The organism is Variovorax sp. E3, from assembly GCF_016082275.1.
In the GTDB taxonomy this organism is placed as follows: domain Bacteria; phylum Pseudomonadota; class Gammaproteobacteria; order Burkholderiales; family Burkholderiaceae_C; genus Variovorax.
Map to the genome: position 1 here is coordinate 1 of NZ_MOWM01000043.1, position 50,422 is coordinate 50,422.

A 50,422-nucleotide genomic window follows, 5' to 3' on the forward strand; every position below is an offset into this window, starting at 1 on the left:
GCGCCGCCGCCTCCGCCCGTAGCCAAGGCACCCGAGCCCGCCCCCGCGCCGAAGGCCCCCGACATTGCCCTGGAGCGCGAGAAGAAGCTCAAGGAGCAGAAGGAACAGAAGGAGCGCGAGCTCGAGCAGCAGCAACTTCAGAAGAAGAAGGAGCTCGAGGCCAAGCAGCGCGCCGAGGACGAGGCCGAGCGCAAGAAGGAACAGCAGAAGAAGCTGGCCGACCAGAAGAAGCAGCAGGACGCGGCCGAGGCCAAGCAGGCCGAAGCCAAGAAGGCCGAGGCCGCCGCGAAGCAGGCCGCCGCCGACCGCGCCGCCACGCTCAAGCGCATGCAGGGCCTGGCCGGCGCCAGCGGCGCCGACGACTCGAAGGGCACGGCACAGCGCTCCTCGGGCCCGTCCAGCGGCTATGCCGGACGCATTGCCGCGGCCGTGCGCCCGAACATCACCTTCCCCGATGCCGACACCGTGAGCGGCAACCCGGCGGCGGAGTTCGAGGTGAGCCTGGCGCCCGACGGCACCATCGTCGGCGTCAAGCTCAGCAAGTCGAGCGGCCTGCCGGGCTGGGACGACGCGGCCGAGCGCGGCCTGCGCAAGACCGACAAGCTGCCGCGCGACACCGACGGGCGCATCTTCCCGTCGCTGATCGTGTCGCTGCGGCCCAAGCGCTGATGCGGTGACGGGTTCCGGGCAGCTTTCAGCAAGCGGCCCGGAACTTGCGCGCCGGCGCGTTGTCTACACGCGAACAACAACAGCCGGGTGCCACACCCGCACAAGATGAATCCCAACGGTCGGATCCGGTATGGCAGCAGTCCGCTCCTCGCAAGCAGGACCCCCGTCTGGCGCAGCAAGTTCATCGTGGCCAGCATCGCCTTCGGCTTCACGCTGCTGGCGGCCCGCGCGGCCTACGTGCAGATCTTCAACAACGACTTCTTCCAGCACCAGGGCGAAGTGCGCTACCAGCGCACGCTGGAGCTGCCGGCCAACCGGGGCCGCATCCTCGACCGCAACGGGCTGATCCTGGCGTCCGACATTCCAGCGCCCAGCATCTGGGCCATTCCCGAGGACATCGAGCGTGACGACCCCGCGGTGCAGGCCAAGCTCAGGCAGGCGGCCAAGCTGCTGGGCATGCCGCAGAAAGACTTCGACAAGAAGCTGGAGGACGAAGACAAGAGCTTCGTCTGGATCAAGCGCCAGGTCGACCAGCCCGTCGCCAAGGAAGTGGCGGCGCTGAACATCAAGGGCATCTACCTGCGCCGCGACTACCGGCGCCAGTACCCCGAAGGCGAGGCGGCGGCCCACCTGGCCGGCTTCACCAACGTGGAAGACATCGGCCAGGAGGGCATCGAGCTGGCCTTCAACCAGCAGCTGGCCGGCAAGTCCGGCTCGCGCCACGTGCTGAAAGACCGGCTGGGCCACATCGTCGAGGACACCGAAGACCAGGTGCCGCCGACCGACGGCCACGACATCCAGCTGAGCATCGACGACCGCGTGCAGTTCACCGCCTACGAGAAGATCCGCGACGCCGTGGTGGCCAACAAGGCGCGCGCCGGCAGCGTGGTGGTGGTCGACGCCCGCACGGGCGAGCTGCTGGCCATGGCCAACTATCCCAGCTACGACCCCAACGACCGCCACAACCTCACCGGCGAGCAGCTGCGCAACCGCGCCATGACCGATGTGTTCGAGCCCGGCTCGACCATGAAGCCGATCACCATCGCCACCGCGCTGCAGCTGGGCCGCGTCACGCCCGGCACCATCATCGACACCAACCCGGGGCGCATCACCGTGTCGGGCGCGACCATCCACGACGACGAGAACTTCGGCGTGCTCACGGTGGCCGGCGTGATCCAGAAGTCGAGCAACGTGGGCGCCACCAAGATCTCGCAGCGCATGTCGGCGCAGGAGATGTGGAACTCGCTCACCGCCGTGGGCCTGGGCCAGAAGCCGCAGACGCCCTTCCCCGGCGCGGTGACCGGGCGGCTGCGGCCGTGGAAGTCGTGGCGGCCCATCGAGCAGGCGACCATGTCGTACGGCTACGGCCTGTCGGCCTCGCTGTTCCAGATCGCGCACGCCTACACGGCCTTCGCGCACGACGGCGAGGTCATTCCGGTGGGCCTGCTGAAGAACAACGGCGAAGAGCCGGCCGGCGTGCAGGTGTTCTCGCCGACCGTGGCGAGCGAGGTGCGCCAGATGATGCACCTGGCCGCCGCGCCCGGCGGCACCGCGCCGCTCGCGCAGACCGTGGGTTACTCGGTGGGCGGCAAGACCGGCACCGCGCACAAGCAGGTCGGCAAGGGCTATGCGAGCAACAAGTACCGCGCCTGGTACACCGGCATGTCGCCCATCGACAAGCCGCGCATCATCGTGGCCGTGATGATCGACGAGCCCAGCGCCGGCAAGTACTTCGGCGGGCTGGTGGCCGCGCCGGTGTTCAGCCAGGTGGTGCAGCAGACGCTGCGCATCATGAACGTGCTGCCCGACCTGGCGGTGGCGCCCATGACGCACTGAACCGTTTCAGGGCGCGGCTTGCGGGCCGCTCGTTTAGGATCGTCGGCAACTCACTGTTACCGGCGCTCCTGACATGGTCGAAACCACCCCTGCCGTCCGCCTCGAAGACCTGACGCCGCTGCCCTACCAGCAGGCCCTGGCCGCGCACCTGCAGGCGCACGAGCCCGAAGTCTGGCGCTGGGCCGCGTCCGCCGAAGCCCGCGAAGAGCACGCCGCCGCCGTGCGCGCCGCGCTGCTGCGCAACTCGTACCGGCTGGACGCCACCGCCCACCCCGAACTGCACGCGCACGCCAGCCTCGCGGCGCAGCGCATGGGCGTCACGGCGCGCATCACGCTCTACCAGGCGGGCGACGGCGCAATGAATGCCGCCATCCACTTCATACCGGGCGAGGCGCACATCGTGCTGTCGGGCCCGCTGCTGGAGCGCCTGCAGGGCCCCGAGCTGCAAGCCGTGCTGGGCCACGAGCTCGCGCACTACCTGCTGTGGGAGCGCGACGGCGGCAAGTACCACGTGGTCGACCGCGTGCTCAACGCCACCGCCGCCGACCCGCGCGCCGATGCGAGCCATCTGCAAGCCGCGCAGCGCTACGCCCTCTACACCGAGGCCTTCGCCGACCGTGGCGGCTGCGTGGCCTGCGGCGCGCTCGAGCCCGCCGTGAGCGCGCTGGTGAAAGTGCAGACCGGCCTGAGCCAGGTCAACGCCGCGAGCTACCTGCGGCAGGCCGACGAGATCTGCGCCGAGCCGGGCACGCAGACGCGCGGCACCAGCCACCCCGAGGTGTTCGTGCGCGCCCGCGCGCTGCGCCTGTGGACCGGGCGCGAGCCCGACGCCGACGACTGGCTGGCCAGCGCGCTCGAAGGCCCGCTCGATCTGGGCACGCTCGACATCCTGGGCCAGCAGCGCGTGGGCGCGATCACGCGCGGCACCATCGCGCAACTGCTGCAGCGCCCGTTCCTGCAGTCGGAGCCGCTGCTGGCGCACGCGCGCCGCTTCTTCCCCGACTTCAAGCCGCCCACGGCCGCCATGCCGCCCGCCGAGCCCGTGCCGGCGGGTCTGCACGACTACCTGGCCAGCGTGCTGGTCGACTTCGTCGCGGCCGACCCCGAGCTGGACGACGTCACGCTCGCCGCCGCGCTCGGCCTGGCCGACGCACTGGGCTGCGCCGAGCCGCTCGAAGCGCGCGTGGTGAAGGACATGCGCTTTCCCAAGCGCAGCCTCACGCGCGTGAAGCGCGACGCCGCCGCCCTGCTCGACAAGGCCCTTACCCAACACCAGCAGCAGGCCGCCGCCGCATGACGACTTCCACTGACGCCCCGGACACACCTCTGACCGCGCCCCTGCTGCAACTGCTGGACACCGCCGACGCCCACGGCGGCCTGCAGACCGACGACGCGCTCAACCTCGTGCTGCCGCTGCTGCGCGCGGTGTCGGCGCTGCACGAGCAAGGCAAGGTCGCCCTGCTCGGCAGCGCCTTCGCCTACCGCGTGACCGACGCGCCGGCCCTTGCGCTCGCACAGCCCGACGGCGCCGAGCCGCGCCGCAACCCCGAAGCCATCGCACCGCTGGAGCTGCCCGCCGCCTCGGTGCTGCGTGTGGTGGGCGAGCAGCGCATCACGCTCGACAGCGACACCGGTGCCTCGCTCGAGAACCTCACGGTCATGGCCGACGCCGCGCCCGACGCGCTGCCGACGCGCCCCGTCTACCTGCCCGGCTACACCGCCTGGGAGCTGCGCTTTGCGCACCACGACGCGCTCAGCGACATCCTGTGCCTGGGCCAGGTGCTCGCCAGCCTCTCGTGCGGGCTCGACTTCACCACGCCCGAAGACCTGAACCGCTTCGCCGCGGGCCGCGCCAACCTGTTCGGCCTCAACCAGCGGCTGCACCCCGTGGTCGCCGCCGTGATCTTCGAGATGACCGCGCTCGACCGCCACGAGCGCGCGCGCGACCTGCCCTCGGTGATCCGCCGGCTCGAAACCTACCGCGACCAGCCGCTGGACCTGAACCTGGGCCTGGACCGCATCGCCCCCGCGAAGGACGGCGCCGGCCAGCGCCGCCAGGCCATCCAGCTGCACCTGCGCGACCGCCTGTTCGACCTGTCGCGGCGCAACCGGCTGCTGTACTTCAAGCCCACGCAGGCGCATGTGAACCTCACCATTGCCAGCGTGCCGCTGGTGGTCGACCTGAACAGCATCCGCGCCGACCAGCTCTGCGTGTGGAACGGCCGCTTCGCCAGCGACATCGCCAGTTGCGACCCCGTGCCGCTGGCGCGCTGGCTGCGCTTCGAAGACCAGCCCTACCTGCCGGGCGCGCTCGACCGCATCCTGCAGGAGGCGCGGCGCGACCGCGCCGAGTACGGCTTCTCGCAGCTGTCGCTGGTCATCGCCTTCCTGCGCTGGCACAACCTCAAGGAAGACGCGGCCGAGCGCATCGCCTCGCCGCTGCTGATGCTGCCGGTCGAGCTCACGCGCAAGAAGGGCGTGCGCGACCAGTACCTGCTCGAAGCGGCCACCAGCGAGGCGCAGGTCAACCCGACACTGCGCCACCACCTGCGCCAGCTCTACGGCATCGTGCTGCCCGAGACGGTGGACCTGCGCGAGACCACCATCGAACAGTTCCACGCACAGCTGGCCGCGCAGATCGCGCAGAGCGAACCCGGCGTGCAGCTGCGGCTGGTCGGCCAGCCCGAGATCGCGCTGATCCACCAGCGCGCGCGCCAGCGGCTCGAACAGTTCAAGCGTCGCGCGCGCGTGCGGGCGCCTTCCGCGCTGCCGGTGGCGGCGCAAGACTTCAGCTACGCGCAGGACGACTTCCGCCCGCTCGGGCTGCAGCTGTTCCATGCGCGCGTGCGCGGCGTGCCGCTGCCCATTCGCGCGGCCGTCGGCGGCGCGCCCCAGCCGCGCGCGCCGCAGATGGCGCCCACGGCCGCCATCGAAACCGAGCGCACGACCTTCGCGCTGCAAGAAAGCAGCGGCAACCCCTACCAGTGGGACATCGACCTCACGGCCGTGACCCTCGGCAACTTCAACCACCGCAAGATGTCGCTGGTGCGCGACTACTCGGGGCTGGCCGAAAGCGACATCGCAAGCGAGGCCTTCGACCGCGTGTTCTCGCTGCAGCCGCGCCAGGTCGATGCCGAGACACCCGCCGCGCTGCCGCTGGCCGACCAGTGGCCCGTGGTGCAGGCCGACGCCACGCAGACCGCCGCCGTGGCGCTCGCGCGCACCGGCACCAGCTACATCATTCAAGGCCCGCCGGGCACGGGCAAGTCGCAGACCATCACCAACCTGATCGCCGACTACGTGGGGCGCGGCCAGCGCGTGCTGTTCGTCTGCGAGAAGCGCGCCGCCATCGACGTGGTGTTCCACCGCCTGCGCCAGCAGGGGCTGGACGAGCTGTGCTGCATGATCCACGACTCGCAGGGCGACAAGAAGGCCTTCGTGCAGAACCTGCGCAAGACCTACGAGCACTGGCTCGAAGCGCCCGAAGAGCTGACGCGCGAAACCGCCGAGCGCGGCCAGCTGGTCGATGCGATGGACCTCGACCTGCGCGCGCTGGAGCGCTTCGACGCCGCCATGCGCGACGTGCCCGAACACCTGGCCGTCACGCTGCGCGAGCTGGTGTCGCGGCTGATCGAACTCAAGCCTCATGACCCCGCGCTGACACCGCTGCAGGCCGAGGCACTGCCCGCCTTCGCGGCGTGGCGCGGTCATGCCGAGCTGGTCTCGCGCCTGCACCTGGCCGTGACCGAAAGCCTGGGCGCGCCGAGCTTCGCGCAGCATGTGTTCGCGCAGCTCGCCCCCGCATTGCTGCGGCAAGAGAAGCCGCTCGCGCGACTGGTCGAACTCAGCGAACGGGCGATCGACCTGAGCGGCCCGTGCCGCGACGTGCTCATCGACGCATGGCCGCCGCTGGCCGATGCCAACGCGCAATGGCGCGACGCGCTGGCGGTGGTGGCCGACGCGCGCCGCGTGGCCGCGCTGGCCGAACGCCACCAGCTCACGCTGCTCGACACCGCGCACCCCGACAGCCTCGCGCTCGGCGCGGCCATGGCCGAGCGCCGCACGCTGGTGCAGGCGCTCGAAGACACGCAGGAGCGCACCGGCGCATGGCGCGACAAGTTCTCGCCCGCCGACACCGACGCGGGCCTCGAACAAGCCCGTGCGCAACAAGGCTCGCTGCTGCGCTGGCTCCAGCCTTCGTGGTGGCGCCTGTCGGGCGAACTCAAGCGGCGCTACAACTTCGGCGCCCATGCGGTGCGCCCGCAGCCGAGCCAGGTACTCGAAGCGCTGCAGGCCGAGCACGTCGCGCGCGCCGCGCTGCAAAAGCAGCTCGCGAAGATCGAAGCCGACTACGGCTGCACCGACCCCGACGCCTTCGTGCAGCAGATCCAGGACCTGCGCCGCCCGAGCGGCAACAGCGGCTTGCGCGCCGAGTTCCAGGCCCACCTGCGCACCGACGCCGGCACCCGCAGTGTCGAGCAGCTCGCCACGGCCGGCACGCGCACCGACACGCTCGACGCCCTGTGGCGCGACCTCGTTCACGACGCCGACGCCCAGCCGCTGAACGGGCTCGAAAGCCTCGCGCGCACGCTGCGCGAGCAGGCCGACGCCCTGCCCTCGGTGCTCGTGCCGCTGCGGGAACTGGCCGACGCCGACCCGGCCGTCGCCAACGCGCTGCGCACGCTGCCCTTGCCACCTGACGCCATCGAGTTCGCCGTGGCGCGCGAAGGGCTGGAGCGCGTCTACCGCGCCGAGCGCTGGCTGCCGCGCTTCGACGGCCCCACGCTCGCGCGCCATGCGCAGCGCCTGGCCGACGCCGAACGCAAGCTGCTCGAGCGCAATGCCCGCACGCTGGCCGCCGCCGTGCGCCAGCGTTTCCGCGACCATGTGCAAAAGAGCGCGCTGCCCGCGAGCCAGCTCGACGCCGACGGCAAGGTCTTCAAGAAGAGCTACAACGCCGGCCGCCGCGAACTCGAGCACGAGTTCGGCAAGACCATGCGCTACAAGGCCATCCGCGAACTCGCGAGCGGCGACACCGGCCAGGTGGTGCGCGACATGAAGCCCATCTGGCTCATGAGCCCGCTGTCGGTGTCCGACACGCTGCCGCTGGCGGCCGACCTGTTCGACGTGGTGATCTTCGACGAGGCCAGCCAGATTCCGGTCGAAGAAGCCGTGCCCGCGCTGTACCGCGCGCCGCAGATCATCGTGGTGGGCGACGAAATGCAGCTGCCGCCGACCAGCTTCTTCTCGTCGGGCCGCGACCCGGAAGACGACACCGTGTCGGTCGACGACGAAGGCGACCGCATTGCCGTGGTGCTGGACGCCGACAGCCTGCTGAACCAGGGCGCGCGCAACCTGCCGGCCACGCTGCTGGCCTGGCACTACCGCAGCCGCTACGAGTCGCTCATCGGCTTTTCGAACGCGGCCTTCTACGCGGGCAACCTGTACACCATCCCCGACCGCAGCCTGCCCGCGCCGGAGCGCGAAGAGATCCTGGTGCAGTCGCGCAGCCCTTCGGAAGAAGCCGTGGCCGCGCATGCCGACGCCCTGCTCTCGCGCGCTATCAGCTTCCACCGCGTGACCGACGCGGTGTACGAGAACCGCGTCAACGACGGGGAGGCGCGCTACATCGCGCAGCTGGTGCGCGAGCTGCTGCGCCGCGAAACCGGGCGCAGCCTGGGCATCGTGGCGTTCTCGGAAGCCCAGCAAGGCGAGATCGAGGACGAGCTCAATGCGCTGGGCGCGGTGGACAGCGACTTCGCGGCCCGGCTCGAAGCCGAATACGTGCGCGAGGAAGACGACCAGTTCTGCGGCCTCTTCATCAAGAACCTGGAGAACGTGCAAGGCGACGAGCGCGACATCATCCTGCTGAGCATCTGCTACGGGCCCAACCCCGAGGGCCGCATGCTGATGAACTTCGGCCCCATCAACCAGCGCGGCGGCGAGAAGCGCCTGAACGTGATCTTCAGCCGCGCGCGGCATCACATGGCGGTGGTCTCGACCATCCGCCACGAGGCCATCACCAACGACCACAACGAAGGCGCGGCGGCGCTCAAGAACTTCCTGCGCTATGCGGAGTGCCTGTCGCGCGGCGATGCGAACACGGCGCGCCGCGTGCTCGAAGCCATGAACCCGCTCACGCGCGGCAGCGCCGTACGGCAGGCGCGCGCCGACGACGTCACGGCGCAGATCGCGGCGGCATTGCGCGCGCGGGGCCATGCAGTCGACGAACAGGTGGGACAGTCACGCTTTCGCTGCGACCTCGCGGTGCGCGTGGCCGGGGGCGAGCACTACGCGCTGGGCATCCTGGTCGACACCGCCACGCACTATGAGAACCGCAACGTGCTGGAGCGCTATGTGTCGCGCCCGCGCATCCTCGACGCTTTCGGCTGGCGCGTGCAACAGGTGCTGGCCAAGGACTGGCTGCATGCGCCCGAGGCCGTGCTTGAGCAGATCGAGCAGGCCCTGAAGGCGACCGGCGAAAAGCTCAGGGCGCCAGGCTGAGGCGCTTGCCTCGCCTTCAGCCGCCGTGCGATCGATCAGTCGTAGACGATCTGCGCCTTGCCCGCTTCCGCCTGCGCGGTCCAGCTGGCCAGCGCCGCGTCGGTGGGGAAGAACTTGGCGCGCTCGCCCAGCTGCAGCTCGACCTGCGCGCCGCTGCGCGCCATCGACAGCCGCACCGGCAGGCCCTGGATCAGGTCGCCGACCTCGGTCTGTTCGGTGCGCGGCGGAAAGTCTTTCAGGAGGCGCGCGATGTCCGGCGCCTTGCCGTTCACCGCCACGCGCAGGAACTTGCCGAAGCGGCAGCGCGCCGTGGCCAGGTCCCACACCTGCTGCACCTGGAAGCGCGCCTCGAAGCCGCCGCGCGCGGGCTGCAGCTTGCCGCTGACGATGACGAGCTCGTCGTCCTTCAGCGTGTTGCGGTTGGCGTTGATCAGCGCCTCGTCGGCCGTGGCGTCGATGGACTCCGACTTGTCGTCGAGCTTGAAGATCGCCAGCCGGCCGCGCTGGCCGTTGATCACGCGGAAGTCGCTCACGATGCCGGCAATGACCTGCTGGTCGCGGCTGTCGAGCAGGTCGCCGATCTCGCGCTTGCAGAAGCGCCGCACCTCGTGCGAGACCTCGTCGAACAAGTGGCCCGACAGGTAGAAGCCGACGGCCGTTTTCTCCAGCGTCAGGCGTTCCTTCACGCCCCACGGCGTGGCATCGACGAGGTCGGGTTCGGCGGTGGCCGAGCCGTGCTCGGCGTCGCCGAAGATGTCGACCTGCGAAGCGTTGGCGGCGGTGGCAATCGCGAACTCGAAGGCGCGGTCGACCGAGGCGATCAGCGACGCGCGGTTCTGCTGGATCGCGTCGAACGCGCCGGCCTTGATGAGTGCCTCGACCGTGCGCTTGTTGATGCGCTGGCGGTCGATGCGCACGCAGAAGTCGAACAGGCTCTTGAACGGCCCGCCCTCTTCGCGCGCCCGCACCACGGCCTCGACCGCGAGCTGGCCCGTGCCCTTGACGGCGCCCAGGCCGTAGCGGATGACGCGGTCGGTGACGGGCTCGAAGCGGTAGTTGCCGCGGTTCACGTCCGGCGGCTCGAAGGTGATGCCGAAGTTTTTCTGGGCGTCTTCGAACAGCAGCTTGAGCTTGTCCGTGTCGTCCATTTCCACGGTCATGTTGGCGCAGAAGAACTCGGCCGTGTAGTGGACCTTGAGCCAGCCTGTGTGGTACGCCAGCAGCGAGTAGGCGGCGGCGTGCGACTTGTTGAAGCCGTAGCCCGCGAACTTCTCCATCAAGTCGAAGATTTCGTCGGCCTTGTCCTGCGCGATGCCGTGCGTGGACAGCGCGCCCGCGCGGAACTTCTCGCGGTGCTCGGCCATTTCCTCGAGCTTCTTCTTGCCCATGGCGCGGCGCAGCAAGTCGGCGCCGCCCAGCGAGTAGCCGCCCAGGATCTGCGCGGTCTGCATCACCTGCTCCTGGTAGACCATGATCCCGTAGGTCTCGGAGAGCATCTCGGCCACGGCCGGGTGCGGGTACTCGACCTCTTCGCGGCCGTGCTTGCGCGCCACGAAGCTGGGAATCAGGTCCATCGGGCCCGGGCGGTACAGCGCGTTCAGCGCAATCAGGTCTTCCAGGCGCGTGGGGCGCGCGTCTTTCAGCATGCCCTGCATGCCGCGCGATTCGAACTGGAACACGGCCTCGGTCTTGCCGTCGGAGAACAGGCGGTAGGTGGCCGCGTCCTTCAGCGGAATGTTCTCGAACGCGAAGTTCTCCTGGCCCTTGTGGCGCTTCATGATGAACTCGCGCGCAATCTCCAGGATGGTCAGCGTGGCAAGCCCCAAGAAGTCGAACTTCACGAGGCCGATGGCTTCGACGTCGTCCTTGTCGTACTGGCTCACGGCCGATTCGCTGCCGGGCTGCTGGTAGAGCGGGCAGAAGTCGGTGAGCTTGCCCGGCGCAATGAGCACGCCCCCGGCGTGCATGCCGATGTTTCGCGTCATGCCTTCGAGCTTCTGCGCGAGCTCGACCAGCATCTTCACTTCTTCTTCTTTTTCGATGCGCTCCGCCAGCTGCGGCTCCATCTCGATGGCGTAGTTGTTCTTGTCGCCCTCGATCTTGTTCGCGGGCGGGTACTGCAGCGTGACCGACATGCCCGGCTTGTTCGGAATCAGCTTGCTGATGCCGTCGCAGAACATGTAGCTCATGTCCAGCACGCGGCCCACGTCGCGGATGGCCGCGCGCGCGGCCATGGTGCCGAAGGTGGCGATCTGGCTCACGGCGTTGCGGCCGTACTTGTCCTTCACGTAGTCGATCACGCGGTCCCGGTTGCCCTGGCAGAAGTCGATGTCGAAGTCGGGCATCGAGACGCGTTCGGGGTTCAGGAAACGTTCGAACAGCAGCTTGTATTCGAGCGGGTCGAGGTCGGTGATCTTCAACGCATAAGCCACCAGCGAGCCGGCACCCGAGCCCCGGCCCGGGCCCACGGGGCAGCCGTTGCCCTTGGCCCACTGGATGAAGTCGCCCACGATCAGGAAGTAGCCCGGAAAGCCCATGTTCAGGATCGTGTTGATCTCGAACTCCAGCCGCTCGACATAGCGCGGGCGCTCGGCGTCGCGCTTGGCCTCGTCGGGGAACAGGTGCTTGAGCCGCGCTTCGAGGCCCTCGAACGATTCCTGGCGGAAGAATTCGCCGATCGGCATGCGCACGCCTTCGCTGATGAAGGGCGTCGGAAAGTCGGGCAACTGCGGCTTGCCGAGCACCAGCGTCAGGTTGCAGCGCTTGGCGATCTCGACCGTGTTGGCCAGCGCGCTGGGCACGTCGGCGAACAGCGCCTGCATCTCGGCGGTCGACTTGAAGTACTGCTCGTCGGTGAAGCGGCGCACGCGGCGCGGGTTGCCGAGAATCTCGCCTTCGGAAATGCAGACGCGCGCCTCGTGCGCCTCGTAGTCTTCACGGCCCGCGAACTGCACCGGGTGCGTGGCGACCACCGGCAGGTGGAGCCGGGCCGCCAGTTGCACGGCGGCAATGACGTGCGGCTCGTCTTCCGGACGGCCGGCGCGCTGCAGCTCGATGTAGAAGCGGTGCGGAAAGATCCCGGCCAGCTTCAGCGCCAGTTCGGCCGCGCGCTCGCCTTGCCCCTGCAACAGCGGCTGGCCCAGCGGCCCGGCCTGGGCGCCCGACAGCGCGATCAGCCCGCCCGCCAGTTCCTCGACCCATTCCAGCTTGCAGGCCGCCTGCGACTGGCCGCGCCCCACGTTCTGCGTCCATGCCCGCGCCAGCAGCTCGGACAGGTTCAGATAGCCTTCCATGTTCTGCACCAGCAGCACGATGCGGGTGAGCACGCCGGGCTCCTTGCCCAGGCCTTCGATGAAGATTTCAGCGCCGATGACGGGCTTGACGCCCTTGCCCCGGCCCTGCTTGTAGAACTTGACCGCCCCGAACAGGTTGTTCAGGTCGGTGATGGCCAGTGCGGGCTGCTTGTCGGCAGCCGCGGCCTTGATGACTTCATCGATTCGGTTGGTCCCGTCGACGACGGAAAACTCGGTGTGCAGGCGCAGGTGAACAAACATCGCGCCATTGTAGAAAGCACCGCATTCACCATGTGAGTTAACGATCCCTACAATCGCGCCCCGTGCAAGAGATTTTGAATATCGCGGCCTACAAGTTCGTGGCCATCGACGACAGCCCCGTGCTGCGTGAAGACCTGCGCGCCCGCGCGCAGGCCCTGGACCTCATGGGCACCATCCTGCTGGCGCCCGAGGGAATCAACCTGTTCCTGGCCGGCCCGGCCGACGGCGTGCGGGCCTTCCTGGCCGGTTTGCGCGCCGACGCGCGCTTTGCCGACCTCGAGGCCAAGGAAAGCTGGTCCGCTGGTCAGCCCTTTCGCCGCATGCTGGTGAAGCTCAAGCGCGAGATCATCCGCATGGACCACCCGGCCATCCAGCCCGCCGCGGGCCGGGCGCCCGGCGTGGACGCCCCGACGCTCAAGCGCTGGCTCGACCAGGGCCATGACGACGAGGGCCGGGAAATCGCCCTGCTCGACACCCGCAACGACTTCGAGGTCGACGAAGGCAGCTTCGACGGCGCGATCGACTGGCGCATCACCAAGTTCACTGAATTCCCGCCCGCCCTGAAGGCGCACCGCGCCGATTTCGCGGGCAAGACCGTGGTGAGCTTCTGCACCGGCGGCATCCGCTGCGAGAAGGCCGCGATCCTGATGCGCGAGGAAGGCATCGAGCACGTGCTGCAGCTCGAAGGCGGCATCCTCAAATACTTCGAGCAGGTCGGCGGCGCGCACTACCACGGCGACTGCTTCGTGTTCGACGGCCGGCGCGCCCTGGCGCCCGACCTGAGCGCGCGCGCGGCCGACGCCAGCGCACGCGCGGCGGAAGACATCGAACTGAATCTCGGCCTGAAGACCTGAGCCAACAACCACCGGCAGCCTCCCATGCGCATCCTCCTGGTCGAAGACGAACTGGACATGGCCTCGTGGCTGATCCGCGCACTCACCCAGAGCGGCTTCGTGGCCGACCACGCGCCTGACGCGCGCACCGCCGAAGCCTTCATGGCCGGTACCGAGTACGACGCCATCGTGCTGGACCTGCGCCTGCCCGACAAGCACGGGCTGAGCGTGCTGGCCGACATGCGCAATGCCGACGACCGCACGCCGGTGCTGATCCTGACCGCGCAGGGCGACCTGCAAGACCGCGTGCGCGGCCTGAACCTGGGCGCCGACGACTTTCTGACGAAGCCTTTCGAGCTGGTCGAGCTCGAGGCGCGCCTCTCGGCGCTGGTGCGCCGCAGCCGCGGCAAGCAGCACCCGCGCCTGCAGTGCGCCTCGCTCTCGTACGACAGCGAAAGCCATGCCTTCACGCTGCGCGGCGTGCTGCTGTCGCTCACGCCGCGCGAGCAGGCCGCCCTCACGGCGCTGCTGATGCGCAGCGGCTCGCCGGTCGGCAAGTCGCAGCTTTTCGCCAAGGTGTTCACCAACGACAGCACCGCCGGCCCCGACGCCATCGAGGTGGTGTTGCACCGGCTGCGGCGCAAGCTCGCGGACAGCGACGTGCGCATCGTCACCGTGCGCGGGCTGGGCTACATGCTCGAAGGCATCGCCGATGGATCCGCAGCAGCACCCGCCGCCGACCCCGCCAGCGCCGGCGACTGAGCCGCAGCGCTTCGGCATCCGCACGCGGCTGCTGGCGCTCTTGCTGCCGGGCATCGTCGCGCTGCTGGCGCTGGACAGCTGGAACGACTACCGCGCGCTGACCGACTCGCTGGTGGTCGCCTACGACCAGAGCCTGCTCGAACCCGTGCAGGCGCTGGCCAACGGCATCGTGGTGGCCAGCGACGGCAGCGTGCGCGTGCAGGAGCCGTTCTCGATCCAGGCGATGTTCGAGTCGACGCACCTGCGCTACAAGTACCTGCACGTCGGCGTGCAGCGCATTCCCAAGGGCGAGACGCTCGACGTGAACGCGCCCGAGGCCACGCTCATGGGCGTACCCGGCCTGCCCCGGCCGGCCACGCGCCCGGTCGACGGCACGCCGGTGTTCTACGACGCCGTGCACGAGCAGCACCCCGTGCGCGTGGCCGCGCTGCGCCAGACGGTGTACGACCACGTACACCCCGGCGTTTCCTACAGCGTGCTCATTCAGGCGGCCGAGGGTACCGGGCCGCGCACCGAGGCCCAGGCCGAGTCGCTGCGCCAGGAGCTGCTGCGCGACACCCGCATGGTGCTGGTGATGGCGCTGCTGGTGTGGCTCGGCGTGGCCTGGACGCTGCGCCCGCTGGAGCGCCTGCGCCGCTCGCTGCGCGAGCGCTCGCGCGACGACCTGAAGCCGCTCGACGCCAGCGGCGTGCCAAAAGAAGTGGTGCCGCTGGTCGACGCCGTCAACCACCACATCGCGGGCCACCGGCGCATGGTGGCCGAGCAGTCGCAGTTCCTGGCCGATGCCTCGCACCAGTTGCGCACGCCCCTGAGCATCCTGTCGATCCAGGCCGGCTACGCGGTGCGCGAGACCGACCCCGCGCGCATGCGCGAGTCGCTGCACGCCATCGTCGCGCAACTGGCGCGCACGCGTCGCCTGAGCGAACAGCTGCTGGCGCTGGCCCATGCCACCACCGAGGACGAGGTCGCGCCGGCCGAGCCCACCGTGGTCGACCTCAATGCGATTGCGCGCGCCGTGGTGCTCGAATACTTGCCGCTCGCGCGCGAGAACGACCAGGACCTGGGCTGGGTCGATGCGCGCGGCGGCGGCGCGGACGAAGACGACGACACGCCCGCGCTGCCCGTGACCGCCAACGCGGCCGAGCTGCACGAGGTGCTCGCGAACCTCGTGCACAACGCCATCAAGTACACGCCGCGCGGCGGCAACATCACCGTGACCGTGCGGCGCGACGCCTCGTCCGCGCTGGCCGAGGTGTGCGACAGCGGGCCGGGCATCGCGCCCGAACGGCGCGAGAGCGTGTTCGAGCGCTTTCACCGCGACCCCGCCGTGAACGCGGGCGCGGCGCACGGCGCGGGCCTGGGCCTGACCATTGCGCGCGGCTACGCGCGTCGCAACGGCGGCGAGATCGAGCTCGACAGCGCGGGCATGCCTGAAAGCCCCACCGGCGGTGGGCTGCGCGCGACGCTCAGGCTGCCGCTGCGTGCCGTCTGAGGCCCGTTTTTGCAAGGGTTTCACCGGATACGCCGGTACGTGATTACACGTATTTTGAGGGTCCGCAGGTCGTTTGCGCCCTGTCCGAAAGGCGATTGAAAGCCTCGATTTCTAGACTGCGCTCCTTCCAAATCGAAGGAGACTTATGCAGCACCAGCTCGGTGAAGATCCGGCCTCGCACGCGCCCCGGCCCGCTTCAAAATTCAAAAAAGACTACTACGGCGGCGCCCTGCTGATCGTCATCGGACTGGCCGCGGTGTATGCCGGCATCGGCTACCGCGTGGGCGAACTCGCGCACATGGGGCCGGGCTTCTTCCCGGTCGCGCTCGGTGCGTTGCTGGCCCTCACCGGCCTGCTCATCGCCGTGTCCGCGCGCGGTGACAAACCCGAGTCGGCCGAAGAGGCCGTGTCGCACGGCCACCCGGGCGGCATGCCCGACATCCGCGGCGGCGTCTGCATCATCCTCGGCATCCTGGCGTTCCTGCTGTTCGGCGAGTACGGCGGCCTGCTGCCGGCCACCTTCGCCATCGTGTTCATCTCGGCGCTCGGCGACCGCGACAACACGCTGACCGAAGCGCTGCTGCTGTCGCTGGCGATGTCGTTCATCGCGGTGGTCGTTTTCTGGTGGGCGCTCAAGCTGCAGCTCCCCCTGTTCCAGTGGGGAGGCTGAGATCATGATCGGACAATCGCTACACGACCTGTGGTTCGGCTTCGGCGTGGCCTTCCAGGGCTCGAACCTGTTGTGGTCCTTCTTCGGCGTGCTGGTGGGCAACCTGATCGGCGTGCTGCCGGGCATGGGCGCGCTGCAGGCCATCTCGATCCTGCTGCCGCTCACCTACGTGATGCACCCGGTGCCCGCCATCCTGATGCTGGCCGGCATCTTCTACGGCTCGCAGTACGGCGGTGCCATCGGCGCCATCCTGATGAACATGCCGTCCCACCCGCCGCATGCGGTCACCTGTCTGGACGGGTACCCCATGACCAAGCAGGGCAAGGGGGGCGTCGCGCTCGGGGTGACGATGATCGCCTCGTTCTTCGCGGCGTCCGTCGGCATCATCGTGATGATCTTTGCCTCGCCCCTGCTGGTGCAGATCGCGTTCAAGTTCGGCCCAACCGAAATCTTCTCGATCATGCTGCTGGGCTTGCTGGCCGGCTCCACCATGTCGCGCGGCTCGCCGCTCAAGGGCGTGGCCATGACGCTGTTCGGCCTGCTGTGCGGCGTGGTCGGCACCGACGTGAACAGCGGCAGCTTCCGCTTCGCGTTCGGCCTGCCTGAACTGAGCGACGGCCTGGAGCTGGTGGCCATCTCGATGGGCCTGTTCGGCGTGGCCGACTTCCTGCTCAACGTGAACCGCATGAAGACCATCGGCGACACCGGCACGCTCAAGCTCAGCGACATGCGTCCGAGCAAGGAAGAGCTCAAGCGCGCCTTCCCCGCCATGATCCGCGGCACGCTGGTGGGCACCGTGTTCGGCGCCATGCCCGGCACCGGCCCTACCATCACGACCTTCATCGCCTACGCGCTGGAGCGCAAGGTGTCGAAGACGCCGAACAAGTTCGGCACCGGCATGATCGAAGGCGTGGCCGGCCCCGAGGCCTCGGCCCACTCGAAGACGCAGGTCGACTTCATTCCGACGATGAGCCTGGGCATTCCGGGCGACGCGGTGATGGCGCTGATTCTGGGTGCGCTGCTGATCCAGGGCATCCAGCCCGGCCCGCAGCTCATCACCGAGCATCCGGACATCTTCTGGGGCCTGATCGCCTCGTTCTGGATCGGCAACGTGATCCTGGTGGTGCTGAACGTGCCGCTGATCGGCGTGTGGGTGAAGCTGCTGAAAGTGCCCTACAAGTACCTGTTCCCGGCCGCGATGTTCTTCATTGCGACCGGCGTGTACAGCACGCAGAACAGCCTGTTCCAGATCTGGGAAGTGCTGGTGTTCGGCATCGTCGGCGCGCTGCTGATGACGCTGGAGTTCTCGGTCGCGCCGATTCTGCTGGGCTTCGTGCTCGGGCCGATGGTGGAAGAAAACTTCCGCCGCGCGCTGCTGCTGTCGCGCGGCGACATGACGGTGTTCGTGACGCGCCCGATCAGCGGCACCTTCATCGGCCTGTGCGCGCTGCTGCTGGCTGGCGTGTGCTTCTCGGCATGGCGCGGCCGCGCGGGGCGCAAGGCGATGGTGGAACTGCCGAATGCGCCGGAGGGGACGCCGCCCGCGGAGGCTGTTTCGATGGGTGGTGGCGGGAAGTAAAGAACCCTGTTCGCCCGCCTTAACGAAAGGAAATCCCGCCGATCGGCCTGTGTAGACAGTCCGCCGGTTGCCTGGATTGAGATGCCCCGCACAGCGGGGCATTTTCGTTTGAGGCGGGCGAAGAAGCCTCGATGCGATTCATGGCGTCATGAGCGTCCAGCATCGAATGCTCACGGGGGTCTCGTGATCGGTGGCAAGAGTGCACAAAATGCGGCCTCGATATCTGCCGCCTCGGGCAGAGAGTGATCCAGCGCCAATGCAATGGTTTCGATTCTTCTGCTCCCAGTAGTCAAGCTCATCATTCGCGCATTACCCGCTCTTACATAAACGATGATTCCGTCTAGGCCCGAAGCATTCTTCAGTTCACTATCCCTGTAATTTTTCAAAAAAGAATTTAGGCGTTGCCTCTGCAGAATGTCCTTTTTCACAAAAACATCGTCAACCAGTTTTCCATCAATAGCAGCAGGCCGTCTTCTCATGTACAACATCGGACTCCTTAACCACGAGCCGTCACAATCGGTTGTTTCTTTGCCGGCAAAATCTCTCAATATCTTATCCACTCGCTCCTTATCAGGCGACTGATCTAAATTCATCCAAACAACATATGGCCCATTTTGTGCCCCGGCCCAAACCACAGGCAGAAGAAAAAACATCAAAAAAATACCTAACATCACCTCACAGAAGCCGGCCTTATTTTTCAAGTTACGACAAGAAGAGTTCATTTTACGTAATTTTAGGGGAATTTTCTCCGTCGATTTTCACACCTTCAATTCCCATCTCCTTATTTAGCTTGACAACATTCATTTCCTCCAACCCCGGATCCAAAAGATCTTTTTTCGCCTGCTCATAATATGAAATCGGAACGAAAAACTTCAAATACTTTGGTCGACCCTTGATTTTTTTCACCACTCCGTTTTTCTGCCTCTCCTCATGTGGCTCGACAGCCTCAATTCTGAAATTAGAAAAATTAATCTGATCTCCTTGATTTCCACCTAGCAGTATTAAATATTTAGATCCGCTTTTTGCGTAAACAAATCCAACGTGACTGCCATGCTTGCTCTTGATGTGATGGACAACGGCAATGGCGCCGTATATTGGACCCTCCAATTCGGCGTACAGAGGGTTCCTCACTTTCAATTGCTCATCCATCTCATAGAATCCGTGCGCGCGCCCCAATGTTGCCTTGCGATCCGCATAACCCGAGTTTTCAATTGGATAGTTTGCCTTCGACAAGCACCAGTTCGCAAAGGCAGCACACCAGGCGCTGTCTGACATGGACTTCGCTCCATCGCCAATCGCGGTGTGATAGTTCATATCTTTTTCTATTAATTTTTCATCTTTTCCACGCCTGAGCTTTGCCTCAGCAATGGCGATAGGCATCCAAGGAGCGCGACCAGGAAGAGGATTTATAAGGGCTAGAACCTTGCCAGCGCCCTCCTTGGATCGCTCAGGGACTGATGGTTCTCCATTCGATGGAATGGAAGGTGTTGGCGGTGGAGCTACTCGGCGTGACTGCTTTTTTAGGACTGGTGCCGCATTCGCTGTGACAGTCTTTGAGGGTGCGATTGCTGGAGCGGTTTGCGCATCGCTCGATTTTTCTTCCCCGCTCCCGTTGACCAGCAGCACCTCGCCTGGGTAGATCTTGTCGCTGCTCAGGTTGTTGGCGCCTTTGATAGCAGTTACGTTGGTCTGATGCAGACGTGCAATCTTCCCCAAACTGTCTCCAGGTTGCACGACATAGTGTGTCGAGTTCTTTGCTCTCGAGCCGGCGCTATTTATCTTTTCAGATCCCGCTACACCCCTCCATTTTCTGAATTTCGCTAGGAGGTTGAAATCTTTGCCCACTCCGCCTTGAATCGTCCCGATCTTCGCGGCTTGCTTGGTCTTCGAATCGACCACTTTGACATGCACAGGGGTTTTGTCTGCAGGATGAATCACGGGAGGAAGGCGTCCTGTACTGTCAGATTTGACCCTCTCTTCCTTCCCGGCCTTTTGCAGAATTACTTCCACCTCCGGTAGTGGCAAACTTCCATTTGTCGCATTGATCGTGCTCACAACCGCCCAAGTCTCCTTGCGGGTTTCCTTTTTCGCGTGATAACCCTCGATCTCGGAGATCCCGTCCATGATCTTCTCCAGTTCCGCGTTGCTGCAGTCTTTGATTTTCTTCTCGGCTGAAATTCCGGTTATCTTCAAAAGGTCGTTGATGTACTTTTGTGTGTTGTTTTCGTGCTTGGGGGCATAGCCGGGAACAACCTCCGGAATGGTTTTCGCCCCGTGCATTCGTTTCAAGTTAGCCTTCAGCTCGTCTCGTCCCGCCTGTTCATTAGGAAAAATAAGAAACGTTCTTCCAGATTTTGTTTTCGCGAACCCGACATATCCTTTGGCATTCTTGGGAGCAGGTACGCCGCCGACGATCAAGCTGTCAGATCCCCGGGATTGTTGATTCGCCACGGTAACGTTCCTCCATGTCGGAACAAATGCCTGCCGTCGTCGCAAATAAATTCAGCGACTTCAATGTTCGCGTGATATGTAGCCGAAATCAGTTTGGGCATGATCGCTCCTGTCGGTTATGCGAGTTCGGCCAAGTGCGCTTGAACTGCGGACTCCGAGCAAAAATGATTTGCGCAGAGATCATTGCCGGGTCGCGCGTACCTTGAGTTTTCGAGGCTTGAAGCGTCGTCGTCCATAGGGTCGCCATCAGACCCGTCGATTTCTGCCGTTGAAGCATCGGCCCCACCGAACGCCGCATGAGACGTCGGGGCAGATGCCCACGCCCACGTCTCCTCTCCCACGATCAGCGTGGCTTCGTCCGGCGTTTCGAAAGTGATTCTTGGCAAACGCCCGCTGACCGGGATGGTTCCTTCGGCTCTGACGCTTCCTTGTTCGTCCAGAATCCTGTAAGGCAACCCGACCATTCCGGTGTGCTTGAAGAGCTCATCGCTGCCAAGCGCGGCGAAACGGACGCTGTAGGTGTCGTCGTGGCTGACGCCCTCCATACGAAGAAGCTTTGCCATGTTCATCGGCCCTGCCAGGCTGTGCGACGCCGCGTGCTCGCGCCACAAACCATTGGTTCCGTGAGATATGCCGGCGGCGCTCCATCGGGTGAAGCTGCTCCCCCCGTTGATCAGGATCTCTTCCTTCGCTGTGATGCTGATCTTGTTGGCCTCCAGCTTGATGTCGAGCTTGGCCATGAGGTTGATGCTGTCCTGCAGTGCAACGATGTCGATGCCCGCCGTGGCAGCCGTCAGGCGAATGGCCTTGTAGGCAAACAAGCGCACCGCTTCCTTGACGCTGGCCAGAAAACTCCTGCCGGCGCTCACGCTGGTGTGCCCGCCGCTGCTCAAGGCGGTGTGCGTGATGCTTGCAATGTGCGTGGCAGCACCCGCGGTACTGTGGACACCCGCCGAGCTGGCCAGCACCAGGTGAGGCTCGCTGAGTTCAGGAAACGCGCCGGCTTGCCCACCGCCGCTCGTGCCCTTGATGGCCTCGTTCTGATCCTTGAGCGCTTGCGTGACCGCATCCTGATCATCGGGCTCATGTGCTTTGGCCTCCTGGGCTGTCTGGCTCAATCGCTCGTGCAGATCGCGTGCGGCGGTCAGGCGCGCGATGGTCTCTCCCAGGTCGGTGATGTGGGCCTGCGCGTTGAGCCTTGCCTCCGTGGTAAGCAGTAAACCCTTCGCGGCGCGAATGGCACCGTGGCCATCCGTTCGCAGTTCGACGCCCTGCCCCCGATCATCCTTTCTGCCCGCGGTATCCTCGATGCGACCAACGTGCCCAAGGCTCAAACTGCTGCTCTGGTGATCGCTCTTGAGCTGCACCTGAATCTTGCCGGGATGGTCGTCGAGCGCGAGGTGGTTGCTCCTTCTCCCCAAGCCACTGCCGTCCGAGCTCAACTCGCGGCTGCGAAACCCCGACAGATTCTTCTGGTCGGGCAACTGCCTCGGCGGCATGTTCAACCGGTTATAGACCCGACCGGTGACGATGGGGCGGTCAGGGTCGCCGCTCTCGAAATCGACGATCACCTCCTGTCCGATGCGGGGGATGTGCATTCCCCCGAAATTGGTGCCGGCCCACGGGGATGAAACGCGAATCCAGCACGACGCGTTCTCGTCCTTCGTGCAGTAGCGGTTCCAATGAAAACTGACCTTGATACGACCGTACTCATCCGTCCAGATTTCCTGCCCGCTGGGGCCTGTGACTATCGCCGTCTGCGGGCCCGTCGTGCTTGGCTTGGGCTGGGTCTGCGCAGAGCGAAAGATCTTGTTGGCGGGCTGAACCTCGAAGTCTGTGCGGCAAACGTAGTCTTGCTGGCCGCTGGCATGCGCGCTTTCGTGCAAACGCAAAGTGCTGGAGATGATCAGGTACTCGAGGTTCGCAATGTCCTGCGGGTAGTTGACCAACGAGAAAGTGCACCCCGTCACCACCGCGCGCAGATTGCCGCTGCCCTGTCCGCGGCTGCCAGGCGCGCCAACGGCTTCCATGCGCGTCCGCGCCAGATCCCGCCCCTCGTCCGGATCGCTGAAATCACCCGGCCATTTGTAGAGCTCCTGTGCGCTGTTGCCCGTGTTGCGCGGCATCCTGGAAATCTGCCGAAGCCTCGCACGCGGCTTGGTGAAGTCGAAGTCGTCGGTGACCCATTGACCCGACGCCAGGTTCTCGATACTGCTGAAGTTGTCGCAGTACTCTTCGTCGATCTTGTGCCCAGGTGGGTAGTAGCTGATGGTGCGGTAGGCCTCGCTCCAAAACGCCCGATGGGCTCCGACGTCGTCCACGAGAACGAGTCGATGCACACCGTCCTTGTGCTCGAAGAAATAGTAGATGCCGAACTCTTGCATCAGCCGCGTGATGAACTCGAAGTCCGTCTCTCCATACTGGACTTGGAACACCCGCTGGGGATAGCGATGCGTAACCCGCTTTTCTGTCGGAAAGCTGTAGTCAGCCAGCACCTCTTCGATGATCTCCAGCGGCGTCTTGTTCTGGAAGATCCTGTAGTCGCTGGTGTATGTGGCCAAGACGAGCCAGGGGCGCAGAACGACTTCATAGATGCCTCGCCGGTTCTCGTGCTGTACGAATCGCGCGCCGGTCACGAGCCCGTTGATCTCGCGTGTGCCTGCACCCATGCGCGCCGAAATGCCGAAGCCCTTGCCGTCGAGTTCGATGCAGATGCTGAACTCCTTGCCGATCAACTGCTTGACCGCAACATTGGCTGTCACGTGCTCGGTGAGCATCGGGCTGTCGGGCGTTTGAAGCCGAACGGTGTATTCGAAGAGTTGCCCCAACGCTTCAGTGCCGTCGAGCGATTTGAACTCCAGCGCAGGGCGGCCCAGCAGGGTCGGCATGTCGGCGCTGTCGACGGAAATGGTTCGTGAAGCGGCAAAGATGGAAGACACGCATTGGACCTTGACGAGTGACCGTTTCAAAAGTTTGAGGCATGCGAGCCCGGCAGCATTGCAAACTATGGTTGCCTGCGATCAGGCAGCGGACAAACCCCGTCAGAGTGCGAAGTAATTTGCAGAGCCCGCGATGAAGAAAGCCCATCAGGCCAACGCCTGATGGGCTTTCTTCATGGATTCAACGCCCGTTTTTTACTTGAGCTTCAACGCAAACGGCAACATGCGCTCGCCGTCTTCATCGGTAAACACCACGGCCGGCGTCAATCCGACATAGCGGCCGCCCTCGTGCGGCCTGGCCTCCACGAGCTGAAGTCCCACGAGCTTGCCGGACTTCACGTAGCGGGTCTCGATGTAGATCCCCGTCTGCCCCTGCTTGTTGATCGGAAGCTGCGACACGGCGGCGTAGTTGCCGTCCTTCAGAAGCTGCGTCAGCTGGTCCTTCAGATGAAAGTCGTACCAGGCCTGCTCGTAGACCATCGACTCGCCGGTCTGCACATGCTTGAGCATGACGACCAGCTTGCGCTTGAAGAGCTTCAGCTCTTCCATGAGGAATTGGAAGATGTCGCCGTATTCGCCTGGGGCGATCTCGGGTGTCCGCAAAACTGCCATGGGTGCCGCTGCCTTTCCGGGTTGGTGCGTCGGTTGGAAGACTGCGGACTTTAGCGTCAGACCGGCGTGCTGCCCGTGTCGGGCTCGCGCACGCCGAAGGGTTTGCCCGGCAGCGGAATGAACTCGGTTTCCCCGGGCACGTGGCCCATGCGTTGCGCCGCCCAGTCGGCACCGGCCTCGAGGATGCGCTCGCGCCGGCTGGAGACGAAGTTCCAGGTGATGTAGCGTGGGCCGTCCACCGGCTCGCCGCCGATCACCATCAGGCGCGCGGCGGCGCTGGCGGTCAGCACGGCGCCCTGCCCTTCGGGCAGCACGGCCATGGTGTACGCGGGCACGGCTTCGCCGTCGACGCTCACGTCGGCATCGACCGCGTACACGGCCAGTTCCGGCGCCAGCGCGGGCAATTCAAAGCGGCCGCCGGCCGGCAGCGCGATGTCGAGGTACACCGTTTGCGACAGCGTCCTGACCGGCGAGCGCACGCCGAAGGCCTCGCCCACCAGCACGCGCACGTTGGCGCCCTGCTCCACGCATTCGGGAATCGCCTCGGCCGGCGTGTGCTCGAAGCTGGGGTCGATCTCTTCATGGGCCTGCGGCAGCGCGGCCCACAGCTGCAGGCCGTGGTTCTCGTAGGTGTCGGCCTTGAGGCGATCGGGCTTGCGCTCGGAGTGCACGATGCCGCGCCCCGCGGTCATCCAGTTGATGGCGCCGGGCAGGATCTCCTGCACGCTGCCGAGGCTGTCGCGATGCATCATCGCGCCCTTGAAGAGATAGGTGACCGTCGACAGGCCGATGTGCGGATGCGGCCGCACGTCGTGCTCGGTGCCGGGCTCTTCGGTGGCGGGGCCGAAATGGTCGAAGAACACGAAGGGGCCGACCGAGCGGCGCTGCGCCGCGGGCAGCAGTCGGCGCACCTTGAAGCCACCGCCCAGGTCCTTGTCGTGCGGCCGGAGCAGTTGGGTCTGGGGGATGGTGTCGGTCATCGTGTTCTCCGTGGGGTCGGTCTTGTCTGAAAAGCGATTTACCCGCGTGATCTTGCCACCGCGCCGATGCGCTCGCCGAATGCGCGGGCGGTGTCGAAATCGCCCTTGGGCATTTCGGCGGGGCTGGCATCGGAAGGCGATTGCGTCAACAGGCCGCCGTAGCCGCCCACGTAGTTCATGGAGTCGCGCGTGGCCGCCTTGTTGTTGGCCGGCAGGATGCCCATGCTGACCCAGATGCCGCTGTGCTGCATGGCCAGCGTCCACAGGTAGGTCATGGTCGTGACCTTGTCGCCGTTCATGGTGGCGCTGTTGGTGAAGCCGGCAAAGAGCTTGTCTTTCCAGCCCTGCGTGTACCAGACCTTCGACGATGCATCGGCGAATTTCTTGAACTGCCAGCTCACGCCGCCCATGTAGGTGGGCGAGCCGAAGATGATCGCGTCGGCCGCGGCCAGCAGCTCCCAGCCGCCTTCGGGCAGGTTGCCGTCGGCATCGATGGCGAGCAATTGCGCCTGCGCGCCGTCGGCCACGCTTGCGCCACGCGTTGGGTATGGCCGTAGCCGGAATGGAAGACGACGACTGTGTTTGCCATGGGATGGTTCTCCGGGAATCGAGGGTGGGTGTTCGGGGCCGTGCCAGCGGCACCGGGGAAACAAGAGGAGCTTACTTTTTATCGATGCTGAAGCGACCCGCGCCGAAGGCAGCGAAAGACAGCAGGCCGCCCGCGATGGCCATGTTCTTGAAGAACTGGATGTTCTGCGTCGCGTCGGCCCAGAACTTGTGGAAGAACAGTGCGGTCGCGACCGTGAAGATCGCCATCACGAGGGCCACCCAGCGCGTCTTGAAGCCGAGCAGCAGCGCGATGCCAAAGCCGAGTTCGATGACGATGGCGATCACCGCCGCGACTTCGGGCAGCGGCAGGCCCGCCTTGGTGATGTAGCCGACGGTGCCTGCAAAGCCCATGAGCTTGCCGAAGCCGGCCGGAATGAACAGCGTGGCGATCAGCAGGCGGCCGATCAGGGTTTGCACGTCCTGCGAAGCGTTGGGGGTTGTGGTGGTTGCCATGATGGAAAAACTCCTCGGTTGTTGAAATTGAAAAACGCAAAAGAAAAAGCCGGGCAGCACGTGCCCGGCGGGGGAAACATCAAGCGGCCAGGTCGAACACCAGCACTTCGGCGTCCTTGCCGGCGCCCAGCGTCAGTTGCGACTCGCCCTCGAGCATCGCGGCGTCACCGCCCACGAGCTTCTGGCCGTTCACTTCGAGCTCGCCGCGCACCAGGTGCACGTAGCTCTTGCGCGCCGGGTCCAGCGACAGGCTGGCCTTCTCTTCGCCGTCGAGCAGGCCGGCGTACAGGCGCGCATCGGCGTGCACCGTGACTGACCCGTCGCTGCCGTCGGGCGAGGCCACGAGGCGCAGCTTGCCGCGCTTCTCGGCGTCGCTGAACTGCTTCTGCTCGTAGCCGGGCTCGATGCCGCGCACGTTCGGCATGATCCAGATCTGCAGGAAGTGCGTGGTCTCGTCGGCCTTGTGGTTGAACTCGCTGTGCATCACGCCGCGCCCCGCGCTCATGCGTTGCACGTCGCCGGGCGGAATGCTTTCCACGTTGCCCATGCTGTCCTTGTGCGCCAGTTCGCCCGACAGCACGTAGCTGATGATCTCCATGTCCTTGTGGCCGTGGGTGCCGAAACCGGCGCCCGCCGCCACGCGGTCTTCGTTGATCACGCGCAGGTTGCCGAAGCCCATGTGGGCCTCGTCGTAGTAACCGGCGAACGAGAAACTGTGGAACGAGCGCAGCCAGCCATGGTCGGCATAACCGCGTTCCTGTGATTTACGGACTTGCAACATCGTCGAACTCCTTTTGGCCCTGCCTGCCCCTCGGGGAGGCCCGGGCCTTCTTCGTATGCCGCGCCGGATGCGCAGCGGATGTAGAGAACTTTAGGGCGGCACCCCCTTCGGAAAGACGCTGCGTTTTGATGGCACCATTCAAATAATTTGATCAATCAATGGAGCCGCCATGCCCGGTGCCCGCGACGTACTGACCCCCGACGCCCTTTCGATGCTCCAGACCGTGGCCAGCACCGGCAGCTTTGCCGCCGCCGCCCGCGCGCTCGACCTCGTACCCAGCGCGCTGAGCTACCGCGTGCGCCAGATCGAGGACGCGCTCGACGTGCTGCTGTTCGACCGCAGCGCAAGACAAGCGCGACTCACCGAGGCCGGCGCCGAGCTTCTGCGCGAGGCCGACCGCCTGCTGGGCGAAATCGACGCGGTGGCCAACCGCGTCAAGCGCGTGGCCACCGGCTGGGAGCCGATGCTGACCATCGCGGTCGACAGCGTGATCGCGCGCGACCCGCTGCTCGACCTGGCCACCGCCTTCTTCGCGCTGGAGCCGCCCACGCGGCTGAAGCTGCGCGACGAGACGCTGCTGGGCACCATCGAGGCGCTGACCAGCGGCGAGGCCGACCTGGCCGTCGGCGCGGTGCTCGACGCGGCGAGCCTGGCCTTCACGGCCACGGGCATTCGCAGCCGGCCGATCGGCGAGCTGCGCTTCGTGTATGCGGTGGCGCCGCACCATCCGCTGGCGCGCATGCCCGAGCCGCTGACCGACGACGTGATGCGCCCGTACCGCGCGGTGGCCGCCGCCGACTCGGCGCGCCACGGCGCCCCCATGACGGTCAACCTCATGGGCGGGCAGGACGTGCTCACGGTGCCGAGCATGCAGGCCAAGATCGCGGCGCAGTTGCACGGGCTGGGCGGCGGCTTCCTGCCCGAGCCGATGGCGCGGCCGTACATCGAGGCCGGGCACCTGGTCGAGCTGAAGACGGAACGCAGGCCGCCGCTGGGCACGCTGCACTGCGCATGGCGCGTGCGCACCGCGGGCAAGCCGGGGCGCGCGCTCGAATGGTGGCTCGCTCAGTTCGAGCACGAGGCCACGCGGCGGGCATTGATCGAGCGCCATCGCGGTCGATAAGCATGACCGGGATTTCGCACCATGGCGCTAAGGGTGTGCCCTCAGGCGAAGCCCCTGCCGGACCGATGTAGAGTGCAGACACATCCAACCGTATTTCCTCCAGAAGAAAAGAGTCCGTCATGACCACTCGCGCCACTGCAAAGGCAAAGGCAAAGGCCAAGCCCGCCGACCGCCACCGAACCCCGGCCGCCCCGCGCCACTACGCCGTCGTCGGCGCAGGCATTGCCGGGGTGGCTTCCGCCCGAACGCTGGCGCAGGCCGGCCACCAGGTCACGCTGTTCGAGCGCCAGGCCACGGCCGGCGGCCGCATGGCCAGCGTCGACACCGCCTTCGGCCGCTTCGACAGCGGCGCCCAATACTTCACCGTGCGCGACCCGCGCTTTGCGCTGGCCCTTGAAAACACACCCGGCGTGTGCAAGCGCTGGAGCGCCAACCTCGTGCGCGTGCTCGACGCCCACGGCCGCGTGGCCGAGGCCGCCCTGCCCTCGCTCGAATCGCACTGGGTGGCACAGCCCGGCATGGACGCGCTGGTGGCCCACTGGGCCAAGCCGCTGGGCGACAGCCTCGTCACCGGCACGCAGGTCACGCAGATCGAACCCGACGCACTCGACGCCAAGCGCTGGCAGCTGCGCACCGCAGGCGCCGACGACTCCCAACACGTGTATTCCGGCTTCGACGCCGTGCTGCTCGCCGTGCCGCCTTCGCGCACGCGCGCCCTGCTGGACGGCGGCAAGCTGTCGGCCAAGCTCAGCGCCAAGGTCGAGCCCGTGCGCATCGCGCCCTGCTGGACGCTGATGATCGCCTTCCCCCAGGCCAACCAGCCCACCATGTCGCACCTCGGCCCGCAATGGAACGCCGCGCGCAGCACGCACCACCGCGTGGCATGGCTGGCGCGCGAATCGTCCAAGCCCGGCCGTGAACCGGTCGAGCGCTGGACCTTGCAGGCCAGCGCCGCGTGGTCGCAAGAGCACCTGCGCGACACGCCCGCGCGCGTCGAGGCCAAGCTGCTGCGCGCCTTCGCCGAGATCACCGGCATCCACGCCACGCCCGCGCACGCCCAGGCCCTGTGCTGGAGCGAAGCGCAAACGCAGGTGCCGCTGGGCACCACGCACCTCTGGGACGCCAAGGCGCGCATCGGCGTGGCCGGCGACTGGTGCACCGGCCACCGCGTGGAAGACGCGTTTCTTTCAGGCCTGTCGCTCGCGCTCGCCGTCCTCTGATCGGGAGATGAGGGAGACCGGCCGCTTCGCGCCATCGCCCACCGGCCCGCTGCACGCGGGCTCGCTGGTGGCCGCGCTGGCCAGCTGGCTCGACGTGCGCGCCCGGGGGCCCCAGGCGCGCTGGCTGATCCGCATCGAGGACGCCGACACCGAGCGCTGCCTGCCCGGCATGGGCGAACACATCCTGCAGCAGCTCGCCGACTGCGCCATGCGGCCCGACGAGCCCCCCGTGTGGCAGACGCAGCGCACCGCACGCTACGAGGCCGCGCTGGAGCGCCTGAAGGCCCGCGGCCTGGCCTACCCCTGCGGCTGCTCGCGCAAGGACATCCACGAGGCCCTCGTGCGGCTCGGCCAGCACCATGAACGGCACGGCGAGCGGGTCTACCCCGGCACCTGCCGCGACGGGCTGCACGGCAAGCCGGCGCGCGCCTGGCGCTTCGCCACCGAGAAGTTCGAGTCCGACCTGCCGGCCACGCCCGGCGTGCCCTGGGCCGAGGGCCGCGAGACGGGCACCGACAACGCCCTGTGCTTCACCGACCGCCGCCTCGGCCGCCAGTGCCAGAACGTCAGCCGCGAGGTCGGCGACTTCGTGCTGCGCCGCGCCGACGGCCCCTGGGCCTACCAGCTCGCGGTGGTGGTCGACGACGCCGAGCAAGGCGTGAGCGACGTGGTTCGCGGCGAAGACCTGACCGACAACACCGCGCGCCAGATCCTGCTGCAGCGCGCGCTCGGCTTTGCCACGCCCAGCTACCTGCACACGCCGCTGGTGCGCGGCGCCGACGGCGACAAGCTGTCCAAGCAGAACGGCGCCACGGCCATCGACACGGACACGCCCGAAGCCGCCCTGGCCGCGCTGGACAGCGCCGCGCGCGTGCTCGGCCTGCGCCCCGCCACGGCCGCCGATTGCGCGTCCGCGTTGGCCGGCTGGATGCCCGAATGGCGCGCTCTCTACAATTCGCGGCCCTCATGAACATTCCCGACACCGTGCCCAACGACCTCCCGCCCAGCGATGAACCGGCCAGCGACGACGCTGCCAAGCCGCATCCGCTGCACCGCCGCCTCAAGAGCTTCGTGAAGCGCGCGGGGCGCACCACAGACGGCCAGGCACGCGCCTTCGCCGAGTTGGGGCCGCTGTTCCTGGTGCCCTACACCCCCGAGCCGCTCGACCTCACGGCAGCCTTCGGCGGCCGCGTGGCGCCCACGGTGCTCGAGATCGGCTTCGGCATGGGCGAGGCCACCGCGCACATCGCCACGGTGCTGCCCGAGACCAACTTCTTGTGCTGCGAAGTGCACGAGCCCGGCGTGGGCGCGCTGCTCAAGCGCATCGGCGAACAGTCGATCACCAACATCCGCATCTGCGCGCACGACGCGGTCGACGTGCTCGACCACATGCTGCAGCCCGGCACCCTGGCCGGCGTTCACATCTTCTTTCCCGACCCCTGGCACAAGAAGCGGCACAACAAGCGCCGGCTGATCCAGCCCGAGTTCGTGACCAAGCTTGCACGGCACCTGCGCCCCGGCGGCTACATCCACTGCGCCACCGACTGGCAGCCCTACGCCGAGCAGATGCTCGAAGTGCTGGCGGCCGAGCCGCTGCTGCGCAACACGGCCGAGGCCTACGCGCCCAAGCCCGACTACCGCCCGCTCACCAAGTTCGAGAACCGCGGCATCAAGCTGGGCCACGGCGTGTGGGACCTGGTGTTCGAACGCAAGGCCTGAACGGCCCCGCACCTCGGCGTTCCCACGCCTTCCCCCCTGGCCCCGATATTGCTACACTTTTTTACTACTGTTAAAAAGGTGTCACATGAACACATCGCGCAGGGAATGGCTGGGGCAGGCTTGCGGTGCCATGCTCCTGGGAAGCGGCCTCGGCATTGCGTTGCCGGCGGGGGCACAACAGGCCGCGCGTCCGGCGGCCGGTAGCGGCGGCGGCGCGGGCGCGGCCCGTGTCGTGCTGCTGGGCCAATCGGTGCCGCTCACCGGTGGCGCCAGCGAAATCGGCAATGCCTTCGCGGCCGGCAGCCGGCTCGCGGTGAGCGACTTCAACGAACGCAATGCGGCCACCGGCCTGCAGCTCAAGCTGCTGCAGCTGGACGACGGCTACGACGCCGCCCGCGCCACCACCAACGCGCGCACCCTGCTCACCACCCACAAGGCCGACATGCTGTTCGGCTTTGTCGGCACCGCCAGCAGCGAGGCCGGCGCCAACGTGGCCACGCAGCAAGGCAGCCTGCTGTTCGCGCCCTTCGCGGCGTCCGATGCGCTGCGCGGCGCCGACCACCCGAACGTGTTCCATGTGCGCCCCGGCATGATCGACGAGGCCCTGAAGATCGTGCGCCAGTGCGCCACCGTGGGACAGACCCGCATCGCGCTCGTGGGCGACGACGACGCCATGGGCCGCGCCGGCCTGGCCGCCGTGCAGCAGGCGGCTGCCGAACTCAAGCTGCCGCCGCTGGTGGCCACCGCGCTGGTGCCGGCCACCGGCGACAAGCTCGACGCGGCCCTGAAGACGGTGCAGCAGCAGACGCCGCAGGCCATCGTGCTGGTGTCGCTTTCGGGCACCACGGCCAACGCCATCCGCAAGCTGCGCAAGAGCGGCTACACGGGCAATTTCATGGCCTTCTCGATCGTCGGCATCGACCCGCTCTACGCCACGCTGGGCAAGGACATCGGCGGCATCGTGATCTCGCAGGTGGTGCCCTCGCCCCGGCCTTCGGCCATTCCGATCGTCAAGGAGTACCTGGCGGCGGTCGACAACTCCGACCAGACCGCGTCGTACGAAGGGCTCGAGGGCTTCATCGCCGCCAAGGCTGCCGGCGAGGCCGTGCGCCGCGCCGGCCGCGGCTTCAACGCCGCGAGCCTGCAACGCGTGATGACCGGCATGACCGACTACGACGTGGGCGGCTTTCGCATCAACCTGCGCCCGGGCCTGCGCGACAACGTGCGCAGCATCGACCTGATCAGCATTTCCGCCGACGGGCGCGTGCTGCGCTGAGGCACTCCGGGCCTGTTACTCCGGGCCTGTCACTCCGGGCTGTTGAGCAGCAGCTCCGCAAAGCGCTGCCGCACGTACAGCGCCGTCGCGCCCAGCGGCCGGCCCTGCAGCCACAGCATGCGCACCGACAGCCGTGGCAGCGCCAGCGAAGGGCAAGCCACTTCCTGCAGCGCCTTGCGAAAGCCCTCGTAGTGCGCGATGTTGACCGGCAGCACCGCCCATCCCAGGTTGTCGGCCACCATCTCGGCCGTGCTGTAGAAGCTGTCCGAGCGCCACACCTTGGGGCTGTAGGCCACCTCGTGCACGTCGTCGGCGTGCATCAGCAGTTGCCGGTGCCGCACGAGGTCCTTGCGGCGCACCGTGCGGCCGTCGGCCAGCGGATGGTCGCTCGCCACGAACACACCCTGCGGCACGGTGCCGATGTGCCGCTGGTCGAAACACGAACGCACCGGCCCCCGGTCGAAGTGAAAGGCGACGCTGGCGCGCTCCTGCTCGACGTAGTCGGCGACTTCAGTGGCCGTGCCGTTGAGCAGCGTGAGTTCGAGGCTGGGGAATTTCACCGAGATCTCGCGCAGCAGCGTGGCAATGGCCGTGTACGGCAGGGCCTCGTCCAACGCCAGCGACAGCGCGGCCTCGCTGCCCGCGTTCAGCGAGCGGGCGCGCTGGTCGAGCTGCTCGGCCTGGCGCAGCAGCTCGCGCGCCTCGAGCAGCAGCACCTGCCCCGCTTCTGACAACTGCGCGTTGCGGCGCGAGCGGTCGAACAGCGCCACGCCCAGGTCGACCTCGAGCAGGCCGATGGCGGTGCTCACGGCCGACTGCGCCTTGCCCAGATGGCGCGCGGCGGCGGAGAACGACCCGCACTCGGCGGTCGTCACGAACTGGCGCAACTGGTCGACTGTCCATTCCATGTGGCCCATCCGGCAGACCTATCTATTTTTCAGATGGATTTCATCTTTATTCATCCATTTTAATGGCGCAACATGCGCGCATGCTGATATCCCGTACCCCCACGGCACCGCTGCGCATCGAGTGGTGCAACGACCCCGCGCAAGAGCGCGCGATCGTCGCGTTGTTCATGGCGCAACTGAGCCCCCGCTACATCTCCCATTCCGAGCTGCAGGAGCAGCGCGCCGTCGCCATCGGCGAATGGCGCGCCGACCTGCCGGACGTTTTGGCGGCGCAGGTGCGCCACGCACTCGCCCAGCCCACCGCCACGTCGCACACGCTGATCGCGACCGCGCACGTCGATAACGCGCTGGCCGGCATCGCCTTCGTCGCCATCGACGAAACCAAGCGGGCCTCGCGCACCTTCGCCACGCTCGACGACCTGGTCGTCGATGCGCGCCACCAGGGCGCGGGCGTGGGCCGGCGCATGTTCGACTGGGTCTGCGCCGAGCTGCGCACGCGCGGCGTCGAGCGGCTCTTTCTCGAAAGCGGCATCGGCAACGAAGACGCGCACCGCTTCTTCGAGGCACGCGGCTGCACGCCCGTGTCCGTCACGATGCTCAAGGAACTCGGAGGCCAGCCATGACGCAAGGCACCAAGAAATGGATCACGCTGGCCATCGTCTCGATGGCGCTGCTGCTGATCGTGGTCGACATGACGGTGCTCTACACCGCGCTGCCCAAGCTCACGCACGACCTGGCCGCGTCGGCCTCGGCCAAGCTCTGGATCATCAACGCGTACACCGTCGCCGTCTCCGGCTTCCTGCTGGGCATGGGCGCGCTGGGCGACCGCGTGGGCTACCGGCGCATGTTCATCGCGGGGCTGGCCGTGTTCGGCGTGGCGTCGCTGTGCGCGGCCTATGCGCCGACCTCGGGCGCGCTGATTGCCGCGCGCGCCGTGCTGGGCGTGGGCGCCTCGATGATGATGCCGGCCACGCTGGCCATCATCCGCCTGACCTTCACCGACGACCGCGAGCGCGCGGTGGCCATCGGCATCTGGGCCTCGGTGGCCTCGGGCGGCGCGGCGCTCGGGCCGGTGGTCGGCGGCGTGCTGCTGGAGTACTTCTGGTGGGGCTCCGTCTTTCTCATCAACGTGCCGGTGGTGCTGCTCGCGCTGGGGCTGGGCCTGTGGCTGCTGCCGCGCCAGCAGACGACCGGCAATCGGCCGTGGGACTTCATCGGGTCGGTGCAGGCGCTGGCGGCGCTGGTCTGCCTGGTGCTCACGATCAAGGAGTTCGCCAAGTACGCACCTTCGATCACCCTGGCCGTGGTGACGGGCACGCTGTCGCTCGTGGCGATGGGGCTCTTCGTGCGGCGCCAGCGGCGCAGCGCGGCGCCGCTGGTCGATTTCCGCCTGTTCCGCAACGCGTATTTCTCGGGCGGCGTGATCGCGGCCATCGTGGCTTCGGTGGCGCTGGTCGGGGTCGAGCTGGTCTTCACGCAGCGGCTGCAGCTGGTGAGCGGTCTCACGCCGCTGCAGGCGGGACTGACCATCCTGCCGATTCCGCTGGCCGCCTTCGTGGCGGGGCCGGTCGCGGGCCTGCTGCTGTCGCGCGTGGGGTCGCGTCCGATCATCCTGCTGGGCCTGCTCACCACGGCGCTCTCGCTGTGCGGACTGGCGCTGGCCATCGACGCGTCGGCGATGTTCAAGCTCGGCGTTCTGGTGCTGCTGGGGCTGGGCGTGGGCGCCACCATGACGGCGGCGTCCAACGCGATCATGAACAACGCGCCGGTGGAGCGCGCGGGCATGGCCGCGTCGATCGAGGAGGTGTCTTACGAACTGGGCGGCGTGCTGGGCATCGCGCTGCTGGGCAGCGTGCTGTCGTCGAGCTACACGGCCGCGCTGGCCATTCCCGCCAGCCTGCCGGTGCCAGCGTCCGCCAGCGACGGCATCGACGCCGCGCTGCTGGCCGCGGAAACGCTGCCGGCGCAGGTGGCGTCGCAGCTCGTCGCGCTCGCGCACGCGGCGTTCGACCAGGCCTTCTTCGCCGTGCTGACCGTGGCCGTGCTGATCGTCATCGCGGCCGCGGGGTCGGTGGCCGCGCTCGGCTGGCGAGGCCGCACGCGGCCGACGCGCACTGAAGAAAAGTGCGCGTCGTGAGTAGCCTCAGCCGGCGTTGGCGGCGCTCACCGCCTCGTCGATCAGCGCCGCCACCTCGGCCGGGTGCGATGCCAGCGAGGCGTGGCTCGACGCCAGCGTGATGACCTTCCTGGCGCCCAGCCGGCCCGACATGAAGGTCTGGTTGGCCGGCGCGATCATGCGGTCGTCGCTGGAGATCTGATACCACGACGGCTTTTTCTTCCACGCCGGCGCCGTGATGGTGTCGCCGAAGGTGCTGGCAAGCGGCGCCTTCTGCGTGACGCCCATCACCAGGCCTTCGTCGGGCGTCAGGTCCTGGCAGAAGCTCTCGTGGAACTTCTCGGGCACGACCCACAGGTAGCCGTCGCTGTCGGGCGCCAGGTTGGCCGCGCCCGCCGGCGGGTGTTGCTGCGTGATGCCGCCGGGGCTCTCGCCGGCGTCGGGCGCGAAGGCCGCGATGTACACCAGCCCCGTCACGTTGGGCAGGTCGCCGGCCTGCGTGATGACCGCGCCGCCGTAGGAGTGCCCCACCAGCACGACCGGCCCCTTCTGCTGCGCCACCATCTTGCGCACGCGCTCGGCGTCGTCGGCCAGCGAGGTCAGCGGCATCTCGACCGCGCGAATGCCGGTGTGGCCCTTGCGCGTGAGCTCGACGATGACCTTCGCGCCGCCCCAGAAACCGTGGACCAGAACGACTGTCGCTTTGTTGCTCATGAATGTTCTACCTTCCTGTGATGCGTGGATGACCGCGGGACGGCAACTCTTCTGCGTCCGGTGCTCGCCGCCGCGGGACGTGCCGGCCGGAGCCGACCCGCTCCTTATACGCCGCATGCCTGATGACCTCGTGACCGGATGCCAGCGGGCCTAACCGGTGCTCACCAGCGCCTGCAGCGCGTCGAGCGACAGCAGCTCGATGCGCCCGTAGCCCAGCGAGATCACACCCTCGCCCGCCAGCGCATTGAGTTCTTTGGACAGCGTTTGCCGCGTCACGCCGAGCATCATGGCCAGCGCCTCCTGCGGCAGTTGCAGGCTGCGCCGCAGGTGCAGCGACTGCGTGGCGTCACCGCGCGCCAGCACCAGCAGCCGGTGCGCCACGCGCGCGCGCAGGCTGCGCAAGGTGGCGTCCTCGGCCAGGCCGTAGAGCATGCGCACGCGCGCCGCCAGCATGGCCGCGATGGCGTTGGCGAACACGCCGTCGCGCATCAGCTGCACGAAGGCCCCGGGCGGCACCACCAGCAGGTCGAGCGCTTCGAGCGCGGTGGCGTCGTGCGTGCGCGGCGAGCCGTCGATCAGCGTGATCTCGCCGAACCAGTTGCCCGGCTCCAGCACCGCGAGGATGGCCTCGCGCCCGTCCTGGCGCAACGACGAGATCTTGATGCTGCCGGCCACCAGCCCGTAGAAGCCGCCGCCCGCCGCGTGGATCGGGTCGCCCTGGCGGAACACCATCGCGCCGCGCCGCACGTGCAGCAGTTCGGCCGCGCCCAGCAGCGCCTCGCGCTGCGCGCGCGGAATGCTCGTGAACCACGGGTTGCCCTCCAGCGCGGCGCGGTGCGGGGGAGAAAGTCTTGTCTTCGGGGCAGCGGCCATGGGCGAAAAGCCGCGCGGGGCGGGGGTTTACCAGAACCCCGCATTGTCAAATTCTTGACAGTTGAACGTCAAGCACGGGCATACAGTGACCGGCACCCACAAGAACCGGAGACCCCCACGATGAACGCACGCGCAAGTTTCAAGAGCATGCAGGAAAGCACGCGCGAAGACTGGCAACTGATCGGCGGCGAATTCATGCAGTTCACGGGCGGCCTGCCCGCGCGCGTGATCAAGCACCTGCAGATCCTCGAAGGCGACTACGGCGGCTTCCCCGTCGACCGCTACACCCATTCGCTGCAGACCGCCACGCGCGCGCTGCGCGACGGCCGCGACGAGGAGTACGTGGTGTGCGCGCTGCTGCACGACATCGGCGACACGCTGGGCAGCTTCAACCACCCCGACATTGCCGCCGCCATCCTGAAGCCCTTCGTGAGCGAAGCCAACCACTGGATGGTGCAGAACCACGGCATCTTCCAGGGCCATTACTTCTTCCATCACATCGGGCTGGACCGCAACATGCGCGACAACTTCAAGGACCACCCGCACTACGAGCGCACGGCCGAGTTCTGCGCGCTCTACGACAACCCCGCCTTCGACCCCAAGGCCGAGACCCTGCCCATCGGCGAGTTCGAGCCCATGCTGCGCCGCGTGATGGCGCAGCCCAGGCAGAGCATCTACAAGGCCGCGCTGACCGAGCCCGCGGCCACGACAGCCTGACACCGCACCAAGGAAACACCCCATGAACGCCTTTTCCCAACCCGAAATCCAGAAGCTCGTCTCCGCCGAGGAGTGGCAGCTTCGCGTCGACCTTGCCGCCTGCTACCGCCTGGTGGCGCTGTACGGCTGGAGCGACCTGGTGTTCACGCACATCAGCGCGCGCGTGCCCGGCCCCGAGCACCACTTCCTGATCAACCCCTACGGCCTGATGTTCGACGAGATCACCGCGTCGAGCCTGGTCAAGGTCGACCAGCAGTGCAACAAGATCATCGACTCGCCCTACCCCGTGAACCCGGCCGGCTTCGTGATCCACAGCGCCGTGCATGCCGCGCGCGAAGACATCCAGTGCGTGCTGCACACCCACACCAGGGCCGGCATTGCCGTGAGCGCGCAGAAGAACGGCGTGCTGCCCATCAGCCAGCAGTCGACCTTCGTGCTGGCCTCGCTGGCCTACCACGACTACGAAGGCGTGGCCTTCCGCGACGACGAGAAGCCGCGCCTGCAGGCCGACATGGGCCACGCCAACTTCCTCATGCTGCGCAACCACGGCCTGCTGACCTGCGGCAAGACCATCGCCGATGCGTTCCTCTCGATGTACACCTTCGAGAACACCTGCCAGATCCAGATCGCGGCGCAGTCGGGCGGCAGCGAACTCACGCATGTCGACCCGCGCATCATCGACGGCGTGGGCCAGGCAATGAAGGTGCAAAGCGGCGGCCTCGGCGGCATGTTCGTCTGGCCTTCGCTGATCCGCAAGCTCGACCGCATCGACGACAGCTACAAGCAATAAGACCAGACCGACCCGTCGGTCCCCGGTTTCCACGGCTGCCAGCGCCTGCGCGACAGGTGCCGGCAGCCATTTTTGCGGTTCAAGCCCCCGGACATCGAGGGCCTGGCGCCGGGGCGCCCGTGTTTCGCCCAGAATACCGGGCCATGAGCGTTCGAAACCTTGGCATCGCCGGCCTGATCGGGCTGGCGTGCATCTCCTTCTCTGCCGCAGCAGCAGCCCCCGCCGCCGACACCCCTCCCCCAGCGCCACCCGATGCGGCCGATGCCCGCATCGAGGCGCTCATCGCGCGCATGACGCCGCAGGAGAAAGCCGGCCAGCTCAGCCTCTTCGGCCCGGCGGAAATCAACACCCCCAACAACCCGCAGGCCGGCTGGCGCAATGCGCAGCAGGAGACTGCGACGTGCGCGCCGGCCGCCTCACCGGTCTCTTCAACAATGCGGGCCTCGAAGGCAAGCGGCGCCTGCAGCAGATCGCGGTGAACGAATCGCGGTTGGGCATTCCGCTGATCTTCGGCGCGACGTGATCCACGGCTTTCGCACCATGTTCCCGATGCCGCTGGCCGAGGCCTCGAGCTGGGAGCCCGCGCTGGCCGAGCGCACCGCGCGCGCCGCGGCGGTCGAGGCCACGGCGACGGCTTTCGCTGGACCTTCGCGCCCATGGTCGACATCGCGCGCGACGCGCGCTGGGGCCGCGGCCTCGAAGGCGCGGGCGAAGACGTGCTGCTGTCGAAGCAGTTCGCCGCCGCCCGCGTGCGCGGCTTCCAGGGCAGCGACCTGTCGCGCCCCGATGCCATGCTCGCCACACCCAAGCACTTCGCGGCCTACGGCGCGGCCGAGGGCGGGCTCGACTACAGCGTGAGCGATATCTCGGAGCGCACCTTGCGCGAGGTCTACCTGCCGCCGTTCCGCGCGGCCGTCGACACGGGGGCGCTGTCGGTCATGAGCGCCTTCAACGAAATCGGCGGCGTGCCCTCCACCGCCAACCGCGACCTCTTGACCGGCGTGCTGCGCGACGAATGGAAGTTCAAGGGCTTCGTGGTCTCCGACTACACGGCCGACGAGGAACTGGTCGAGCACGGCTACGCCGCGAACGCGCGCGAGGCCGCCAAGATGGCCTTCATGGCCGGCACCGACGTGAGCATGCAGAGCGGCCTGTACATGCGCTACCTGCCCGACCTCGTGGCCTCGGGCGAAGTGCCGATGGCGCGGCTCGACGAGGCCGTGCGCCGCGTGCTGCACGTCAAGCAGAAGCTCGGCCTGTTCGACGACCCCATGCGCGGCCTCGACGGCCCGCCCGCCGCGCAGCGCGCCGAGAACCCCGCGTTCATCGCGCTGGCCCGCGAGTCCGCGCGCCGCTCCATCGTCATGCTGAAGAACGACCGTATGCTGCTGCCGCTGCCCAAGGCCGGCACGAAGATCGCGCTGATCGGCCCCTTCGCCGAAGGTACCGTCGACCTGATGGGCGCCTGGAGCCTGTTCCCGGGCCAGTCGGCGCCCGTGGGCATCGACCAGGGGCTGCGCGCCGCGCTCGGCGCCGACTCGTCGGTCACCGTGGTGCGCGGCTCCGGCATCGGCGCGCCGCTGGCGGGCGGCATCGACGCCGCCGTGGCCGCCGCGCGCGAAGCCGACGTGGTGGTGCTGGCCATCGGCGAGAGCGAGAAGATGTCGGGCGAGGCGCGCTCGCGCAGCGACATCGGCCTGCCGCAGGCGCAGCAGGACCTGGCCGAGGCCGTGGCCGCCACCGGCAAGCCCGTGGTCGTGCTGCTGAGCAACGGCCGCGCGATGGCGCTGAAGGGCGCGGTGCGCAATGCGCGCGCGATTCTGGTCACGTGGTTCCTCGGCGTGCAGACCGGCAACGCCATCGCCGACGTGGTGTTCGGCGACTTCAACCCGTCGGGCCGCCTGCCCGTGAGCTTTCCGCAGACGGCCGGCCAGGTGCCCTACTACTACGCGCACAAGCGCACCGGACGGCCCTCACCCGAAGGTGCGCCGGGCACGTCGTTCAAGACCCGCTACCTCGACGCGACCAACGAGGCGCTCTACCCCTTCGGCTACGGCATCGGCTATGCGCCGGTGCGCTACGACAGCGTCGAGCTGAGCCAGGACCGCATGGCGATGTCGGACACGCTGCGCGTGCGCGCCACCGTCACCAACACGGGCCAGCGCGAGGCCGAAGAAGTGGTGCAGCTCTACGCGGCCGAGCGCGCGGCCAGCGTGACACGGCCCGTGCGCGAGCTCAAGGACTTCCGCAAGGTCACGATCGCGCCGGGCGCGTCGACGGTTGTCGAATTCACGCTCACCAAAGACGACCTGCAGTTCGTCGGCCGGGACATGAAGCCCACGGTCGAGCCCGGAGAGTTCGACCTGTGGGTGGCGCCTTCGGCTGCCGACGGGATCCGCAAGCGGTTTGTGCTCGTGCGCGACTGACGACTGGCAACCGCGCGAAGCGCAGCGTCATTCGCCGGATGCGCTCGACGTGTTCGGCAGGTTCGCCGATGCCACCGGCGGCGCCACTTGCGACTCCATGATCTCCGTCGGATGGATGGCGTTGTTGGCGCGAACCGCGGCGGCCTCGACCTGCGCGCGGTCCATGCCGCTCACGGCCGGCGCGGGCTGCGACTCCAGGACCTCGGTGGCGTGAATGCCGTTGTTGGCGCGCATTGCGTCCGCTGCCACGGCGTCGCGCGACATGGTCGACTGCGACATCTGCGGATAGTCGGGATCGGCGCGCCCGCTCGCATGCGCGAACGATGCCAGCACCAGCGCGGGCACCGCGGCGATGCAGAGGGTGAGGATACGGACTCTCATGGCTGTCTCCTTGGATGGTAGTGACGCTTTCACTCTAGGACGACGCACTTACCGGCCCGTGAGTGTTCGCTTATGCAGCGGTGAGAGTTGGCTTAAGGGGCCGTGAGAGTCCGCTTAGCGGTGTGTGAGAACTCAGGCAAGAGCGCTCGCGCACGCGAAGACCGAGGCACGCGAAAAGCAGCGACGAGCCCACGTTTTATATTCGGCTGTTTCCCACTCAAAGAACAACTGCCTCGTGGAGAAGACACACACCGCCAATTCGGCCGCATCGATCCGGCGCGCAACTCCCGCCGATGCCGACGGCATCGAGGCGCTGTACCGCGAACTGGTCGACAACGCGCATGTGCATGTGCTGCCGACGCACATCGCGGACATCGCGAAAGACCCACGGGCCGCGCTGATTGTTCTGGAACACGCGGGCGCATTGCAGGCCACCGCACTGCTGAATTTCTGCGTCGACGCCATGTTCAGGACCCAGCCTTTCGCCGTGATCGAGAACATCGTCGTGGGTCAGGCATTTCGAGGTCGGGGTGCCGGGACAGAACTTCTGCGCTACATCGAGGACGAATGCATCGCGCGCGACTGCTCCAAGATCATGCTGCTCAGCGCCGTCGAACGCGGCGACGCACATCGCTTCTTTGCGCGATGCGGCTTCACGGGATCGAAGAAGAAGGGCTTCATCAAGTACCGGCGCGACTTCGCGCGCGACAACGATCACGCAATGGAGAGCCCCAGCCAATGAGCCGATTCACCCTGACCGAAGCGACGCCCTTTGTCCCCGAAAGCCTGCGCTGCCGCTTCTTGCTGGCCGACCGCAAGCAAACCGATCGCATGATATGAAGAAGGCCACGAAGACCGCCCTCGACATGACCGCGCGCCACCCGGATTTCGCGCCGGGATGGCAAGAGTTGTCCAAGCTGGAGAGCGATCCCGCCAAGCGGCTGGTGCTCATCGAAAAGGGACTGGGCAAGAACCCGGACGTCGAGACCCGGGGAGCCCTGCTCGTGGCCAAGGCCGAAGCCATTGCCGAGCGTGGCAACAAGGCCGTCGCGCTTCAGATGTTGGGAGACCTTGCCCTGGACCCCGCATCGACCGGAGAAACCGAGACCCTGGCCGTGTCGGCCATCGAGAGGATGCTCTTCAGATGAAGCCACCCGTTCCCCTCGGCCGTCGCCTGCAGCTCGACAGCGGCGACACCGGCGTCGAAATCTATTGGTTCGACGCGAACGGCTTCGCGCGCGCCATCCTCGGCGAGAGCGACGGCCCGCAGTGCGCGCCGGTCTTTCGCTATCGGGTGCTTTCCGTCGACAGCCTCGAACTGATCGGCGCCGAGGGCCCCATCGACACGTGGACGGGCATCCGCATCGAGGGCGACGCGCTTCAGGTCGACTCGAAAGGACGGCTCAAGACATTTTTCATCGGACAGGAAGCCGACAAGGAAAGCACACCATGAAAGTCAAACGCATCGTCGCCAACTTCGCGACGCCCACGCCCGCGCGCCTCCGCCTTCTACAAGGACGTGCTCGGCCTTGACCTGCTCATGGACCACGGCTGGATCCAGACCTACGGCGCGCAGGCCGAGATGGCGTTGCAGGTCAGCTTCGCCTCGGAGGGCGGCTCGGGCACGGCGGTGCCCGACCTGTCGATAGAAGTGGACGACGTCGACACGGCCTTCGAGCGCATGAAGGCCGCGGGCTTCGTCATCGAATACGGCCCGGTCGACGAGCCGTGGGGCGTGCGCCGCTTCTACGTGCGCGACCCGTTCGGCAAGCTCGTGAACATCCTCGCGCACGCCTGAAAAAGAAAACGCGCTCGGCTCAGTCGAGCCCGTGGAACACGCTGTCGTCCGGCCCGATGTGCGACGGCGGCGTCCACGCGGCATCGCGCATCGAACGGCTGACGAGTTTCTCCACGCCCAGCAGCGTCGCGAAGATGGCCATGCGCACCGGAATGCCGTTGTCGGTCTGGCGGAAGATGGCCAGGCGCGGGTCGTTGTTGAGGTCGGTGCTCAGGTCGTGCGAGCCGGGCCGGCCGTCGCGCGGCAGCGGGTGCATCACCACCACCTCGGGCTTGCAGGCCGACTCGATCAGCGCGCGATTCACTTCGAAGGCGTTGTCGAAACCCTCCAGCACTTCGTCGTTCGCGAAGCGCTCCTTCTGGATGCGCGTGGCGTAGATGATGTCGGCGCCCGCCAGCCCCTGCGCGGGCGTGGCGGCGGTTTCCACCACGTGGCCGTTGCGGCTCACGGCATCGACGATCGCGGCGGGCATGGCCAGCGACGGCGGCGAGATCAGCGTGAACTTCAGGCCCTTGTACAGCGCCAGCAGCTTGATGAGCGAGTGCACGGTGCGCCCGTATTTCAGGTCGCCGATCATCGCGATGTGCGCGCCGTCGACCAGCTTGCCCAGGCGCGAGAACTCGCGCTGGATGGTGTACAGGTCGAGCAGCGCCTGGCTCGGGTGCTCGCCGGGGCCGTCGCCGCCGTTGATGACGGGCACGTTGGTGGCGCGCGCGAACTCGGCGACCGAGCCCTGCTCGGGGTGCCGCACCACCATCGCGTCGACATAGCCGCCGATGACGCGGCTGGTGTCGTAGATCGACTCGCCCTTGGCCATCGACGAGAAGGTGAAGCCGGTGGTGTCGCACACCGAGCCGCCGAGCCGGCAGAACGCGGCGCCGAAACTCACGCGCGTGCGGGTGCTGGCCTCGAAGAACAGGTTGGCCAGCACGGCGCCTTCGAGCACGCGGCTGACCTTGCGCCGGCGCGCGATGGGCTGCATGACGTCGGCCAGTTGGAACAGCTCGTCGATGGCGTCGCGGTTGAACTGGCTGACCGACAGCAGATGGTGCGCGCCGCCGGTGGCCAGCGCCTTGCGCAAGATGCCTTCATGTGCGCTTTGCGTATATTCACCGCGATGCCCGTCGGCGGCCAGGATTTCGCTCACGAAGCGCCGGGCAACCTCGGGCATGGCCCGGAATTCGTTGGATTCGTCGGGCAGGAGCCAGGCGTCCAGCGCCCTCCTTCGGCTGCCGATGCGTTCCGCGAAGACATCCCGCGTCATGTTGAGTTGACGCATCGCGTCGCGCAGGAGCACCTGTTGTGGCATGTTGTTCATGGGCCGCAAATATATACTCAATGCGTATATTTTTAAAGCACCGACGTAAAAAAACGGACCCGAGGTCCGTTCTTTCCGCCCCAACACCCGAGGTGCGGTGGCTCTGGCTTACAGGCCGGCTTGGCGCGTGAACGACACGCTGGGCTTCTTGTAGGCTTGCGGCACTTCGTCGCGGTAGAACGCGCGGCGGTCGAGGCTTTGCAGCGGATCGTGGGCCTTGGCAACGGCTTCGGCTTGCACGGTCGCGCGGTTGGCGGTCGACGTGAAGGCTTGGGCGCCGGCGCTGGAGGCATCGCTGTATTCGTTGCCGGCACGTGCGGCGGCAGCGGCTTGCGGTGCGACTTCGGCGCGGGAGACCGAAGAGTTCACGACGTGCACGCGTCGTAGGTTTCTGCATGTGCTCCGGCAGCGGCCAGGAGCGAGAGAGCAGCAGCAGCGAGGATCTTCGAGGCATTCATTTCAATCTCCTTCAATGGGTTGGTTGGTGAGGAGAAGTTTGATCCTGAAGCACCCTGAAAAACGCCGTCAAAAGGAACCGCGGCGTTCACGGGATTGAAACAATCAAGCCCTTGAAAAGCCGCTGGTCAAGAGGGGATGCCCCGAATTTCGGGGCTTCAGGTGGTCTTTTTTCTTCACCTGCCAGCCCACGCCCGCTGCCTGGGTAGGGCCTGAAGCTCAGTGGCTGATCATCCAGGGCCGGCGCGAGGGCGCCGACTTCGCGCCGTTGGCGCCGTCACCGTCGCACCGCGTTTGCCCGAACCGCAGCAGCCGCATCCCGCCGGGTGCTTGAAGCGCGCATAGTCCCGCGAGCTGCCCGGCTCGTGCCGCGCGCGCTCGTTGGTTTCCATGGCGTGGCGCGTGCCCGACGCCATCAGCGCGAGCCGCGGCGCGGCCGACAGCACGCGCGGTGACGCGCATCCGCAGTCGGGGCACGCGGCCGGTTCGTCGCGCAGGCCCGAGGGCCGCAGCGCCTCGAAGCCGCCGCATCGGCCGCAGGCGTAGTCGTAGGTGGGCATGGCGCGGGCCTCAACGCAGGTCGTGCGACAGCGGCATGTCCACGCTGCCGTCGATGAACTTCACCGGGCCCGAGGCGTCGGGTTGATGTCGAAGTCGAAGATGCCCGTGGGCAGCCACAGCGTGGCGCACGAGTTGGGCACGTCGACCACGCCGCTGATGTGGCCCTGCACGGGCGCCGTGCCGAGAATGGAATAGGCCTGCGCGCCCGAGTAGCCGAACTTTTTCAGGTACTCGATGGCGTTCAGGCAGGCCTGGCGGTAGGCCACGTTCACGTCCAGGTAGTGCTGCTTGCCGCTCTCGTCGACCGAGATGCCCTCGAAGATCAGGTAGTCGTTGTACTGCGGCGTGATCGGGCTGGGCTTGAAGATCGGGTTCCTGATGCCGTACTTGGCCATGCCGCCCTTGATGAGCGTGACCTTCATGTGCACCCAGCCCGCCATTTCGATGGCGCCGCAGAAGGTGATTTCACCGTCGCCCTGGCTGAAGTGCAGGTCGCCCACGCTCAGGCCCGCGCCGTCGACGTACACGGGGAAGAACACCTTCGAGCCGCGCGACAGGTCCTTGATGTCGCAGTTGCCGCCATGCTCGCGCGGCGGCACGGTGCGCGCACCCTCGGCCGCGGCCTTGGCGCGTGCGTCGCCGGTCATCTTGCCCATGTGGGCGGTGCCGGCAAACGGCGGGTTGGCCAGGCCGGGCACGCGATCGGGGTCGGTGGCGATCAGCGCCTTCTCGCGCTCGTTCCACATGTCGAGCATGGGCTTGTCGGGCAGGCAACCGATCAGGCCGGGGTGGATCAGCCCCGCGAAGTTCACGCCCGGAATGTGGCGCGAACTGGTGAACATGCCCTTGAAGTCCCAGATCGATTTCTGCGCTTCGGGAAAGTGGTCGGTCAGGAAGCCGCCGCCGTTCTTCTTCGAGAAGAAGCCGTTGAAGCCCCACAGGCTGTCCTGCTTGGCGCCGATGTCGAGCAGGTCGACCACCAGCAGGTCGCCCGGCTCCGCGCCCTTCACGCCCACGGGGCCCGAGAGGTAGTGCACGGTGCTCAGGTCGATGTCGCGCACGTCGTCGGCGCTGTCGTTGTTCTTGATGAAGCCGCCGGTCCAGTCGAAGGTCTCGAGGATGAAGTCGTCACCGGGGTTGACCCAGCAGGCCATCGGAATGTCCGGGTGCCAGCGGTTGTGGATGTTCTCGTTCTCGGTGGGAGACTTGGTCAGGTCGACCTTGATCAGCGTGTCCGTCATTTGCAGTGGCTCCTTGGGGTGTGGTGAATCGGTCGGGTCAAACAGAGAGATAGGCCTTGATGTGGTCCACATCGGTCTTCTCGCGCGCGGTCTCATGAACGAGCCTTCCGCCTTCGATCACGAACAGCCGGTCGGCCACGTCCATCGCAAAGCTGAGCACTTGCTCGGACACGACGATGGTGATGCCGCGCAGCTTGCGGATCTCGTTGAGGGCCTTGGCGATGTCCTTGATGATCGAAGGCTGGATGCCTTCGGTGGGCTCGTCGAGCAGCAGCACCCTGGGGTCGGTGACGAGGGCGCGCGCAATGGCAAGCTGCTGTTGCTGGCCGCCCGAGAGGTTGCCGCCCTTGCGGGTCTTCATGTCCCACAGCACGGGGAACAGGGCGTAGATTTCCTCGGGGATGCGGCGGGTCTTCGAGTTCTCCAGGCCGGTCTGGATGTTCTCCTCGACCGTGAGCGTGGGAAAGATCATCCGGCCCTGCGGCACGTAGGCGATGCCCTTGGCCACGCGCCGAAAGCTCTCGTCGCGCGACACGTCCTGGCCCGCCACTTCGATGCGCCCGCTCTTGAGCGGAAGAATGCCCATGAGGCTCTTGAACAGCGTGGTCTTGCCCATGCCGTTGCGGCCCATGATGGCGATGGTTTCATTGGCATGGCCCTCGAACGAGAGGCCGTGCAGGGCCTCGCTCTGGCCGTAGGCTACGTGCAGGTCTTGCACCTTCAGCATGACGTTGCTCATGTTTTTACTTCCGGGTTTGAACGTTCTTGGTACGTGCACAGGACACCGGGTACTCCCCTCCGCGAATGTCCCCCGGGGCTGCGCCCCTCCTCCTTTATTTCGCTGCGGGGAGCACCCGATGCCCTGTGCACCTGGGCACGCTGTCGGTGTGCGGCCGATGAACCAGTGCTCTGATAACGCTCACGTCGGCGGTGTGCTCTGCGCAGCGAAATAAAGGAGGAGCCCGAAGGGCGGGGGACATTCGCGGAGCAGAGCACACCGTCGGCGTGAGCGAGCCCTGAACGACACGCAGCTTGTACGACCAGGCAGTGCTTCATCTAGTGCCCCAGATAAACGTCGATGACCTTCGGATCGGCCTGCACCTTCTCCATCGGTCCTTCGGCCAGGATCTTTCCCTGGTGCATCACGGTGACCTTGTGCGCGATCTGCTTCACGAACGCCATGTCGTGCTCGATCACGATCACGGCGCGGTTCTGGCAAATGCGCTTGAGCAGGTCGGCCGTGAGTTCGCGTTCGCGCGCGCTCATGCCGGCAATCGGCTCGTCGAGCATCAGCAGCTCGGGCTCCTGCATCAGCAGCATGCCGATCTCGAGCCACTGTTTCTGGCCGTGGCTCAGCAGGCCGGCTTCGGTGTCGAGGCGGTCGGCCAGGCCAATCTCTTGCGCAACGGCCTGCACCTTGGCCTTGACCTCTTCGTCGCACTTGAAGGCCAGCGCGCCGAACACCGACCGCCCCTTGGGAAACGACACCTCCAGGTTCTGGAACACCGAAAGGTTCTCGTAGATCGACGGGGTCTGGAACTTGCGGCCTATGCCCAGGCGCACGCGCTTGTGCTCGGCCATCCTCGTGAGCTCGGTGTTCTTGAACTTGATGCTGCCGGCGCTGGCGCGGGTCTTGCCGCAGATCAGGTCGAGCAGCGTGGTCTTGCCTGCGCCGTTGGGGCCGATGATCACGCGCAGCTCGTTGCGGTCGATGTACAGCGTGAGCGCGTCGATGGCCTTGAAACCGTCGAAGGACACGGTGAGGTCTTCGACCGCGAGCGCGAAGTCTGTGTTGCTCATGATGCGTGCGGGGCTCCGGGGTCAGGCGCGTTGGCTGCCGACGCCTTCGGGGAGCGTCGGTTCGGGAGTGGTCGTCGGTGCCGTGGATGGCGCGGGTGCCGGGCTCATCGGCGGCTTCACCGCCGCGTCGCCCAATGCCTGCCGCCGCGACTTCCACCAGGGGCGGATCTTTTCTTCCCACACGCCGGCCAGCCCCATCGGAAAGGCCATCGTCACGCCGATGAACAGGCCCGCCATCAGGAACAGCCACAGGTCCGGAAAGCTCTCCGAAAAAAGCGTCTTGCCCGCGTTCACCAATAGCGCGCCGTACACCGCGCCCACCAGGCTCATGCGGCCGCCGACGGCGCAGAAGATGACCATCTCGATGGAGGGCACGATGCCCACGAAGCTGGGGGACATGAAGCCCACCTGCAGCGCGAACATCGCGCCGCCGATGCCCGAGAGCCCGGCCGCCAGGCAGAAGGTGAAGACCTTGAAGTTCGACACGTCGTAGCCCGAGAAGCGCACGCGGTCTTCCTTGTCGCGCATGGCCAGCAGCAGCGTGCCCAGCTTGCTGGTCTGCACCCAACGGCACAGCAGAATGCTCAGCACCAGCAAGGCCACGCACACGTAGTAGAGGATGTACTTGGCGCTGTCGGTGCGCGTGTCCCAGCCCAGCATTGTCTTCAAATCGGTCATGCCGTTGACGCCGCCCGTGTAGCCCTGCTGGCCGATGATGAGCACGGTGCAGATGAGCGCCACCGCCTGCGTGATGATCGCGAAGTACACGCCGCCCACGCGGCGTTTGAACATCGCGAAGCTCACGAGCCAGGCCAACGCCATCGGCGCGAGCACCACCAGCGCAAGGCTCAGCGGCAGGCTCTTGAACGGCAGCCACAGCGTGGGCAGTTCGGTGATCTGGTTCCAGTCCATGAAGTCCGGTATGCCGGGCGTGGTCTGGATCTTGGTGGAGATGCGGTCGGAGGCTTCGAGCTTGAGGAACATCGCCATCGCATAGCCGCCGATGCCGAAGAACACGCCCTGCCCCAGGCTCAGCACGCCGCCGTAGCCCCACACCATCACGAGCCCCACGGCCACGAAGGCGTAGGTGAGGTACTTGCCCACGAGGTTGAGCCGGAAGATGTCGAGCGACAGCGGCAGCACCACCGCGAGCAGCAGCACCAGCAGCAGCAGGCTGCCGAGCTGGTAGCGCTGGATCGAGGCCTTGAGGGAATTCATCGAAACGTTCTCCAAAAAGGAATCGGGGTTCAGCGGCGGACCTTGACGGCAAAGAGGCCCTGGGGGCGCATCATCAGAATCAGCACGATCAGCGACAGCGTCAGCACCTTGGCCATCGAGCCGGTCATGAAGAACTCCGAGATCGACTGTGTCTGCGCAATGCCGAAGGCCGAGACCACCGTGCCCAGCAGGCTGGCCGCGCCGCCGAAGGTGACGACCAGGAAGGCGTCGACGATGTAGAGCGAGCCCGAGGTCGGCCCGGTCGAGCCGATGGTGGTGAAGGCCGCGCCCGCCACGCCGGCGATGCCACAGCCGATGGCAAAGGTCAGGCGGTCGGTCTTCTTCGTATCGATGCCGGTGGCGTTGGCCATGGTGCGGTTGGCCACGGTGGCGCGCACCCTCAGGCCCCAGCGGCTCTTGTGCAGCGCGATGAGCACGCCGCCCGTGACCAGCGCGGTGAGCGCCAGCACGAACAGGCCATTGATGGGAATGTCCAGGCCTTCATGCGGCGTCCACGAGCCCATGAGCCACTCGGGCAAGGTCGGGCTCACTTCCTTCGGGCCGATGAAGGTGCGAAAGATCTGCTGCAGCCCCAGGCTCACGCCCCAGGTGGCGAGCAGCGTGTCGAGCGGTCGCTTGTAGAGGTGGCGAATCAGCACCCACTCCACGATCCAGCCGGTGATGAAGGCGAACACGAAGGCCAGCGCGATGGCGATCGGAAAGTAGTACGGCATGAACGCCGGCGCCAGGCTTTCGGTGACGCGCGCGGCCAGGTAGATCGAGTAGGCGCCGATGGTCATGAACTCGCCATGCGCCATGTTGATCACGCCCATCTGGCCGAAGATGATCGCCAGGCCCAGCCCCATGAGCAGCAGCACCGCGAAGAGGCTCAGCCCCGCGAAGCCCTGCATGAGGCCGATGTTCATCATGTCCGACAGAGTCATGGCGGAGGTTCCGGAGTTGGGTATTGGTATTGGCTCCTTCCCCCTCTGGGGGAAGGCTGGGATGGGGGCTGGCGGCATCGGCAAGCGCGAGGCTTTATC

Annotated in this window: 40 protein-coding genes and 5 pseudogenes; 24 read left to right on the forward strand and 21 right to left on the reverse strand. The window is 66.8% G+C overall.

All coding sequences use genetic code 11. The annotated features are described in order from the left end of the window. The 4 genes from tolA to BMG07_RS16850 form a co-directional block, all read left to right on the forward strand. The coding region (tolA, locus tag BMG07_RS16835; protein WP_198085537.1) for a cell envelope integrity protein TolA at positions 1 to 669 on the forward strand (669 nt) is incomplete at its 5' end. 105 nt (positions 670 to 774) lie between these two features. Further along, positions 775 to 2,505, forward strand: a complete 1,731-nt coding sequence (locus tag BMG07_RS16840) for a penicillin-binding protein 2 (RefSeq protein WP_198085538.1) — start codon at positions 775 to 777, stop codon at positions 2,503 to 2,505. A 73-nt stretch (positions 2,506 to 2,578) separates the two neighbouring features. Beyond that, the gene (locus BMG07_RS16845) at positions 2,579 to 3,802 is read left to right on the forward strand and encodes a SprT-like domain-containing protein (protein WP_198085539.1); all 1,224 of its coding nucleotides are present in this window, start codon (positions 2,579 to 2,581) and stop codon (positions 3,800 to 3,802) included. Further along, positions 3,799 to 9,009: a DUF4011 domain-containing protein gene (locus BMG07_RS16850; RefSeq protein WP_198085540.1), complete on the forward strand. Its 5,211-nt coding sequence runs from the start codon at positions 3,799 to 3,801 to the stop codon at positions 9,007 to 9,009. The genes BMG07_RS16845 and BMG07_RS16850 overlap by 4 nt, the downstream gene beginning before the upstream one ends. A gap of 35 nt (positions 9,010 to 9,044) precedes the next feature. Here the strand turns inward: BMG07_RS16850 and dnaE are convergent, their stop codons facing one another. Further along, positions 9,045 to 12,563, reverse strand: coding sequence for a DNA polymerase III subunit alpha (dnaE, locus tag BMG07_RS16855; protein ID WP_198085541.1), 3,519 nt, complete (start codon positions 12,561 to 12,563; stop codon positions 9,045 to 9,047). Positions 12,564 to 12,625: 62 nt separating this feature from the next. Between dnaE and BMG07_RS16860 the strand changes: the two genes are divergently transcribed. From BMG07_RS16860 to BMG07_RS16880, 5 genes are all read left to right on the forward strand, one after another. Beyond that, positions 12,626 to 13,417 carry a sulfurtransferase gene (locus tag BMG07_RS16860; protein WP_198085542.1) on the forward strand — a complete coding sequence of 264 codons (792 nt, stop codon included), beginning with the start codon at positions 12,626 to 12,628 and terminating at the stop codon, positions 13,415 to 13,417. Positions 13,418 to 13,441: 24 nt separating this feature from the next. Then, positions 13,442 to 14,158, forward strand: a complete 717-nt coding sequence (locus BMG07_RS16865) for a response regulator (RefSeq protein WP_198085543.1) — start codon at positions 13,442 to 13,444, stop codon at positions 14,156 to 14,158. Beyond that, entirely contained in the window at positions 14,109 to 15,650 is a 1,542-nt protein-coding gene (locus BMG07_RS16870) for a sensor histidine kinase (RefSeq protein WP_198085544.1), read from the forward strand. The genes BMG07_RS16865 and BMG07_RS16870 overlap by 50 nt, the downstream gene beginning before the upstream one ends. Before the next feature lie 145 nt (positions 15,651 to 15,795). Beyond that, positions 15,796 to 16,320, forward strand: coding sequence for a tripartite tricarboxylate transporter TctB family protein (locus tag BMG07_RS16875; protein ID WP_198085545.1), 525 nt, complete (start codon positions 15,796 to 15,798; stop codon positions 16,318 to 16,320). Between the two features lie 4 nt (positions 16,321 to 16,324). Beyond that, positions 16,325 to 17,899, forward strand: coding sequence for a tripartite tricarboxylate transporter permease (locus tag BMG07_RS16880; RefSeq protein ID WP_198085546.1), 1,575 nt, complete (start codon positions 16,325 to 16,327; stop codon positions 17,897 to 17,899). Between the two features lie 170 nt (positions 17,900 to 18,069). On the opposite strand, the gene BMG07_RS16885 is transcribed toward BMG07_RS16880, so the two are convergent. The 8 genes and pseudogenes from BMG07_RS16885 to BMG07_RS16920 all read right to left on the reverse strand — a co-directional run bounded on the left by BMG07_RS16885 (position 18,070) and on the right by BMG07_RS16920 (position 26,724). Next, positions 18,070 to 18,621, reverse strand: coding sequence for a hypothetical protein (locus BMG07_RS16885; protein ID WP_198085547.1), 552 nt, complete (start codon positions 18,619 to 18,621; stop codon positions 18,070 to 18,072). Between the two features lies 1 nt (position 18,622). Next, positions 18,623 to 20,350 (reverse strand): LysM peptidoglycan-binding domain-containing protein, encoded by a 1,728-nt coding sequence (locus tag BMG07_RS16890; protein WP_307866991.1) that lies wholly within the window; start codon positions 20,348 to 20,350, stop codon positions 18,623 to 18,625. Between the two features lie 116 nt (positions 20,351 to 20,466). Beyond that, positions 20,467 to 23,289, reverse strand: a complete 2,823-nt coding sequence (locus BMG07_RS16895) for a type VI secretion system tip protein TssI/VgrG (protein ID WP_307866992.1) — start codon at positions 23,287 to 23,289, stop codon at positions 20,467 to 20,469. Between the two features lie 195 nt (positions 23,290 to 23,484). Next, positions 23,485 to 23,901, reverse strand: coding sequence for a hypothetical protein (locus BMG07_RS16900; protein ID WP_198085548.1), 417 nt, complete (start codon positions 23,899 to 23,901; stop codon positions 23,485 to 23,487). A 56-nt stretch (positions 23,902 to 23,957) separates the two neighbouring features. After that, entirely contained in the window at positions 23,958 to 24,881 is a 924-nt protein-coding gene (locus BMG07_RS16905; protein WP_198085549.1) for a pirin family protein, read from the reverse strand. Positions 24,882 to 24,919: 38 nt separating this feature from the next. Then, positions 24,920 to 25,470 (reverse strand): annotated as a pseudogene (locus BMG07_RS16910) (flavodoxin family protein). Between the two features lie 71 nt (positions 25,471 to 25,541). After that, entirely contained in the window at positions 25,542 to 25,943 is a 402-nt protein-coding gene (locus BMG07_RS16915) for a DoxX family protein (protein WP_198085550.1), read from the reverse strand. Positions 25,944 to 26,022: 79 nt separating this feature from the next. After that, positions 26,023 to 26,724 (reverse strand): pirin family protein, encoded by a 702-nt coding sequence (locus tag BMG07_RS16920; protein WP_198085551.1) that lies wholly within the window; start codon positions 26,722 to 26,724, stop codon positions 26,023 to 26,025. 169 nt (positions 26,725 to 26,893) lie between these two features. Between BMG07_RS16920 and BMG07_RS16925 the strand changes: the two genes are divergently transcribed. The 5 genes from BMG07_RS16925 (at position 26,894) to BMG07_RS16945 (ending at position 32,062) form a co-directional block, all read left to right on the forward strand. Further along, positions 26,894 to 27,847 (forward strand): LysR family transcriptional regulator, encoded by a 954-nt coding sequence (locus BMG07_RS16925; RefSeq protein WP_198085552.1) that lies wholly within the window; start codon positions 26,894 to 26,896, stop codon positions 27,845 to 27,847. Positions 27,848 to 27,966: 119 nt separating this feature from the next. Beyond that, positions 27,967 to 29,067: an NAD(P)/FAD-dependent oxidoreductase gene (locus BMG07_RS16930; RefSeq protein ID WP_198085553.1), complete on the forward strand. Its 1,101-nt coding sequence runs from the start codon at positions 27,967 to 27,969 to the stop codon at positions 29,065 to 29,067. 7 nt (positions 29,068 to 29,074) lie between these two features. Further along, positions 29,075 to 30,037, forward strand: a complete 963-nt coding sequence (gene gluQRS / locus BMG07_RS16935) for a tRNA glutamyl-Q(34) synthetase GluQRS (protein ID WP_198085554.1) — start codon at positions 29,075 to 29,077, stop codon at positions 30,035 to 30,037. Then, positions 30,034 to 30,786 carry a tRNA (guanosine(46)-N7)-methyltransferase TrmB gene (gene trmB / locus BMG07_RS16940; protein WP_198085555.1) on the forward strand — a complete coding sequence of 251 codons (753 nt, stop codon included), beginning with the start codon at positions 30,034 to 30,036 and terminating at the stop codon, positions 30,784 to 30,786. The genes gluQRS and trmB overlap by 4 nt, the downstream gene beginning before the upstream one ends. Before the next feature lie 85 nt (positions 30,787 to 30,871). Continuing rightward, positions 30,872 to 32,062: an ABC transporter substrate-binding protein gene (locus tag BMG07_RS16945; protein WP_198085556.1), complete on the forward strand. Its 1,191-nt coding sequence runs from the start codon at positions 30,872 to 30,874 to the stop codon at positions 32,060 to 32,062. A 29-nt stretch (positions 32,063 to 32,091) separates the two neighbouring features. Here the strand turns inward: BMG07_RS16945 and BMG07_RS16950 are convergent, their stop codons facing one another. Then, positions 32,092 to 32,970 (reverse strand): LysR family transcriptional regulator, encoded by an 879-nt coding sequence (locus BMG07_RS16950; RefSeq protein ID WP_198085557.1) that lies wholly within the window; start codon positions 32,968 to 32,970, stop codon positions 32,092 to 32,094. Between the two features lie 80 nt (positions 32,971 to 33,050). On the opposite strand from BMG07_RS16950, the gene BMG07_RS16955 reads away from it, so the two are divergent. Then, positions 33,051 to 33,593 carry a GNAT family N-acetyltransferase gene (locus BMG07_RS16955; protein WP_198085558.1) on the forward strand — a complete coding sequence of 181 codons (543 nt, stop codon included), beginning with the start codon at positions 33,051 to 33,053 and terminating at the stop codon, positions 33,591 to 33,593. Then, positions 33,590 to 35,107: an MFS transporter gene (locus BMG07_RS16960; RefSeq protein ID WP_198085559.1), complete on the forward strand. Its 1,518-nt coding sequence runs from the start codon at positions 33,590 to 33,592 to the stop codon at positions 35,105 to 35,107. The genes BMG07_RS16955 and BMG07_RS16960 overlap by 4 nt, the downstream gene beginning before the upstream one ends. A 6-nt stretch (positions 35,108 to 35,113) precedes the next feature. On the opposite strand, the gene BMG07_RS16965 is transcribed toward BMG07_RS16960, so the two are convergent. Then, on the reverse strand, positions 35,114 to 35,800 hold the full coding sequence (locus BMG07_RS16965) for an alpha/beta hydrolase (RefSeq protein WP_198085560.1): 687 nt from the start codon (positions 35,798 to 35,800) through the stop codon (positions 35,114 to 35,116). 150 nt (positions 35,801 to 35,950) lie between these two features. After that, the gene (locus BMG07_RS16970; protein WP_198085561.1) at positions 35,951 to 36,673 is read right to left on the reverse strand and encodes a Crp/Fnr family transcriptional regulator; all 723 of its coding nucleotides are present in this window, start codon (positions 36,671 to 36,673) and stop codon (positions 35,951 to 35,953) included. A gap of 120 nt (positions 36,674 to 36,793) precedes the next feature. Here BMG07_RS16970 and BMG07_RS16975 point away from each other — a divergent pair, with 120 nt between their 5' ends. From BMG07_RS16975 to BMG07_RS16985, 4 genes are all read left to right on the forward strand, one after another. Next, positions 36,794 to 37,390, forward strand: a complete 597-nt coding sequence (locus tag BMG07_RS16975; protein WP_198085562.1) for an HD domain-containing protein — start codon at positions 36,794 to 36,796, stop codon at positions 37,388 to 37,390. Positions 37,391 to 37,412: 22 nt separating this feature from the next. Next, entirely contained in the window at positions 37,413 to 38,180 is a 768-nt protein-coding gene (locus BMG07_RS16980; RefSeq protein WP_198085563.1) for a class II aldolase/adducin family protein, read from the forward strand. A 400-nt stretch (positions 38,181 to 38,580) separates the two neighbouring features. Next, positions 38,581 to 38,703, forward strand: a complete 123-nt coding sequence (locus BMG07_RS42285; protein WP_269759077.1) for a hypothetical protein — start codon at positions 38,581 to 38,583, stop codon at positions 38,701 to 38,703. A 49-nt stretch (positions 38,704 to 38,752) separates the two neighbouring features. Further along, complete coding sequence (locus BMG07_RS16985; protein ID WP_269759083.1) at positions 38,753 to 40,606, forward strand: glycoside hydrolase family 3 C-terminal domain-containing protein; 1,854 nt, start codon at positions 38,753 to 38,755, stop codon at positions 40,604 to 40,606. A gap of 27 nt (positions 40,607 to 40,633) precedes the next feature. Here BMG07_RS16985 and BMG07_RS16990 read toward each other — a convergent pair whose 3' ends face one another. Next, positions 40,634 to 40,987, reverse strand: coding sequence for a hypothetical protein (locus tag BMG07_RS16990; RefSeq protein ID WP_198085564.1), 354 nt, complete (start codon positions 40,985 to 40,987; stop codon positions 40,634 to 40,636). A gap of 124 nt (positions 40,988 to 41,111) precedes the next feature. On the opposite strand from BMG07_RS16990, the gene BMG07_RS16995 reads away from it, so the two are divergent. The 4 genes and pseudogenes from BMG07_RS16995 to BMG07_RS17010 all read left to right on the forward strand — a co-directional run bounded on the left by BMG07_RS16995 (position 41,112) and on the right by BMG07_RS17010 (position 42,785). After that, on the forward strand, positions 41,112 to 41,729 hold the full coding sequence (locus BMG07_RS16995; RefSeq protein ID WP_198085565.1) for a GNAT family N-acetyltransferase: 618 nt from the start codon (positions 41,112 to 41,114) through the stop codon (positions 41,727 to 41,729). 94 nt (positions 41,730 to 41,823) lie between these two features. Next, entirely contained in the window at positions 41,824 to 42,135 is a 312-nt protein-coding gene (locus tag BMG07_RS17000; protein WP_198085566.1) for a hypothetical protein, read from the forward strand. Next, the gene (locus BMG07_RS17005) at positions 42,132 to 42,440 is read left to right on the forward strand and encodes a hypothetical protein (RefSeq protein ID WP_198085567.1); all 309 of its coding nucleotides are present in this window, start codon (positions 42,132 to 42,134) and stop codon (positions 42,438 to 42,440) included. The genes BMG07_RS17000 and BMG07_RS17005 overlap by 4 nt, the downstream gene beginning before the upstream one ends. Continuing rightward, positions 42,437 to 42,785: pseudogene (locus BMG07_RS17010) on the forward strand (VOC family protein). Before BMG07_RS17005 ends, BMG07_RS17010 begins: the two are co-directional and overlap by 4 nt. 19 nt (positions 42,786 to 42,804) lie before the next feature. Here BMG07_RS17010 and BMG07_RS17015 read toward each other — a convergent pair. From BMG07_RS17015 to urtB, 8 genes and pseudogenes are all read right to left on the reverse strand, one after another. Continuing rightward, on the reverse strand, positions 42,805 to 44,103 hold the full coding sequence (locus BMG07_RS17015; RefSeq protein WP_198085568.1) for an aspartate carbamoyltransferase: 1,299 nt from the start codon (positions 44,101 to 44,103) through the stop codon (positions 42,805 to 42,807). Between the two features lie 108 nt (positions 44,104 to 44,211). Continuing rightward, positions 44,212 to 44,561 (reverse strand): annotated as a pseudogene (locus BMG07_RS17020) (alpha/beta hydrolase). 217 nt (positions 44,562 to 44,778) lie between these two features. Beyond that, a pseudogene (locus tag BMG07_RS17025) lies at positions 44,779 to 45,119 on the reverse strand (zinc ribbon domain-containing protein). A gap of 10 nt (positions 45,120 to 45,129) precedes the next feature. Then, a pseudogene (fmdA, locus tag BMG07_RS17030) lies at positions 45,130 to 46,361 on the reverse strand (formamidase). 37 nt (positions 46,362 to 46,398) lie between these two features. After that, entirely contained in the window at positions 46,399 to 47,088 is a 690-nt protein-coding gene (gene urtE, locus BMG07_RS17035; protein ID WP_198085573.1) for an urea ABC transporter ATP-binding subunit UrtE, read from the reverse strand. 329 nt (positions 47,089 to 47,417) lie between these two features. After that, positions 47,418 to 48,161: an urea ABC transporter ATP-binding protein UrtD gene (urtD, locus tag BMG07_RS17040; protein ID WP_198085569.1), complete on the reverse strand. Its 744-nt coding sequence runs from the start codon at positions 48,159 to 48,161 to the stop codon at positions 47,418 to 47,420. A 21-nt stretch (positions 48,162 to 48,182) separates the two neighbouring features. Then, positions 48,183 to 49,379 carry an urea ABC transporter permease subunit UrtC gene (urtC, locus tag BMG07_RS17045; protein WP_198085570.1) on the reverse strand — a complete coding sequence of 399 codons (1,197 nt, stop codon included), beginning with the start codon at positions 49,377 to 49,379 and terminating at the stop codon, positions 48,183 to 48,185. A gap of 29 nt (positions 49,380 to 49,408) precedes the next feature. After that, on the reverse strand, positions 49,409 to 50,323 hold the full coding sequence (gene urtB / locus BMG07_RS17050) for an urea ABC transporter permease subunit UrtB (RefSeq protein WP_198085571.1): 915 nt from the start codon (positions 50,321 to 50,323) through the stop codon (positions 49,409 to 49,411). Positions 50,324 to 50,422 lie beyond the last annotated feature (99 nt).

Coding starts and splice junctions, on each gene's coding strand:
- BMG07_RS16850 (WP_198085540.1), top strand. CDS start 3,799: ATGACGACTTCCACTGACGCCCCGGACACACCTCTGACCGCGCCCCTG.
- BMG07_RS16925 (WP_198085552.1), top strand. CDS start 26,894: ATGCCCGGTGCCCGCGACGTACTGACCCCCGACGCCCTTTCGATGCTC.
- BMG07_RS16975 (WP_198085562.1), top strand. CDS start 36,794: ATGAACGCACGCGCAAGTTTCAAGAGCATGCAGGAAAGCACGCGCGAA.
- BMG07_RS16900 (WP_198085548.1), bottom strand. CDS start 23,901: ATGGCAGTTTTGCGGACACCCGAGATCGCCCCAGGCGAATACGGCGAC.
- BMG07_RS16865 (WP_198085543.1), top strand. CDS start 13,442: ATGCGCATCCTCCTGGTCGAAGACGAACTGGACATGGCCTCGTGGCTG.
- BMG07_RS16845 (WP_198085539.1), top strand. CDS start 2,579: ATGGTCGAAACCACCCCTGCCGTCCGCCTCGAAGACCTGACGCCGCTG.
- BMG07_RS16870 (WP_198085544.1), top strand. CDS start 14,109: ATGGATCCGCAGCAGCACCCGCCGCCGACCCCGCCAGCGCCGGCGACT.
- BMG07_RS16840 (WP_198085538.1), top strand. CDS start 775: ATGAATCCCAACGGTCGGATCCGGTATGGCAGCAGTCCGCTCCTCGCA.
- trmB (WP_198085555.1), top strand. CDS start 30,034: ATGAACATTCCCGACACCGTGCCCAACGACCTCCCGCCCAGCGATGAA.
- BMG07_RS16970 (WP_198085561.1), bottom strand. CDS start 36,673: ATGGCCGCTGCCCCGAAGACAAGACTTTCTCCCCCGCACCGCGCCGCG.
- gluQRS (WP_198085554.1), top strand. CDS start 29,075: ATGAGGGAGACCGGCCGCTTCGCGCCATCGCCCACCGGCCCGCTGCAC.
- BMG07_RS16965 (WP_198085560.1), bottom strand. CDS start 35,800: ATGAGCAACAAAGCGACAGTCGTTCTGGTCCACGGTTTCTGGGGCGGC.
- BMG07_RS16875 (WP_198085545.1), top strand. CDS start 15,796: ATGCAGCACCAGCTCGGTGAAGATCCGGCCTCGCACGCGCCCCGGCCC.
- urtB (WP_198085571.1), bottom strand. CDS start 50,323: ATGACTCTGTCGGACATGATGAACATCGGCCTCATGCAGGGCTTCGCG.
- BMG07_RS17005 (WP_198085567.1), top strand. CDS start 42,132: ATGAAGCCACCCGTTCCCCTCGGCCGTCGCCTGCAGCTCGACAGCGGC.
- BMG07_RS16960 (WP_198085559.1), top strand. CDS start 33,590: ATGACGCAAGGCACCAAGAAATGGATCACGCTGGCCATCGTCTCGATG.
- BMG07_RS17000 (WP_198085566.1), top strand. CDS start 41,824: ATGAAGAAGGCCACGAAGACCGCCCTCGACATGACCGCGCGCCACCCG.
- BMG07_RS16950 (WP_198085557.1), bottom strand. CDS start 32,970: ATGGAATGGACAGTCGACCAGTTGCGCCAGTTCGTGACGACCGCCGAG.
- BMG07_RS16885 (WP_198085547.1), bottom strand. CDS start 18,621: ATGAACTCTTCTTGTCGTAACTTGAAAAATAAGGCCGGCTTCTGTGAG.
- BMG07_RS16905 (WP_198085549.1), bottom strand. CDS start 24,881: ATGACCGACACCATCCCCCAGACCCAACTGCTCCGGCCGCACGACAAG.
- BMG07_RS17015 (WP_198085568.1), bottom strand. CDS start 44,103: ATGAACAACATGCCACAACAGGTGCTCCTGCGCGACGCGATGCGTCAA.
- BMG07_RS16930 (WP_198085553.1), top strand. CDS start 27,967: ATGACCACTCGCGCCACTGCAAAGGCAAAGGCAAAGGCCAAGCCCGCC.
- BMG07_RS16920 (WP_198085551.1), bottom strand. CDS start 26,724: ATGTTGCAAGTCCGTAAATCACAGGAACGCGGTTATGCCGACCATGGC.
- urtE (WP_198085573.1), bottom strand. CDS start 47,088: ATGCTGAAGGTGCAAGACCTGCACGTAGCCTACGGCCAGAGCGAGGCC.
- BMG07_RS16915 (WP_198085550.1), bottom strand. CDS start 25,943: ATGGCAACCACCACAACCCCCAACGCTTCGCAGGACGTGCAAACCCTG.
- BMG07_RS16945 (WP_198085556.1), top strand. CDS start 30,872: ATGAACACATCGCGCAGGGAATGGCTGGGGCAGGCTTGCGGTGCCATG.
- dnaE (WP_198085541.1), bottom strand. CDS start 12,563: ATGTTTGTTCACCTGCGCCTGCACACCGAGTTTTCCGTCGTCGACGGG.
- BMG07_RS16980 (WP_198085563.1), top strand. CDS start 37,413: ATGAACGCCTTTTCCCAACCCGAAATCCAGAAGCTCGTCTCCGCCGAG.
- BMG07_RS16955 (WP_198085558.1), top strand. CDS start 33,051: ATGCTGATATCCCGTACCCCCACGGCACCGCTGCGCATCGAGTGGTGC.
- urtC (WP_198085570.1), bottom strand. CDS start 49,379: ATGAATTCCCTCAAGGCCTCGATCCAGCGCTACCAGCTCGGCAGCCTG.
- BMG07_RS16990 (WP_198085564.1), bottom strand. CDS start 40,987: ATGAGAGTCCGTATCCTCACCCTCTGCATCGCCGCGGTGCCCGCGCTG.
- BMG07_RS16880 (WP_198085546.1), top strand. CDS start 16,325: ATGATCGGACAATCGCTACACGACCTGTGGTTCGGCTTCGGCGTGGCC.
- urtD (WP_198085569.1), bottom strand. CDS start 48,161: ATGAGCAACACAGACTTCGCGCTCGCGGTCGAAGACCTCACCGTGTCC.